This is a genomic window from Cupriavidus sp. GW822-FHT03E04 (assembly GCF_058801495.1).
In genome coordinates, this window is sequence record NZ_JBXANI010000016.1 from 1 (window position 1) to 56,781 (window position 56,781).

Annotated in this window: 48 protein-coding genes and 1 tRNA gene (1 of these 49 only partly in view); 30 read left to right on the forward strand and 19 right to left on the reverse strand. The window is 66.9% G+C overall.

Translation table 11 applies throughout. From position 1 onward, the window contains the following. Positions 1-306 precede the first annotated feature (306 nt). Positions 307-501, reverse strand: coding sequence for a DUF2905 domain-containing protein (locus AC1RQC_RS23160; protein ID WP_150992005.1), 195 nt, complete (start codon positions 499-501; stop codon positions 307-309). A gap of 36 nt (positions 502-537) precedes the next feature. Continuing rightward, a complete protein-coding gene (locus AC1RQC_RS23165; protein ID WP_492810374.1) occupies positions 538-1,746 on the reverse strand; it encodes a class I SAM-dependent methyltransferase in 1,209 nt (402 codons plus the stop codon). 15 nt (positions 1,747-1,761) lie between these two features. Here AC1RQC_RS23165 and AC1RQC_RS23170 point away from each other — a divergent pair, with 15 nt between their 5' ends. From AC1RQC_RS23170 to ttcA, 3 genes are all read left to right on the forward strand, one after another. Then, a complete protein-coding gene (locus tag AC1RQC_RS23170) occupies positions 1,762-2,592 on the forward strand; it encodes an SDR family oxidoreductase (protein ID WP_492884768.1) in 831 nt (276 codons plus the stop codon). 70 nt (positions 2,593-2,662) lie between these two features. Beyond that, entirely contained in the window at positions 2,663-3,076 is a 414-nt protein-coding gene (locus tag AC1RQC_RS23175; RefSeq protein WP_459372687.1) for a dihydroneopterin aldolase, read from the forward strand. A 163-nt stretch (positions 3,077-3,239) separates the two neighbouring features. Continuing rightward, positions 3,240-4,181 (forward strand): tRNA 2-thiocytidine(32) synthetase TtcA, encoded by a 942-nt coding sequence (ttcA, locus tag AC1RQC_RS23180; RefSeq protein WP_492884770.1) that lies wholly within the window; start codon positions 3,240-3,242, stop codon positions 4,179-4,181. A 34-nt stretch (positions 4,182-4,215) separates the two neighbouring features. On the opposite strand, the gene AC1RQC_RS23185 is transcribed toward ttcA, so the two are convergent. Next, complete coding sequence (locus AC1RQC_RS23185; protein ID WP_492374752.1) at positions 4,216-5,160, reverse strand: DUF6279 family lipoprotein; 945 nt, start codon at positions 5,158-5,160, stop codon at positions 4,216-4,218. 179 nt (positions 5,161-5,339) lie between these two features. On the opposite strand from AC1RQC_RS23185, the gene glmU reads away from it, so the two are divergent. From glmU to AC1RQC_RS23210, 5 genes are all read left to right on the forward strand, one after another. Next, on the forward strand, positions 5,340-6,701 hold the full coding sequence (gene glmU / locus AC1RQC_RS23190; protein ID WP_253932589.1) for a bifunctional UDP-N-acetylglucosamine diphosphorylase/glucosamine-1-phosphate N-acetyltransferase GlmU: 1,362 nt from the start codon (positions 5,340-5,342) through the stop codon (positions 6,699-6,701). Positions 6,702-6,821: 120 nt separating this feature from the next. Beyond that, entirely contained in the window at positions 6,822-8,660 is a 1,839-nt protein-coding gene (gene glmS, locus AC1RQC_RS23195) for a glutamine--fructose-6-phosphate transaminase (isomerizing) (RefSeq protein ID WP_492374753.1), read from the forward strand. A 646-nt stretch (positions 8,661-9,306) separates the two neighbouring features. Beyond that, complete coding sequence (locus tag AC1RQC_RS23200; protein ID WP_492884772.1) at positions 9,307-11,274, forward strand: sensor histidine kinase; 1,968 nt, start codon at positions 9,307-9,309, stop codon at positions 11,272-11,274. Next, entirely contained in the window at positions 11,271-12,041 is a 771-nt protein-coding gene (locus AC1RQC_RS23205) for a response regulator transcription factor (protein WP_492374755.1), read from the forward strand. Before AC1RQC_RS23200 ends, AC1RQC_RS23205 begins: the two co-directional genes overlap by 4 nt. 224 nt (positions 12,042-12,265) lie before the next feature. Continuing rightward, entirely contained in the window at positions 12,266-12,586 is a 321-nt protein-coding gene (locus AC1RQC_RS23210; protein ID WP_492828809.1) for a hypothetical protein, read from the forward strand. A gap of 1 nt (position 12,587) precedes the next feature. Here the strand turns inward: AC1RQC_RS23210 and AC1RQC_RS23215 are convergent, their stop codons facing one another. Genes AC1RQC_RS23215 through AC1RQC_RS23230 form a run of 4 tightly spaced genes read right to left on the reverse strand, consistent with a single transcriptional unit; the run spans position 12,588 to position 17,537 of the window. Further along, positions 12,588-13,889, reverse strand: coding sequence for a sensor domain-containing diguanylate cyclase (locus AC1RQC_RS23215; protein ID WP_492810386.1), 1,302 nt, complete (start codon positions 13,887-13,889; stop codon positions 12,588-12,590). Positions 13,890-13,896: 7 nt separating this feature from the next. Then, positions 13,897-14,256, reverse strand: a complete 360-nt coding sequence (locus AC1RQC_RS23220; protein WP_492374758.1) for a phosphonate transporter — start codon at positions 14,254-14,256, stop codon at positions 13,897-13,899. 48 nt (positions 14,257-14,304) lie between these two features. Continuing rightward, a complete protein-coding gene (locus AC1RQC_RS23225; RefSeq protein WP_492884774.1) occupies positions 14,305-15,747 on the reverse strand; it encodes an HDOD domain-containing protein in 1,443 nt (480 codons plus the stop codon). A gap of 8 nt (positions 15,748-15,755) precedes the next feature. Next, complete coding sequence (locus AC1RQC_RS23230) at positions 15,756-17,537, reverse strand: putative bifunctional diguanylate cyclase/phosphodiesterase (protein ID WP_492374760.1); 1,782 nt, start codon at positions 17,535-17,537, stop codon at positions 15,756-15,758. 321 nt (positions 17,538-17,858) lie between these two features. On the opposite strand from AC1RQC_RS23230, the gene AC1RQC_RS23235 reads away from it, so the two are divergent. The 4 genes from AC1RQC_RS23235 to AC1RQC_RS23250 all read left to right on the forward strand — a co-directional run bounded on the left by AC1RQC_RS23235 (position 17,859) and on the right by AC1RQC_RS23250 (position 20,279). Then, positions 17,859-18,278 carry a hotdog fold thioesterase gene (locus AC1RQC_RS23235; protein ID WP_492374761.1) on the forward strand — a complete coding sequence of 140 codons (420 nt, stop codon included), beginning with the start codon at positions 17,859-17,861 and terminating at the stop codon, positions 18,276-18,278. Between the two features lie 119 nt (positions 18,279-18,397). Further along, positions 18,398-18,472 (forward strand) — tRNA-Cys (locus AC1RQC_RS23240). Positions 18,473-18,729: 257 nt separating this feature from the next. After that, positions 18,730-19,173 (forward strand): GNAT family N-acetyltransferase, encoded by a 444-nt coding sequence (locus AC1RQC_RS23245; RefSeq protein WP_492374762.1) that lies wholly within the window; start codon positions 18,730-18,732, stop codon positions 19,171-19,173. Further along, the gene (locus AC1RQC_RS23250) at positions 19,170-20,279 is read left to right on the forward strand and encodes a bifunctional nicotinamide-nucleotide adenylyltransferase/Nudix hydroxylase (RefSeq protein ID WP_492374763.1); all 1,110 of its coding nucleotides are present in this window, start codon (positions 19,170-19,172) and stop codon (positions 20,277-20,279) included. The genes AC1RQC_RS23245 and AC1RQC_RS23250 overlap by 4 nt, the downstream gene beginning before the upstream one ends. Positions 20,280-20,296: 17 nt before the next feature. Here AC1RQC_RS23250 and AC1RQC_RS23255 read toward each other — a convergent pair whose 3' ends face one another. The 3 genes from AC1RQC_RS23255 to AC1RQC_RS23265 are packed head-to-tail and all read right to left on the reverse strand — an operon-like array spanning position 20,297 to position 25,025. Next, positions 20,297-22,927, reverse strand: coding sequence for a branched-chain amino acid ABC transporter ATP-binding protein/permease (locus tag AC1RQC_RS23255; protein ID WP_492810392.1), 2,631 nt, complete (start codon positions 22,925-22,927; stop codon positions 20,297-20,299). Beyond that, positions 22,924-23,802, reverse strand: coding sequence for a branched-chain amino acid ABC transporter permease (locus tag AC1RQC_RS23260; RefSeq protein WP_492374765.1), 879 nt, complete (start codon positions 23,800-23,802; stop codon positions 22,924-22,926). The genes AC1RQC_RS23255 and AC1RQC_RS23260 overlap by 4 nt, the downstream gene beginning before the upstream one ends. Positions 23,803-23,846: 44 nt before the next feature. Next, positions 23,847-25,025 (reverse strand): ABC transporter substrate-binding protein, encoded by a 1,179-nt coding sequence (locus AC1RQC_RS23265; RefSeq protein ID WP_492374766.1) that lies wholly within the window; start codon positions 25,023-25,025, stop codon positions 23,847-23,849. Positions 25,026-25,348: 323 nt separating this feature from the next. Here AC1RQC_RS23265 and AC1RQC_RS23270 point away from each other — a divergent pair, with 323 nt between their 5' ends. Genes AC1RQC_RS23270 through AC1RQC_RS23285 form a run of 4 tightly spaced genes read left to right on the forward strand, consistent with a single transcriptional unit; the run spans position 25,349 to position 28,034 of the window. Further along, positions 25,349-26,335: a polysaccharide deacetylase family protein gene (locus AC1RQC_RS23270; protein WP_492374767.1), complete on the forward strand. Its 987-nt coding sequence runs from the start codon at positions 25,349-25,351 to the stop codon at positions 26,333-26,335. 13 nt (positions 26,336-26,348) lie between these two features. Continuing rightward, positions 26,349-27,161: a GntR family transcriptional regulator gene (locus AC1RQC_RS23275; RefSeq protein ID WP_492884776.1), complete on the forward strand. Its 813-nt coding sequence runs from the start codon at positions 26,349-26,351 to the stop codon at positions 27,159-27,161. Between the two features lie 22 nt (positions 27,162-27,183). Beyond that, positions 27,184-27,819 (forward strand): flavin reductase family protein, encoded by a 636-nt coding sequence (locus AC1RQC_RS23280; protein WP_492374769.1) that lies wholly within the window; start codon positions 27,184-27,186, stop codon positions 27,817-27,819. Between the two features lie 32 nt (positions 27,820-27,851). Further along, positions 27,852-28,034 carry a hypothetical protein gene (locus AC1RQC_RS23285; RefSeq protein ID WP_492374770.1) on the forward strand — a complete coding sequence of 61 codons (183 nt, stop codon included), beginning with the start codon at positions 27,852-27,854 and terminating at the stop codon, positions 28,032-28,034. Between the two features lie 43 nt (positions 28,035-28,077). On the opposite strand, the gene AC1RQC_RS23290 is transcribed toward AC1RQC_RS23285, so the two are convergent. The 7 genes from AC1RQC_RS23290 to urtA form a co-directional block, all read right to left on the reverse strand. Continuing rightward, positions 28,078-28,491, reverse strand: a complete 414-nt coding sequence (locus AC1RQC_RS23290; RefSeq protein ID WP_492374771.1) for a zinc ribbon domain-containing protein — start codon at positions 28,489-28,491, stop codon at positions 28,078-28,080. Then, positions 28,491-29,720, reverse strand: a complete 1,230-nt coding sequence (gene fmdA, locus AC1RQC_RS23295) for a formamidase (RefSeq protein ID WP_492374772.1) — start codon at positions 29,718-29,720, stop codon at positions 28,491-28,493. The genes AC1RQC_RS23290 and fmdA overlap by 1 nt, the downstream gene beginning before the upstream one ends. Positions 29,721-29,802: 82 nt before the next feature. Continuing rightward, entirely contained in the window at positions 29,803-30,492 is a 690-nt protein-coding gene (gene urtE, locus AC1RQC_RS23300; protein ID WP_492374773.1) for an urea ABC transporter ATP-binding subunit UrtE, read from the reverse strand. Between the two features lie 27 nt (positions 30,493-30,519). Beyond that, on the reverse strand, positions 30,520-31,263 hold the full coding sequence (gene urtD / locus AC1RQC_RS23305; RefSeq protein WP_492374774.1) for an urea ABC transporter ATP-binding protein UrtD: 744 nt from the start codon (positions 31,261-31,263) through the stop codon (positions 30,520-30,522). 29 nt (positions 31,264-31,292) lie between these two features. Beyond that, positions 31,293-32,474: an urea ABC transporter permease subunit UrtC gene (gene urtC, locus AC1RQC_RS23310; protein ID WP_492374775.1), complete on the reverse strand. Its 1,182-nt coding sequence runs from the start codon at positions 32,472-32,474 to the stop codon at positions 31,293-31,295. Between the two features lie 44 nt (positions 32,475-32,518). Then, on the reverse strand, positions 32,519-33,433 hold the full coding sequence (urtB, locus tag AC1RQC_RS23315; RefSeq protein ID WP_492828801.1) for an urea ABC transporter permease subunit UrtB: 915 nt from the start codon (positions 33,431-33,433) through the stop codon (positions 32,519-32,521). A gap of 148 nt (positions 33,434-33,581) precedes the next feature. Continuing rightward, on the reverse strand, positions 33,582-34,805 hold the full coding sequence (gene urtA / locus AC1RQC_RS23320) for an urea ABC transporter substrate-binding protein (RefSeq protein ID WP_492374787.1): 1,224 nt from the start codon (positions 34,803-34,805) through the stop codon (positions 33,582-33,584). A gap of 339 nt (positions 34,806-35,144) precedes the next feature. On the opposite strand from urtA, the gene AC1RQC_RS23325 reads away from it, so the two are divergent. From AC1RQC_RS23325 to chrA, 3 genes are all read left to right on the forward strand, one after another. Then, the gene (locus AC1RQC_RS23325; protein WP_492884779.1) at positions 35,145-38,489 is read left to right on the forward strand and encodes a hybrid sensor histidine kinase/response regulator; all 3,345 of its coding nucleotides are present in this window, start codon (positions 35,145-35,147) and stop codon (positions 38,487-38,489) included. Next, positions 38,473-39,357: a response regulator gene (locus AC1RQC_RS23330; RefSeq protein WP_492374778.1), complete on the forward strand. Its 885-nt coding sequence runs from the start codon at positions 38,473-38,475 to the stop codon at positions 39,355-39,357. The genes AC1RQC_RS23325 and AC1RQC_RS23330 overlap by 17 nt, the downstream gene beginning before the upstream one ends. A gap of 183 nt (positions 39,358-39,540) precedes the next feature. Continuing rightward, positions 39,541-40,902 (forward strand): chromate efflux transporter, encoded by a 1,362-nt coding sequence (gene chrA / locus AC1RQC_RS23335; RefSeq protein ID WP_492884781.1) that lies wholly within the window; start codon positions 39,541-39,543, stop codon positions 40,900-40,902. Between the two features lie 5 nt (positions 40,903-40,907). On the opposite strand, the gene AC1RQC_RS23340 is transcribed toward chrA, so the two are convergent. Continuing rightward, positions 40,908-41,828, reverse strand: a complete 921-nt coding sequence (locus tag AC1RQC_RS23340) for a LysR family transcriptional regulator (protein ID WP_492884783.1) — start codon at positions 41,826-41,828, stop codon at positions 40,908-40,910. 164 nt (positions 41,829-41,992) lie between these two features. On the opposite strand from AC1RQC_RS23340, the gene AC1RQC_RS23345 reads away from it, so the two are divergent. The 9 genes from AC1RQC_RS23345 to AC1RQC_RS23385 all read left to right on the forward strand — a co-directional run bounded on the left by AC1RQC_RS23345 (position 41,993) and on the right by AC1RQC_RS23385 (position 52,081). Next, a complete protein-coding gene (locus tag AC1RQC_RS23345; RefSeq protein WP_492884785.1) occupies positions 41,993-43,012 on the forward strand; it encodes a tripartite tricarboxylate transporter substrate binding protein in 1,020 nt (339 codons plus the stop codon). 53 nt (positions 43,013-43,065) lie between these two features. Continuing rightward, positions 43,066-44,484: a 3-isopropylmalate dehydratase large subunit gene (gene leuC, locus AC1RQC_RS23350; RefSeq protein WP_492828797.1), complete on the forward strand. Its 1,419-nt coding sequence runs from the start codon at positions 43,066-43,068 to the stop codon at positions 44,482-44,484. Continuing rightward, positions 44,477-45,136 carry a 3-isopropylmalate dehydratase small subunit gene (gene leuD, locus AC1RQC_RS23355; RefSeq protein WP_492810408.1) on the forward strand — a complete coding sequence of 220 codons (660 nt, stop codon included), beginning with the start codon at positions 44,477-44,479 and terminating at the stop codon, positions 45,134-45,136. The genes leuC and leuD overlap by 8 nt, the downstream gene beginning before the upstream one ends. Before the next feature lie 13 nt (positions 45,137-45,149). Beyond that, entirely contained in the window at positions 45,150-46,034 is an 885-nt protein-coding gene (locus AC1RQC_RS23360) for an alpha/beta fold hydrolase (protein WP_492374784.1), read from the forward strand. Between the two features lie 88 nt (positions 46,035-46,122). Continuing rightward, entirely contained in the window at positions 46,123-46,785 is a 663-nt protein-coding gene (locus AC1RQC_RS23365) for a TetR family transcriptional regulator (RefSeq protein ID WP_492374785.1), read from the forward strand. A gap of 131 nt (positions 46,786-46,916) precedes the next feature. After that, positions 46,917-47,885: a Bug family tripartite tricarboxylate transporter substrate binding protein gene (locus tag AC1RQC_RS23370; protein ID WP_492374786.1), complete on the forward strand. Its 969-nt coding sequence runs from the start codon at positions 46,917-46,919 to the stop codon at positions 47,883-47,885. Between the two features lie 79 nt (positions 47,886-47,964). Beyond that, entirely contained in the window at positions 47,965-49,155 is a 1,191-nt protein-coding gene (locus tag AC1RQC_RS23375) for a M24 family metallopeptidase (RefSeq protein ID WP_492810411.1), read from the forward strand. 222 nt (positions 49,156-49,377) lie between these two features. Further along, entirely contained in the window at positions 49,378-51,147 is a 1,770-nt protein-coding gene (locus AC1RQC_RS23380) for a putative bifunctional diguanylate cyclase/phosphodiesterase (protein WP_492375590.1), read from the forward strand. Between the two features lie 355 nt (positions 51,148-51,502). Beyond that, positions 51,503-52,081: an acyloxyacyl hydrolase gene (locus AC1RQC_RS23385; RefSeq protein WP_492375591.1), complete on the forward strand. Its 579-nt coding sequence runs from the start codon at positions 51,503-51,505 to the stop codon at positions 52,079-52,081. Positions 52,082-52,120: 39 nt separating this feature from the next. Here AC1RQC_RS23385 and AC1RQC_RS23390 read toward each other — a convergent pair whose 3' ends face one another. Further along, positions 52,121-53,626, reverse strand: coding sequence for an aminotransferase-like domain-containing protein (locus AC1RQC_RS23390; protein ID WP_492810540.1), 1,506 nt, complete (start codon positions 53,624-53,626; stop codon positions 52,121-52,123). 355 nt (positions 53,627-53,981) lie between these two features. Between AC1RQC_RS23390 and aptA the strand changes: the two genes are divergently transcribed. Next, positions 53,982-55,313 carry an omega-aminotransferase AptA gene (aptA, locus tag AC1RQC_RS23395; RefSeq protein WP_492375592.1) on the forward strand — a complete coding sequence of 444 codons (1,332 nt, stop codon included), beginning with the start codon at positions 53,982-53,984 and terminating at the stop codon, positions 55,311-55,313. A gap of 55 nt (positions 55,314-55,368) precedes the next feature. After that, positions 55,369-56,781 carry the 5' portion of a CoA-acylating methylmalonate-semialdehyde dehydrogenase gene (locus tag AC1RQC_RS23400; protein ID WP_492375593.1) on the forward strand. The gene runs 105 nt beyond the window's last position, so 1,413 of the gene's 1,518 nt are visible here — the first part of the coding sequence; it begins with the start codon at positions 55,369-55,371; its stop codon lies beyond the right edge, outside the window.

The window sequence follows — 56,781 nt, forward strand, 5'->3', positions numbered from 1 at the left end:
GGGACCCATGTCTGAGTATCGCCTTAAGGCGATGCGAGTTTGGGTCCCGGCCGCTCTTTTCGTGAAATCCCGAGGGGGTGTCGCCCCATCCGGCGCGCCTTTTTTGCCTACTTTTTTGGCAAGACAAAAAAGTAGGTCGCCGCCCCGCAGGGGTGGTGAAACTGCAGTTGAAGTTGACGTTAAGCCGTTGCAGTTGTAGTTGCAGTTGTAGTTGCAGTTGTAGTTGCAGTTGTAGTTGTAGTTGCAGTTGTAGCTGCAGTTGCAGGCCAGCAGTGTCCGCAGTATCCGCAGTATCCGCCCCACACCCTAAAACAACTTCCCAATCACCAACGCCACCATCGACAACAAAACCGTCGAAGCAAACGGCAACACAAACTCCCGCCCAAACAACCGAAACCGCAAATCCCCCGGCAGCCGCCCCAACCCCAGCTTCTGCAGCCAGGGCAGTGCCGCGGACAGCACGATGACGGCCAGGAAGATGGTGAGGGTCCAGCGCAGCATGTGGGCGTGCCTAAAGGATGAGGTGAGATGCGCGGACTATAGCGCGTGGCTGCGATCGCCGCGTGCGAAGCCTGCCAGCGGCAGCGCCGCATCAAAGTCGCGGGTCAGCGCGATCACCTTGAACAGTTCGCCCATCTCGGCCTCGGACAGCAGCTTTTGCACCGCGTTGGCGGCGGGCAGGAAGTTGCGCGTGTCGTTGGGGTCCAGCGCCATCAGCAGCTCGGTGATGCCGGCGTTCATCAGGAAGCGCGCCTGCGAGGCGAAGCCGGCCACCGTCAGCCCGGCATCGGCCGCGGCGTGGGCGATGCCGCTGAAGTTGACGTGGGCGGTGATGTCCTGCAGGCCAGGGTAGAGGAAGGGGTCCGGGTGGGCGTGATGGCGGTAGTGGCACATCAGCGTGCCGCCGACACGCTGCGGATGGTAGTACTCGGCAGCGGGGAAACCGTAATCGATCAGGAACACCGCACCCCGCGTGAGCATCGTGCCCACTGCGCGCATGAAGCCTTCGGCCTCGGCGTGGGTTTCGGTGACGATGTCATGGTCTCCGGCCACGGCATGCAGGGATGCGGGCAGGGCGTCGGCCGCCACAGGACGGTCCGAGAAGCCGAAGGCTGCATCGGATGTGTCAGATGCGTCAGCATCGCTGTCCCGGCGGGCTACGCCGCGCTCCAGCCAGCGGCCGTGGCTGCGGGCGAACAGCCGCACTGGCATGGCGTCCAGCACTTCGTTGCCGACCACGATCCCTTCGAAATGCTCGGGCAGCGTATCCAGCCAGGCGACGCGTGGGGCCAGATGCGGCGCGCGCGTGGCCAGCGTGGCCTGCTGGCGCGCGCGCAGCTCGCCGGAGAGCTCGACGATGGCGTAGCGCTCGGGCAACTGGCCTTCCTGCTCCAGGGCCAGCAGCAGGTCGGCGGCGAGCCGACCGGTGCCGGCGCCGAATTCGAGGACCTGCGACAGGCCCTGCGCCAGCAGCGGCGCGAACTGGCGCGCGAGCGTACGGGCAAAATACGGGCTGAGTTCGGGGGCGGTGATGAAGTCGCTGCCATCGCGCGCGTCGCGGCCGAACTTGGCGGCGCCGCCGCTGTAGTAGCCCAGCCCGGGCGCATATAGCGCAAGCGCCATATAGCGGTCGAAACCGAGCCAGCCGCCCGCGTCGTCGATAGCCTGGCCGATGTGCGCGCTCAGCGCGGCGGACGCCGACAGCGCGTCGGCGGGGGGAAGGGGTAAACTAGCGCCTTTGTGCATACCGCGATTGTAGCAATGCCAGCCTCCGAATCCCCTGACTCCGCATCGCCTGCCGGCGCTACCGTTGCCGCCGCAGCCTCCGCTACCCCCGCGCGCGGTATCGCGCTCGTCACCGGCGCCGCGCGCCGGCTCGGGCGTGTGATCGCGCTGGAACTGGCCCAGCGCGGCTGGGACGTGGCGGTGCATTGCCACCGCTCCGTGGCCGAGGCCGAGGCGCTGGCCGAACAGATCCGCGCCGGTGGCCAGCGTGCCGCCGTGCTGCAGGCCGACCTGGCCGACGAGGCCTCCACCGCCGCGCTGATCAAGGCCTGCACCGATGCGCTGGGCGTGCCGACCTGCCTGGTCAACAATGCCTCGCTGTTCCAGTACGACGTGGCCACCAGCTTTTCCTATGCCTCGCTCGATACGCATATGCGCACCAATGTGGCCGCGCCGCTGCTGCTCGCGCGCGAAATGCACCGTGCCATGTCGGACACGCAGCGCGGCGTGGTCATCAACCTGCTCGACCAGAAACTGGATAACCTGAATCCGGACTTCCTGTCGTACACGCTGTCCAAGGCGGCGCTGCAGACGGCTACCGTGCAGCTGGCCCAGGCGCTGGGACCCAAGCTGCGCGTGGTGGGCGTGGCGCCCGGCATCACCATGGTCTCGGGCGACCAGTCCAGCCCGGGCTTCCGGCGCGCCCACCGCATGACGCCGCTGGGGCAGTCGTCCACGCCGGAAGACATCGCGCAGGCGGTGGCCTACCTGGCCGAAGCGCGCGCCGTGACCGGCACCACGCTTTACGTCGACGGCGGCCAGCACCTGATGCCGCTGGCGCGCGACGTGATGTTCCTGACCGAATGATCGAATAACGTACCCGGCGCGCGCGCCAAGTCCGCGCGCGCCCTCTCCCTCATTTTTTCTTCTTCCCATCATGACCATGCTCGCCGCCCTCACACATCCCAGCCTGCAAGACTGCCGCCGCATGTTCTTGCGCAACTACGAAGTGCAGATCAATATCGGCGTGCACGAATTCGAGAAAAAGGGCGAACAGCGCGTGCTGATCAATATCGACCTGTTCGTGCCGCTGGCCCAGAGCACGCCGCAGGACGACAAGCTGCAGGAAGTGGTGGACTACGACTTCATGCGCAATACGGTCGCCGAGCGCATGGCGCAGGGCCACGTCCACCTGCAGGAAACCCTGTGCGACGACGTGGCGCGCGCCATGCTCAAGCACCCCAAGGTGCGCGCCGTGCGCGTATCGACCGAAAAGCCGGACGTGTACCCGGACTGCGATTCGGTCGGCGTCGAGGTGTTCCACATCAAGAGCGAGCCGGCTGGCCAGTAAGTAAGCCGCCCTGGCGGGCTGCCGGCGCAGGGTGGCGGCTCACGGTAAAATGCCGGGTTCTCCGGCCCCCGCAGCTTGCATGTGATGCAACTGCCGCATTGCGCGCCGTTTTGCCCTTGCTTTGCCGTACCCGATCGCCCCTTCGCCCCATCACCCCATCGCCATGACCGCCACCACGCATTCCAAGAACTTCTTCCGTCTGGAGACCTATCTCCAGTCGCAGACGGGCCGCGCCATCGGCGATTTCAAGATGATCGAGGATGGCGACACGGTGCTGGTGTGCCTCTCCGGCGGCAAGGACTCGTACACCATGCTGTCGGTGCTGATGGCGCTGCAAAAGCGCGCGCCGGTCAAGTTCAAGCTGATTGCGATGAACCTGGACCAGAAGCAGCCGGGCTTTCCCGCGCACATCCTGCCGGCTTACCTGAAATCGGTGGGGGTGGAGTACGTGATCGTCGACGCGGATACCTATTCCATCGTCAAGGAGAAGGTGCCTGAGGGCAAGACCACCTGCTCGTTGTGCTCGCGCCTGCGCCGCGGCGTGATCTACCGTACCGCTAAAGAGCTCGGCGCCAACAAGATCGCGCTGGGCCACCATCGCGACGACATCATCCAGACCTTCTTCCTGAACCTGTTCTTCGGCGGCAAGATGAAGGCGATGCCGCCCAAGCTGGCCACCGACGACGGCCAGCACATCGTGATCCGCCCGCTGGCCTATTGCCCTGAAAAGGACATCGCCAGCTACGCGCGCGCGATGGAATACCCGATCATCCCGTGCAACCTGTGCGGCTCGCAGGAAAACCTGCAGCGCAAGAAGGTCAAGGAGATGGTGCTGGAGTGGGAGCGGACCAATCCGGGGCGCACCGACAATATCTTTGCCGCGCTGCGCAGCGTGGTGCCGTCCCATCTGGCCGATACCGATCTATTCGATTTCAACGGGCTGGCAACTGGACTGGCCAAGGTGGACGAGGCATCGCTGTTCGGCGAGACCACCTTCTCCCAGCAGCCGCTGGTCTTTGCGGGCGGCATGGAAGAGAACAAGCTGGAATTCGTGCGCTTCGAGAAGTCCGCGCCCGCCGGCCCGGCGCAGCCTGCCGCCGAATAGGCCACGGGCCGGCCTCCCGGCCTCCTGGCCCCTGTCAGTTCTCAGCGCGCGTTGGCCGGGGCGCCGCCGCATTGGCGGTGCCATCGCGCATCAACGCGTTCGCGTCATCGATCCATTTCTGGAAGCGATCCGCCGCGTGGGCTTTTTGCTCCGGTGTGGTCAGGTTGGCAATGGTGGCGGTCAGCGCCAGCCCGGCCTCGTTGTTGGCGTCGTAACGGGCATTGCGCTCCCGCGTGGGCGGGTTCTGCCAGTGATCGCCATAGCGCCTTAGCATCTCCACGACCTGGGCCTTGGGCGGATGCTCGGCCTGCACCTGGCGCACCAGCGCTAGCCATTCCTGCTGGCGCTTGACGCGTTCCGCATAGCGCGCCTCGGCGCCTTGTACCACGGGCGCCATGGCGCGGCGGATAGTGGCCTCCTGGTCACTCGAGAAGCGCCCATAGACCAGCCGCGCGTAGTCCATCACCTTGTCGAACCGGGCTTCCTCGCGGGCCGCCGGGTCGGGGCGCAGGTATTCCTTGCGGTATTTGGCGTTGGCATCGGCGAATTTCTTCTCCATGCGGGAGATCTGCTCAGGGGTCAGCGTCAGCAGCAGGTCGGCCACGTCGGGCGTGGAGCGATCGAAGGCAACGCGTGCCAGGCGCTGGGCGTCCTCCTGGATCTTGCCTACCGCGGCGGCGGAGACCGGCTGCTGTACCTCGCTCTTGGCCTGGCGCAGCAGGCCGGCGATCTCAGGCAACTGGTCCTTGCGATGCCAGGCAAAGAAGCGGGCGATGGCATCGCGGGTAAGGGGTTCCTGGCTGGCGGAGACGTCGACGTAATTGTCGATCCACCAGTAGGCGAGCCGGTCGCCCTGCTGGTAGCCTAGCTTCAGGGCATTGCAGGCCGTCAGGGCGACCACGGCTGTGACCAGAAGGAGACGCTGGATACGGTCCCCGCGCAGGAAGGGATAAGCGGTCAAACGGCGCAAAACGCCCATGATAGAATCCTTTTCCGCGCGTTTTGGCAGCTGATCGTGCCCGCGATTCCCAACCGTTGCTGGCTTTGCCGCCGGTTTCGGGGTTCGGGCCAGGACCCTGGCCAACGCTGCTGGCCCCCGGGCTCGCCGAGGGGGTGAATCATACTGTTTGCTGGACACACTCACTTAGGACCCTCCTTGTGAATATCGTCATTCTCGCTGCAGGAATGGGCAAGCGGATGAACTCCGCGTTGCCCAAGGTCCTGCATCCTCTCGCTGGCCGGCCGCTGCTTGCTCATGTGATTGAAACGGCACGAAAATTGTTGCCGACCCGGCTCGTGGTGGTGGTTGGGCATGGCGCCGACCGCGTGCGCGAGGCGGTTGGCGCGCCAGACGTTGCCTTCGCCCTGCAGGCAGAGCAGCTTGGCACCGGCCATGCCGTGGCGCAGGCGCTCCCGCTGCTCGACGACAGCCAGCCTACGCTGGTGCTGTACGGCGATGTGCCGCTGACCGAAGCCGCCACGCTGCAGCGCCTGGTGGCCGCGGCCGGCAGCGAGCGCTTCGGCATCCTGACGGTCGAGATGGATGACCCCACCGGCTATGGCCGCATCGTGCGCGAGGCGGGCAAGATCGTGCGCATCGTCGAGCAAAAGGATGCCAGCGAGCCGCAGCGCGCTATCCGTGAGATCAACACCGGCATCATCCTTGCACCCACCGGCCCCCTGCGTCGCTGGCTGTCCACGCTGCGCAATGACAACGCCCAGGGTGAGTATTACCTGACCGACGCCGTTGAGCGCGCGGTGGCGGACGGCATGGAAGTGGTTTCCGCGCAGCCCGATGCGCTGTGGGAAACGCTGGGCGTGAACAGCAAGGTGCAGCTCGCCGAGCTCGAGCGCATCCATCAGCGCAACCTGGCGCAGCGCCTGCTTGAAGCCGGCGTGACGCTGCTGGATCCGGCGCGCATCGATATCCGCGGCGAGCTTACCTGCGGGCGTGACGTCACCATCGACGTGAACTGCGTTTTCGAAGGCCGCGTGCACCTGGAAGACGGTGCCCATATCGGCGCCAACTGCGTGCTGCGCAACAGCACCGTGGGCGCTGGCGCGCGGGTGCAGCCGTTCTGCCATTTCGAGGATGCCAGCGTTGGCGCGGCCGGCCGCATCGGCCCGTACGCGCGCCTGCGTCCCGGCACGGTGCTGGGCGAGGATGTGCACATCGGCAACTTCGTCGAGGTCAAGAACAGCCAGATCGCCGCGCACAGCAAGGCTAACCACCTTGCCTACGTAGGCGACGCCACGGTTGGCTCGCGCGTCAACATCGGCGCGGGCACCATCACCTGCAACTACGATGGCGCGAACAAATACCGCACCGTCATCGAGGACGATGTCTTTATCGGTTCCGATACGCAGCTGGTCGCGCCGGTGACCGTGCGCCGCGGCGCCACCATTGGCGCCGGCACCACGCTGACCAAGGAGGCGGCGGCCGACAAGCTGACGCTGTCGCGCTCCAAGCAGATGACGCTCGACGCGTGGCAGCGCCCGGTCAAGCAAGCCAAGAAATAAGCCCCGCCGCCGCCTGGCCGGGATACGGCCGGGCGGCAATGGCAACTCGCGGGAGACGGCAGCGCCGTCCTCGCGCCAATCATCCGGTGCGGCCGTGTCCGCGCCCTGTGGGAGAAGAATATGTGCGGCATCGTCGGCGGGGTTTCCTCGCGCAATATTGTTCCGGTCCTGATCGAAGGACTGCGTCGCCTCGAGTACCGTGGCTATGATTCCTGCGGCGTAGCGGTAGTGCGCGACAACGCGCTCGAGCGCGCCCGCACGGTCTCGCGCGTGGCCGACCTGGACGAGCAGACCCGCGCGTCCGGCCTGACCGGCATGACCGGCGTGGCGCATACGCGCTGGGCCACGCATGGCAAGCCCGACACCACTAACGCCCACCCGCATTTCTCGGGCGAGTCCATCGCGCTGGTGCACAACGGCATCATCGAGAACTACGAGCCGCTGCGCGAAGAGCTGCGCGCCGCCGGCTATGGCTTCGAGTCGCAGACCGACACCGAAGTGGTGGCCCACCTGATCCACCAGGTCTACACCTACCCGAGCAGCGCCACGCGCGGCGACCTGTTCGCCTCGGTGCGTGCCGTGACCAAGCGCCTGCACGGCGCCTACGCCATTGCCGTGTTCTCCAAGGACCATCCGGAACGCGTGGTCGGCGCCCGCGCCGGCTCGCCGCTGGTGGTGGCGCTGGGCGACAACGAATCCTTCCTGGCTTCCGACGCGCTGGCCGTGGCGGGTACCGCCAACCGCATCATCTACCTGGAAGAAGGCGACGTGGTGGAACTCACCCGCGAAGGCGCTACCATCCGCGACGTGCACGACCACCTGGTCGAGCGCGAAGTGCGCGTGGTCGAGACGCACGCCGCGGCGGTAGAGCTGGGCCCGTACCGCCACTTCATGCAGAAGGAAATCTTCGAGCAGCCGCGCGCGCTCGGCGATACGCTGGAAGGCATCGACGCCATTACTCCGGAACTGTTCGGCGAGACCGCCCAGAGCGTGTTCAGCGAGATCGACAGCGTGCTGATCCTGGCTTGCGGCACCAGCTATTACTCGGGCTGCACCGCCAAGTACTGGCTCGAATCCGTGGCCAAGATCCCGACCCAGGTCGAGGTGGCAAGCGAGTACCGCTACCGCGAAACCGTGCCCAACCCGCGCGCGCTGGTGGTGGTGATCTCGCAGTCTGGCGAGACCGCCGATACCATGGCTGCCCTGCGCCACGCCAAGTCGCTGGGCCACACGCATACCCTGGCTGTGTGCAATGTGTCCACCAGCGCCATGGTGCGCGAGACCGTGCTGCGCTTCCTGACGCGTGCCGGCACCGAGATCGGCGTCGCGTCGACCAAGGCCTTCACCACCCAGCTCGCCGCGCTGTACATGCTGACCCTGGCGCTGGCCAAGGTACGCGGCAGGCTCACGGCCGAGGCGGAAGCCGCGGCGCTGACCAACCTGCGCCACCTGCCCGTGGCCCTGCACGGCGTGCTGGCGCTGGAGCCGCAGATCATCTCCTGGTCCGAGGACTTCGCCCGCCGCGAGAACGCGCTGTTCCTGGGCCGTGGCCTGCATTACCCGATCGCCCTGGAAGGCGCGCTCAAGCTCAAGGAAATCTCGTACATCCACGCCGAAGCCTATCCGGCCGGCGAGCTCAAGCACGGCCCGCTGGCGCTGGTGACCGAGGCCATGCCCGTGGTCACGGTGGCGCCCAACGACGCGCTGCTGGAAAAGCTGAAGTCCAACATCCAGGAAGTGCGCGCCCGCGGCGGCCGGCTGTATGTGTTCGCCGACAGCGACACCCACATCCATTCCACCGAAGGCATCCAGGTGATCCGCCTGCCCGAGCACTACGGCGACCTGTCGCCGATCCTGCACGTGGTGCCGCTGCAATTGCTGGCTTACCATACCGCCTGCGCGCGCGGCACCGACGTGGACAAGCCGCGTAACCTGGCCAAGTCGGTCACGGTGGAGTAACGCAAGGGATAGCTGCGAGCCGCGCCGCACGGCATGGCCAGGAACGCCTGGCCGGCCGTGCGGCATGGCCGGCATGGGTAAGCACGTATTCATGCCAGTTGCCGGTGGAGGGCGCGCGGCCAGGTGGCCGGTTCCGCGCCGATGCTGGTTTCAGCATGGCCTTTTGGCTCGCCGCCCGCTATCGGTGAGTTGCCTACTTCGCTATCGGCTAACGCCGCGGGTTCGCCTCGTCCGTTTGGCTGACTTGAATAATCCCGGCCAATAGCCAAAAATCTCGCTCGGCTGCGTTCTCGCCGAAGACGTGCCCGGCACCGGGCCTCCTGCAGATCCAGATCAGCAGATCAGCAGATCAGCGGGTAGAAGACAAAAAGATAAAAAGATAAAACACCAAATACGATAATGCGGACCAGGTGCTCTAGGAGTCCCGCCGCACACCTTGCCTCGGGAATGACTGAAGATTGGCTTGCTGGGCGGCTCCTCAGCCACCCAGAATTGCTGGCGCGCCCAGTCGGCGGCGTCACGCGCCTGCGGCCTCGCAATTCTCGTAATTCTTGCTGTTCCAGCATCCCGGCAGCGGACGGTCACGGCCATGCGCCACGCAGTGCCGCAGGATCGGTCCTGTGATCCGGCTGCCTGGTTTCGCCGCATGAGCGCAGCCAACCCGCCCTGGCACCACGGCGCTGGCGTCATGCTGACCCGCCGCCTCCATGCGGCCGGTCTCATCGGCATGCTGGCCTGGCTGCTGGTGGCGCGGGCCTGGGCCTCCGATGCCGGCCCGCTGCCCCTGCAAAACCCCGACGTGTCCTGGTTGCGCGATCCGGGCGGGCGACTCACGATCGCGCAGGTTGCCGCGCATGCCGATGGATTCCAGCCATTGCGCGGTGGCCTGAACGAGGGTTTTACCCATGACGTGGTCTGGCTCAAGGTGGTGCTGTCCGCGGCGGCCCAGGGTGGCGAGCGCTGGCTGGAGATCTGGCCGGGGGCGCTTGACGATGTGCGCCTGTACCAGGCAACAGCGAACGGCGCCTGGGCGGAGCGCCGCAGCGGCAACGCGCTGCCCTTCGATGCCCGCGACGGACCCGATGGGCGTAGCCGCAACCTGGCCTTCCGGCTTGTGCAGCCGCAGCCGGGGGATGTGCTCTACCTGCGCATCCGGACCACCGGCACGATGGCGGTGGCGTTGCGGCTGTGGCATGGGTCCGAGCTGCGCGCGGCAAGCGCGGCCGCCAACATCGGCTATGGCATGCACCTGGGTTTCATGGCCACGGCGGTGCTCTTCTACCTGGCAGGCTGGCTGCTGACCCGCCGCGCGCTCTACGGGGCTTTTTCCTTGCTCGTGGCCGTGGCTACCCTGCGCTGGTTTGCCGCTGACGGCCTGGCCAGCCAGTTTCTCTTTCCGCACGATGCCACCGTGCCGCTATTGGCCGCCAAGGCCCTGGTGGGGCTTCAATGGGCATGCGCCAGCTTGTTCGTGATCTGCTTGCTGCAGTTGCGCGAGCGCGCGCCGCGCCTGCTGCGCTATCACCGGGGGCTCATGCTGACGGGTCTGGTGGTCGCCTTGTCGTCATCGAGCGATCACTACGGTACCGCGGTTTCCGTGCTCTATACCGGGGTGTTGCTGGGGCAATTGTTCTCGATTCCCGTCTATCTTCACCTGTGGCGCACCGGAGGGGCTTCCGGACGGCTGGTCGTGGCTTCGCTTTTGCTGTATTGCCTCATCATCCTGCCTGGCTGCCTTGGCGCGTTCGGCCTGTTGCCGCTGTGCGCCATCACCACGCAAAGCGTACACCTGCTCGACCTGCCGCTGATGCTGGCGCTGCACCTGACCATTGTGCTGCGCGTGCGCGAAGCGGAAAGCGAGCGCAAGAGCGAGCGGCAGCAGGCCCGCGAGGCCATGGCGTCTTCCCTGCGCGAGCGGCGTGCGTTCGAGGAGCAAAGCCGTTTGCTCGCGATGATGACGCATGAGGTCCGCACGCCGGTGGCGGTGATCGATGCCGCGGCCTATAGCCTGCGCCTGCTCGATGACATCGGCGGCGACCGCGTGCAGCGCGAGAGCCGCTACCAAAGCATCCAGCTGGCCGTGCGGCGGCTGAAGCTCCTGATGGAGCTGGCCGAGGCGCGCGAGCGGCTGGTGCCCGGCGAACAGCACCTCGACACTGCGCCGTTCGGCTTCGCCGAACTCAGCCGGGACGTGCTCGCGTCGATCGAGCCGCAAGCGGCGGCCCGGGTATCCCTGGAGGCCGGCGCCGGGTTGCCCCAGCTCGATGGGGATGTCCGCCTGCTGCACTTCGCCTTGCTCAACCTGCTCGACAACGCGCTCAAGTACGCTTACCCGGCCAGCCGCATCCTGATCGACATCGCCGCTGGCATGCGCGAAGGCGTGCGCGGCGTGGCCTGGCGCATTCGCGACCAGGGGCCCGGTGTGCCCTTGGGCAAGGAAGACGTGATCTTCGAGAAATTCCGCCGGCTCGGTGAGATTGCCGACCAGCCCGGCCTCGGGTTGGGCCTGCCGCTGGCGCGCAAGATCATGGAGCTGCATGGCGGGACCCTGTGCTGCGATCAGGGCTGGCGCGAGGGGGCCTGCTTCGTGGCGTGGCTGCCGGAGGCCGCATGACTGTCGCCGCCGCTTCCGATGCCGCCGCAAGCAGGATGTCCGAACGGGTTTCCATTGCGCTGGTCGAGGACAACGAGCGCCTGCGCACGGAGCTGGCCTTTCACTTGACCCACGCCGGCTATGCCGTCGCGAGCCTGGCCGATGCAGCCGCGCTGGACGCGCACCTGGCCAGCCAGCCGTGCCGGCTGCTGATACTGGACCTGGGTCTTCCGGATGAGGACGGGTTGTCGATCTGCGAGCGCCTGCGCCGGACCCGGCCCGACTTGGGCATCGTCATGCTGACCGCGCGCGGCATGGCCCACGACCGGCTCGCCGGGCTGCGCGGCGGCGCCGATGGCTATCTCGTCAAGCCGGCGCGCACGGAAGAGCTGCTGCTGGTGATCGCCAACCTGCTGCGCCGCCTCGGTCCCGTGACGCCTGATCTGCCTCCGCCGCCGCTGGCCGGTGCGCCCGCGCCGGCCTGGTGCCTCGATGCGCGCCGTCTCATGGCCATCACGCCGGATGGCAACCCGCTCCTGCTCACGCGCATGGAAGGCCAGCTGCTGCAGGCCTTGCGGCGCAGCGCGCCGGATCCCGCCGGCCGCCGCCAATTGGTGGAAGCGCTGGGTGGCAACTACCTTGACTTCGACGAGCACCGGCTTGAGGTCGCCATCAGCCGGCTGCGCGGAAAGCTCTCGCAGGCTTGGCCGCATGGCCCGGCGATCCGCACGGTGCGTGGCGTCGGCTACTTGCTGGCGCAGCGCTGGCTGGGCCAGGCTGAGGGATAGCGCTGGGAGGCCGGCGGCGAGCGGTTTTGGGCTTGTCGCGTGCTTGCGAGTATTTGTGCGTATTTGTGAGTATTTGTGAGCTTTGCCGGCGTGGATTTTTGTATGCTCACCCCCCGTCACGGGGCTGGCCGGTTGGCTTAAAGGTGTCGTCGGCCGCGCGGGAAACCTCGATGCCCGCCACACCCGGGAAGAAGCATCAGAAGCATAAGTAGCGTGGAGCAAGAATGAGGCAGAGCGAGCTATTGGGAAGAGTGGCCAACGGGGCGATCCTGCGCATCGCTCGCGATCCCTGGGGCAGGCTCTTGCCAAGCGTCGTGCTGATGGAACCTGGCGCGCAAGGCAATGACGAGGTCGTTCACCGCTGGCAGATCCGCAAGATGATGGATTCAGGCTTGCTGCAGCACGACGGCAGCACGGCCGAGGACTCCAGCATGTATGTCCCGACTTCCGCCGGGCTTGCGATTGGCAATGCGTGGAACCGCGCGAAGGCGAGAGCCGCGGCGGCCGGGGCACCTGCCGCCGGCCCGGCGCAGGGTTCGGGCTAGATCAGTCCTGGCTCGCCACGCAGTTCCTGCCCGCGGCCTTGGCCTGGTAAAGGGCCTTGTCGGCCGCTGCCAGCACATCGTCCAGCGTGCCCCCGGCGCCAGGCATCGTGGCGCAACCCAGACTTACCGTGCAGCGGATGTCCACGCCATTGAAGTGGAACGCGTGCTGCTCCACCGCTTGCCGGATGCGCTGTGCCGTCGCCCTGGCGCCATCCGCATCGGTCGACGGCAGCAGCAGGGCAAACTCCTCCCCGCCCAGCCGGGCAATGATATCGATGGCGCGCAGCACGCCCTGGCAGCAGGCGACCAGTTCCTTGAGGACATGGTCGCCCGCCGCGTGGCCGAGGTTGTCGTTGATGGCCTTGAAATGGTCGGCGTCCAGCATGACGACCGACAAGGGTTGCCGCAGGCGCCGGGCACGCACCACTTCCGCCTCGCCGACGTCGAAGAAATGCCCGCGGTTGGCGGCCCCCGTCAGATGGTCCCTGGTGAGCAGCTCCTTGACCTTGTCGATGCTGAGCTTGCGTTCCGTGACATCGCGCAGCACGACCGAGTAGCCGGAAACCTTGCCGTCGATCTCCTCCAGTGCCGCCACCAGCAACTGGCCCCAGTAACGCCGGCCGTCACGGGTGACGCACCATAGCTCTTCAACATGCCAGCCGCTTTCGCGCGTGAGCCGGAGCTGCTCGTCGAGCCGCGCGGGGAAGTCGCTGTCCGGATGGCAGAACAGGCGCAGCGTGGCGCCTTCCACGTCCTGCGTTTCGAAGCCGGTCTGGCGCTGGCCGGACTGGTTCCAGCTGTCGATCCGGCCGGTGGCGTCCAGGGAGAAGTACGCGAAATCATTCACCGCCGAATAGACCGCGGCGAGCCAGGATTCGGTCTGCTTGAGGTTGCGCTCCTGCGCGACCACCTTCGAGATGTCCGTGAGCACCACCATCGTGCAGTCCTGGGCGACGCGCAGCATGGAGCAGGACAGGACATTGGGCTCCTGCTGTTTGCGCGTGGGCAGGAAGATGCGATGGTTCTCGCAGATATAGCCGCGCTCATGCGCGAACGTGGCCGCCATGCTCCTTAGCTCAGGAGCCAGGTCCTCGAATACGGCAAAGAGATTGTCCAGGCTGCCCGTGCGCGAGATGGGCATCAACACCTGGGCTGCCTTGGGGTTTGCCATCGCCACGTTGCCGGCTGCGTCGATGCGCAGGATGCCTGCCGGAGACATATAGAGGAAGGTCAGCAATTCCTCGTTCTCGGCCGCGAGAGCGGCCAGGTCGCCCTGGCTCTCCCCGGGATGTGCCATTGCCATGGCGCGCCTATCGCTGGATCAGCACATAGAGCCGGTCGCGGCCGGGACTCTTGAGCAAGCGGAGCTTGACCGGCGTGGGGCGCATGCGCAGGGTGAGGACATAGTCGATGGTTTCGTCCAGCGAATCGGCATCCTCGAAGCGCTGGGCCACCATGAAATTGTTCATGCAGATGGCCACCTCGGCAAAGAAATGCCGGCCGAGCACCCGTTCCGGGGACAATCCCGCGAGCCGCGATTCGGTGGCGTTGTAACGCTCGACGATGCCCGTCGACGCAAAGCCGATGGTGCCGAAGGGCAGTGCGTCGGCATCCTGTGCCGAGAGGCTATCCAGCTGCTCCAGCGAAATCTCCGAAAAAATCATCCTCATCCTAATTTTTCAATCCGGGGGTAACAATGCCTGCGGCCAGCACCGCGCCTACCTGTGCTCGGCAGACCTGAGGAAGCTCGCCGAGATCTCCCGCGTCAGCAGGCTGATGGCTTCCATCTCTCCATCGGACAGCCCGCCCGTGCAGGCCGTCGGGCCCCAGTCTCCGCAGATCATGGCGACGCAGCGATTCTTGATCATCACGGGCGCCAGCAGGATGGAGCGGGCATCGGGCATCTGTTCCCGATACCAGCGGGGCACGCGGTGCGCCACCTCTTTGTCAAAGGAGTCTTCGAACAGCAGCGGCTTGTTGCCGATGGCGGCGAAGTGAAAGATATCGGGGACGAAGCCCTCTTCGAAGGATAGCGCTTCCATCTTCTCGCGCATGCCCTCGCCAAATCCAACCCGTGCGCCAAAACGCTTCGCCATGGGGTTGAGCAGCATGAGGAAGCAATGCGAGAAGTTCAGCGCCCGCATGGCCGATTCGAGCACCAGCGGCGCCAGCTCGGAGACCGGCAGCTCGCCGCCCTCGCGCTGTACTTCCTGCAGGCTTTGCTGAAGGCGCTTGAGGGCATCCTTCGGCTTACCGGCATTCAGGGCGGGGGTGGCCTTGGCCGCTTCGGGTGACTCCGCATTGGTCATGGAGACGTTCAGTGCCAGGGCCTGCAGGACTGCGCCTTCCACCGCACCTGCTTGCAGGCCCAGTGCCTCGGCGTGATCCAGCAGCAAGGCCTGGACCTCTTCCTGCGGCGCGTCCCTTGCCACCAGCGTGGCGGCCCGGGAGGAGATGTTGGCAATCGCGCCCAGCCAGTCGGCGTGGGATTCCAGCACCGAATCCGAGTCGAAGCGCTGGCAGCGCATCGACGTCGCGATCAGGCTGGGCAACCTCCATTTGATCGCCGCCGCTGCCGCGATGTCTTCGAGGGTGACGCCCAGCACTTGCTGGCACGCTTCGCTTTCCTTCTCGGAATCGCCCTTGCACAGGGCCTGGATCTGTTCCCACTCCTCGGCAAAGTAGAAGACCAGAAGCAGGCGGCTCATGTGGTGCATCAACGTGCAGACCACGGCTTCTTCCGCCTGCCTGATGCCTTGGGCGTTGCTGAGCGCGCGCGTGAACTCGCCGGCGATCAGGGCCTGCTTCAGTTCAGTGGTGGCCTGCGGCCGGTTGATGGCTACCCCGGAGAAATAGTCCAGCAACTGGACCCCGAGCGTGAGGTGGCTGATCGCTTCAACCCCCAGGACCAGGATGGCGCGCGACACCGTCGTGACTTCGCCCCCGAACGAGCGATACATGGCGGAGTTGGCCAGGCGTATGACCTTTTGCGACAAGCTGAAATCGCAGAGCACGCCCGCAGCCATCTCGCCGACGCTGGTGTCGCTGTTGAGCGTCTTGAAAACGTTGTCGATGCAGAACTGCAGCGTGGGGAAATCCCCTTGCTGCGCCATGCGGCTCCATAGTGTCTCGAAGAGCGTATTGCTTTCATTGTTTGACATGGCGGCGCCTACTTCGAGAACACTTGGGCATTGCCAAGCTGCAGCGTGCCGGCTTGCGCCAGGTCCACGAACTGGGCCGGGCTCATTGCCTTTGCATAGCGCCAGCCCTGCACCAGCTCACAGCCTTGCTCGGCCAGCAACTGGCTTTGCTCGTCCGACTCCACGCCTTCGGCGATGGCCACCAGCCCGAGTTCCCGCGCGAGCGACAACACGGCAAACACGATGGTCCGCGCATGCGGGGAGTCCATCATGTCGGCCACAAAGCTCTGGTCGATCTTCAGTGCCGAGAGCGGGAAGCGGCGCAGGTACGACAAGCTGGAATACCCCGTGCCGAAGTCGTCGACCGCGAACCGCACGCCCAATGCGCGCAACTCCGTCAACAAGTCTTGCGCTGCCTCGGGGTCGGTCATCAACGCGCCTTCCGTGATTTCCAGGACCAGCCGGTGCGAGCTGACGCCGGCATCTTTGATGGCCCGCCTGACGCTGTCCGCGAAGCCGGGGTGCCTGAACTGGACCGGAGAGACATTGACCGATATGTATCCCACGTCCAGCCCGAGCGCGTCCCAGCTGGCCAGCTGCGCACAGGCGCAGCGCAGCGCCCACGCCCCGAGATGGTTGATGAGGCCGTTATGCTCCGCAACCGGGATAAACACGCCCGGCGGGATGGACCCCGTCGGGTGTTGCCACCGCATCAGCGCCTCGACCGCGCAGACCTTGCCGGAGCCGGGCCACACGATCGGCTGGTAGTGAAGCAGGAACTCGCCGTTCTGGACGGCCTCGAACATGTTCTGTTCGATCCGGAACTGCTCATCCAGCCGATGCTCCAGCTCCGGCGTGTAGACGCAGTATCGATTCTTGCCCTGCGCCTTGGCGTCATACATGGCCAGGTCCGCACGCTTTAGCAATTGCGACTCGGACTGATGGGCCAGCGTGCCGAAGGTGAGCCCCAGGCTGGTGGTGACGCGGATCTGGCAACCGGCCAGGTGAAAAGGCTGCCTGCAGACATGGATCACCTTCTCCACGATGCCGATGGCGGCCGCTTCCGAGGCGATCCCGTCGAGCAGCAGCACGAACTCATCGCCGCCCAGCCGCGCGACCATGTCCGTCGGGCGAACCGCCCCGAGCAGCCGCACGCTGACTTGCTTGAGCAAGGCGTCGCCAAATTCATGGCCGAGCGAGTCGTTGACCTTCTTGAACCCGTCGAGGTCCATCAGGGCAAGCGCAAATGGCGCCTTTGCCGTGCCATCTTCGGCAAAGTACCCGGCAATGCGTTCGCGCACCATGGCGCGGTTGCCTACGCCGGTGAGCGGGTCGCGAAAGGACGCCTCGATGAGCCGTTCTTCGTTGTCGACCCAGTCGGTCACGTCGTAGCCAAACAGCAGCAAGCTCGGGTTGCCGTCCTCGTCGGCATGGCGGCACACGCGCAGGTCCAGCCAGCGGCTTTCGCCGACGCCGCCGGAGAAGCGGATGCGGCCGGTCTTGCACGGCGCTTCCTGCTCGCAGGCACGCAGCAGCCCGGCGAGCTGCTCGCGCTGCTCGAACGAGACGACATCCAGGATCGAGGATTTAAGAAGGTATTCCCGGGGATAGGCAAGCAACTGCGCCGAGGCTTCGGTTGCCAGGATGATGTTGCCCGCGACATCGATCTGCAGGGCGAGCGCGCCCGAAGCCTCGAGCAATGCCCAGGCATCCCGCGCCGATCCCCCGGCGGATAACAGTGGGTTCCGGTCGGAGGATGGCCATTCAGGGGGCTCGTCCGCTAGAACTGCGTCATACGTAAACGACGTCATGGAACTCTGGTTGAAGCTCGGGCCGAATTGAGCGTCTGGTAATCGAGTGCCGCCAGCGCAACCGTGCCAGGCTGGCTCGCGCATTAATGTGATTTTAGGTGCATGTTAACCATGCTGCGCATGCCAGTTTAACGCTTAACCGCAACATCCGATCACCCGAATGCGTTGCCTGGCAAGAGTTTGTGGCGCCGTTGCACAGTGGGATCCGATACATCGATGGCCCAAGCGTGGCCGCCCCGAATCGGCCGGGCACGCGCCGCCCCGCGAACGTCCGCGGACTACTGCCTTTAGAATGCAGCACAAACCAATCGGAGACCGTGCATGCTGTGGAAATCACCCCCCTCCCTGAAAGACCTCCAGGCTCGCCACAAGGACACCGCTGTCGAGCAACTGGGCATCGAGTTCACCGAGATCAGCGAGACTTCGCTCAGTGCACGCATGCCGGTGGACCGCCGCACCGTGCAGCCGCATGGCATCCTGCACGGCGGCGCTTCGGTACTGCTGGCGGAGACGCTGGGCAGTTGCGCCGCCAGCCTGTGCCTGGATAGCGAGACCCAATATTGTGTCGGGCTCGACATCAATGCGAACCATGTGCGCGCGGCGCGCACGGGCTATGTCACCGGCACCGCCACGCCGGTGCATATCGGCCGCACCACCCATGTATGGGCCATCGAGATCCGCAACGAAGAAGGCAAGATGGTGTGCGTCTCCCGGATCACCATGTCCATTCTTTCGCGCTGATCGCCCCGGCCTTCGGCAAGCGTGCGGGCGCCGTTGTGCGCCCCGTGCAGAGTTTCTCATTTCCGGCTAAACTGCGCCCCGCACTGTAAGCGGGCGCCAAAGCGCGGCGTCCCGGCAGCGGCGGGGTGGCAGAGTGGTTATGCGACGGTCTGCAAAGCCGTACACGGCGGTTCAATTCCGTTCCCCCGCCTCCAGTATTGCGGTCATGGCCAGGGCGATCGCGCCATGTAGCCGGGCGCCGCGATGCTTCGCGCTCCTTTCCATTTCCCTTTGTTCTTTCCCTTTCCCGTCAAGCTATTTTGCCTTGGCCCCGCCTCATTCATTCGGTGGATAAGGCGCTGCTTATGCCGTTTTCCCCGCTGGAACAAGTCGCTCGAATCATGTAGTGTGAAGTCAGCGCAGTCCATCCATGACAACCTCCGCCATCGTGCGTGGCGGGGAGATAATTGCAATGACAAGAGATCTGCGTATCCGCGCCGCACAACCGGCCGATTGGCCGGCAATCGCGGAAGTCCTTGAAGCATGTGGCCTCGCCAGCGCCGATCTCGATCCCTCGCTGGCGTTGTTCCATATTGCGGTGCTCGACGGCGGCATTGTCGGTTGCGCTGGCGCCGAAGGCTATGGCGACACCGTGGTCGTGCGCTCGGTCGCTGTGTTGCCGCCTTATCGCGATCGCGGCATCGCCTCCCATATGGTTTCCGCCGTGCTCATGCGCGCCCGCGCCAACGGCTGCACGCGCGCCGTGTTGCTGAGCGCCAGTTGCCCCAGCTACTTTGCCCGCTACGGCTTCTCGCTGATCTCGGCGGATCGCCTGCCGCCGGAAGTACGCGCGTCGCGCGAGTTCCGGCAGCAAGAAGGCGCGCTGCCGCTATGCATGTGTTGCGAGCTGAAATGATCTACCCGACGAACCAGACCGAACCGACCCAGCCGCCGAGCACTGTCCCCTTCGATTGCCTGGTCTATATCGGCCGTTTCGAACCCTTCCACAATGGTCACTTCGCCATGTTGCGCCAGGCGCTGGCGCAGGCCAGCACGGTGATCGTGGTGCTGGGTTCCGCCGGCGGCGCCCGCACCGTCAAGAATCCGTTTTCCGCGGATGAGCGTCGCCAGATGATCGAGGGCGCCGTCGCGGCATGGGACGCCGCGCGCGTTGCCGACCTGCGCTTTGTGGTGGTGCGCGACTACTACGAAAGCGCGCGCTGGACAGCGGCGGTGCGCGCCGTGGCGGGCGCGGCGATCGAGGCTTGCGCGCAAGGCACGCCGCGCGTTGGCCTGTTCGGGCATTTCAAGGATGCCTCGTCGGGCTACCTGAATGACTTTCCCGGGTGGGAACTGGTGCCGCAGCCCAGCTTCGGGCAGCTCAACGCCGCCGACGTGCGCCGGCAATGGTTCGAGCAGCAGGGCGGGCTGGAGGGGTTGCAGAGCGTGCTGCCGCAGCCGGTGGCCGCCTTCCTGCGTGAGTTCGCCGGGCGCGAAGCATTTGCGGCCTTGCTGGCCGAGTACCGCTTCCTGCAGGACCACAGCCGCCGCTGGGCCGCCGCGCCGTATCCGCCGGTCTTCGTGACCGTGGATGCGGTGGTGCGCTGCTGCGGCCAGGTGCTGCTGATCCGCCGCGGCGGACAGCCCGGCCGCGGCGCCTGGGCGCTGCCCGGGGGTTTCCTCGACCAGCATGAGCGCGTGGCCGACGCGGTGCTGCGCGAGCTCGACGAGGAGACGCGCTTCGGGCTGCCCAAGTCGGCGTTGCAGCAATCCTTGCGCGACCAGGCGTTGTTCGATCATCCCGAGCGCAGCCAGCGCGGGCGCACGCTGACCCACGCTTTCTTCTTCGACCTGCCGCTCGATGCGCTGCCTGCCGTGGCCGCCGCAGACGACGCCGCCGCGGTGCGCTGGGTGCCGCAACAGGAGCTGCTGGCGCTGGAAGGGCAGATGTTCGAGGATCACCTGCTGATCCTCGATCGCTTCCTGCACCTGTTCGACGGCGAGGCGCAGCCGGCGGGCTGAGCGGTTCGCCGCCGGGTTCAGTGCCCGCCCAGGTACGCCTGCGCCAGCGCGGGATCCCGCGCCAGTTCGTCCGCCGGCCCGCTGGCCACTACGCGGCCTTCCTCCATCACATAGCCGCGATCGGCCAGCGCCAGTGCCAGCGCGGCCATCTGGTCCACCAGCAAGATGCTGATCGAGGCCTCGCGCAGCTGGTCCAGCGAGGCGAACAGCTCCGCGATCACCTTGGGCGCCAGGCCCAGCGATGGCTCGTCGAGCAGCAACACGCGCGGGTTCGACATCAGCGCGCGCCCGATCGCCAGCATCTGCTGCTCACCGCCGGAGAGCAGGCCGGCACGCTGATGCTGGCGCTCGCGCAGCCGCGGGAAGCGGGTCAGCATGGCTTCGACCCGCTTGACCATTTCCATATGGGACAGCGGACCGGACGGAAACGCGCCCAGCCGCAGGTTGTCGAGCACGGATAGCTCGGGGAACACCTGCCGGCCTTCCGGCACCAGCACCACGCCCATGGCCGCGATGCGCTCGGCGTCCAGCCGCGCCAGGTCCACGCCGTCGAAGGTGATGCCGCCCTGCACCGGGCGGTGCAGGCCAGACAGCGCACGCATCAAGGTGGATTTGCCCGCGCCGTTGGCGCCCAGCAGCGCCACCAATTCGCCTTCGCGGACCTGCAGCGCCACGTCGTGCAGCACCGGCGCTGCGCCGTAGCCCGCGCTGAGTGCATTTACACCCAGCACTTCGCGCAGCGCGTCGGACGGCACCTTGCGCGGGCGGGCTGCCTGGGCGCTGTCTTGCCCGGGCAACACCGTGGCCTCGCCCAGGTAGGCGCGGCGCACGTGCGGATCGCTGCGGATGGCCGCCGGCGTGCCCGCCGCCAGATGCTGGCCGGCATCGATGACGACAATGCCGTCCGACACGTCCATCACCAGCGACATATCGTGCTCGACCAGCCCCACCGCAATGCCGCTGTCGGCAATCCTGCGCAGCAACGCACCCAGCCGCGCCTTGTCCTCGCGCGACAGCCCGGCGGCGGGCTCATCGAGCAGCAGCACCGCGGGGCGGGTGGCCAGCGCGCGCGCAATTTCCACCAGGCGCTGGTCCACGTGCGCCAGGCCTGCCGCACAGGCGTCCGGGTCGCCGGCATAGCCGCACGCGGCAAGCAGGTCCAGCGCTTGCTGGCGCACCGCCGGCGCGGTGAAGCCCGCGATACCCAGCAGCGCGCCAAGCCGCCCGCGCCGCAAGGCGATGGCCACGTTGTCGGCCGCGCTCATGCCGGCGAACAGCTGCGAGGTCTGGTAGGTGCGGGCGATGCCGTTGCGCGCGCTATGGCAGGCGCCGCGCGCGGGCAGCGCGGCCTGGCCCAGGCTGCGGCCGCCGGCGCGCGGGCGGTAGTAGCCGGACAACAGATTGAGCACCGTGGATTTGCCCGCGCCGTTGGGGCCGATCAGGCTGGTCACCGCGCCGGCGGGCATGACGAAGGAGAGATCGTCGACCGCGCGCACGCCGCCGAACACCATGGACAAGCCCTGCGCGGAAAGCCCGCGCTGCCTGGCGGCGGGCAGGGCGGCCAGGGAGGGGAAGGCGGGCAAGCTGGCATCGGCACCTTCACCCGAGGCACGATGCCGCGCACGGGCGCGTTGCCATAGCTGGCCGATCACACCGGCGATGCCGCCCGGCGCAACCCACAGGACCAGCAATAGCAGGCCGCCGAAAAACAGCAGGCGCAGGTTCTCCAGGCTCGACAGCAGCTCCGGCAAGACGCCCACCACCACCGCGCCCAGTACCGGCCCGGCCACCGTGCCCGCGCCGCCGATCATGACCACCAGCACGAACAGGATCGATTGCAGGAAGGAGAACATGCCCGGCGTGACCATGCCCTGCAGCGGCGCGAACAGGCCGCCGGCCAGCCCGGCGAGCGCGGCCGAGAAGGCAAAGCCCACGGTCTTGACCACGAGAGGATCGATGCCGATGGACGCCGCCGCCGTCTCGCTGTCGCGCACCGCGCGCATGGCCGCGCCCCAGGCGCCGCGCGAAATCCGCGCATAGGCCGCGAGGGCAATCGCCAGCACCGCCAGCGCAATCAGCGCGAGCGCGCGCTCGCCGCCATCCACGCCCGGCAGCGAAGGCTGGGCGATACCCATCAGGCCGTTCTGCCCGCCGGTGAGCGCGCGCCACTCGACCGCGCCGTGCTCCACGATAAAGCCGAAGGCGATGGTCACCATCGCCAGGCCGGGCCCTTTCACGCGCAACGCCGGCAGCGCCAGCAGGGCGCCAGTGACCGCGGCGATCAATGCGCCCACCGGCCACGCCGCCCAGAAGCTCCAGCCGGCCGGGCCGGTGAGGATGGCCACGGTGTACGCGCCAATGGCATAGAAGGCCACGTGGCCGAACGAGATCTGCCCCGTCAGCCCTAGCAGCAGGTTCAGGCCCACGCCGCAGATCGCCAGCATGGCCACCCCGGCGATGACGAAGACGAAGTAACCGTTGACCAGCAGCGCGGCGGCACCGGCCACGATGAGGGCCAGCGCCATCGCGCTTACCTGCAGCGGCGTGCCCAGGCCCAGCAGCGGCGAGCGCGCGCTCGCAGGCGCGGCGTGCGGTGAGGCGGTGCGCGGCGCGCCACCGCGCGTGGATGTCAGCGTGGAATCGTTCATACCTTGCGCACCTCCGCGCGTCCGAACAAGCCGTCCGGCCGCATGGCCAGCAGCAGGATCACCAGGGAGAAGGTGATGATCTGGGTGTAGCCGGAGCCGAGCGAGGCCGTCACCAGCGCCTCCGCCACGCCGAAGATCAGGCCCGCCACCATCACGCCCCAGGCGCTGCCGAGCCCGCCCAGGATGGCAACGGCGAAGGCCTTGAGGCCAAACACCGTGCCCATGTCGGACTGCACGTTGAACAGCGGCGCGATCAGCACGCCGGCGATGCCGGCCAGCAGCGTGGACAGCGCGAACGCCGCCGCTACCAGGCGCCGGATCGGAATGCCCATCAGCCGCGCGGCGTCGCGGTTCTGCACCACCGCCAGCATCGCCACGCCCCAGCGCGAGCGGCGCAGCACCAGGTGCAGCACGCCGGCCAGCGCAAGCCCGATCACCGGGATCAGCAACTGCAGCGGATACACCCCGAGGCCCGTGTCGCCGAGCCGCATCGCGGAGGTGGCAAGCGGCGAGGGCAGGCTGCGCGGCTCGGTGCCGAAGGTCAGCATCACCACGTTATCGAGCACGATGCCCAGCGCCACCGTGGCCATCAGCCAAGCGTTGGAGCCGCGGCTGGCAAACGGGCGCACCGCCAGGAACTCCACCGCCAGCCCGTACAGCGCGCACAGCGCCAGTGCCAGCACCACCGCCAGCGGCATCGGCCAGCCCAGCGTCTGGGCGAAGGTGTAGGTCAGCACCGCGCCCAGCATCATCGAGCTGCCCTGCGCGAAGTTGACTGTGGCCGAGACCGCGTAGGTAATGTGAAAGCCGAGCGCCATCAGGCCGTACATGCTGCCCAGGCCGAGGCCGCTGATCAGGGCGGAGATCCATAACATGGTGAGTCCTTGTTGTGACGCCAGCATCTTGTTGAAATGGCCGCTTACTTCGCCACCGGCACGATCCGGTTGTCGATGAACTGCGCCCACACATAGTCGTTCTCGCTGAGCGCGTCGTGCGACTCGAGCGAAAACGGCTTCACATACGTCTTGATCAGGCCTTCATAGCGGTCGATCTTGTAGAAGCCCTCGCGTACCGCGTCGCCCTTGGTCGAGCCGGCGCGCGCAATGGCCAGCGCGGCAAGCTGCGTGGCATCGTAGGCATTGGCCACGCCCACGGCCGGCGTGATGTCGTCCGGCCCCTTGATGTCGCTGTACTTCGCCTTGAGTTCCGCCACCACGCGCGTGCTGACCGGCGAGGGCGAGCCGAAGAAGCTATACGTCTGCACGAAGTGCACGTTCCTGGCATTAGGTCCGGCCAGCTCGGTGAAGCGTCCGCCGGCGGGGCCCCAGTGCGATACCACCGGCACCTTCCAGCCCATGCGGTCCAGCGACTTGACCACCTGCGCCGACGGCCCCACGTTGCCGACCATGAACAGCACGTCGGCGCCGGCCGCTTTCAGGCGTCCGAGCTGCGGCACCACGTCCACGTCATTGGCCTCGAACTTCTCGATGCCCGCGGGCTTCATGCCCTTGGCGGACAGCGCCGCCACGATGCCCTTCTCGTTCGATTCGCCCCAGGGGTTGTTGACGAGGATCAGGCCGGGCTTGCTGGCATTGAAGCGCTTCTGCGCGTATTGCAGCATGGCCTTGTCCACGACCTCATCGACCGCCGAGACGCGGAAGGCGTAGTTGGGGTTGGCGCCATTGCGCGTGATCGGCGTGCCCGCTGCCCACGGGCCCATGAACGGCACCTTCTCCTGGTTGGCGACCGGCACGATGGCCATCGACACCGGCGTGTCCAGCCCGCCGAACAGCACCGCCACCTTCTCCTTGTAGATCAGCTCGCGCGCGGCCAGCACGCCCTTGGCGGGATTGCCTTCATCGTCGCGCCGCACCAGCTCCAGCTTGCGCCCGCCCAGCAGGCCACCCTTGGCGTTGATCTCGTCGATGGCGATGGTCATGCCGCGCGTGAGCGACTCCCCAGCGCGGGCGGACTGGCCGGACAACGCGGTGACCAAGCCGATCTTGATGGTGTCGGCGGCCAGCGCGGGCAGGGCCGGCATGGCGCAGGCGGCAATGGCGGTGGCGGCGAGCAGGGCGCGGCGTGAGACGGTGGACATGGCGGTTCTCCGGAAAGGAATGCGGCAAGAGGGAAGGGTCGGCGACGCGTGGTGTCCCGCTCGCAAGAGCCATGCCATACGTCGACAAACCACTCGAATATCGTTCAGCGATAGTGAAATCAATGTGTCTACGATATGGCCTAATTTTTGCGAACGATATGCATGACAACTTGCATACGATCAACCCGGTGCCATGCCTGCACGATGTCGGTGCCGGATGCCCCCGGATGTCCCCCCGATGCCCCGGATGGCGCCAAAGCGGGGCATGGCCGGCGCTGGCGGTTCCCCTGCATTGGCAAAGACGCATTGAGGCGATCCAGAAGATGACGCATAACCCGACTCCTTCCGCCGCCCAGGCACCCGGCGGCCCCCACGGTGCGGCGCCCGGCCCCGAGTACGGGCCGCTGCGCACGCACGGGCGCTTTGGCTACCGGCCCATCACCGATGTGGACGCCTACCGCTGGCCCGGCGGCGCCAACCTCGCGGTCTACCTGGGCTTCAATATCGAGCACTTCGCTTTTGGCGAGGGGCTGGGTGCCAACCTGGGACCGGTCGCGCCGCAGCCCGACGTGCTCAACTACAGCTGGCGCGAGTACGGCAACCGCGTGGGCGTGTGGCGCTGCCTGGAGTTGTTCGACCAGCTGGCGCTGCCGGCCGGCGTGCTGATCAACACCGCGCTCTACGATCATTGCCCTGAGGTGGTCAGCGCTTGCCTGGCACGCGGGGACGAACTGATCGGGCACGGCCACACCAACGCACGCCGGCAAAGCGACCTGGACGAAGCCGGCGAGCGCGCGTTGCTGCTGCATTGCCGCGAGCGCATCGCCGCGCACGCAGGCGCCGCGCCATCGGGCTGGCTGTCGCCCTGGATCGCCGAGACCGCACTCACGCCCGACCTGCTGGCCGAGACCGGCTACCGCTACACGCTCAACTGGTGCCACGACGACCGCCCGGTGCGCATGGAAACGCGCGGCGGCCCGCTATGGTCGATTCCCTATCCGCAGGAGCTCAACGACATCCCGATGATCGTGGGCCGCCATCTGGACGGCAGCGCTTTCGCCGACATGATCATCGACCAATTCGACGAGATGCTGGCGCAGGCCTGCCACGCGCGGCATCCGCAACCGCTGGTGATGGGCATTGCCTTGCATCCCTACCTGGTGGGCCAGCCGTATCGCCTGCGCCACCTGCGCCGCGCGCTGGCGCATATCGCCTGCAGCCGCCGGCAGGGCAAGGTGTGGTTCACCACGCCCGGCGCAATTTGCGACCACCTCGACCAAGTGGCGCCGCTGGCCGCCGCTTCGCGCTAACATCATGCGCTCCATGTCCCCGACCAACGTCATGCCTCGCATCGCCTCGCCCCGCACCGCCCAGCCGAAGGCGGTAAAGCCAAAAGCCGTCAGGCAGAAGCCCGACGCAGCGCCCGTTGCGGCAACCTCGAAGGACGCCGGCGCGGAGCTCGGCGGCGACGCTGACGCGCGCATCTACCAGTCCATCTTCGATGGCGTGCTCAACCACCGGCTCACGCCCGGCACCAAGCTGCCAGAGCCGGAGCTGTGCCAGTTGTTTGGCGTAGGCCGCGCGGTAGTGCGGCGCGTGCTGGAAAAACTGGCGCACGATGGCATTGTCGACCTGCGCCCCAACAAGGGCGCGGTCATCGCCGAGCCCACGCCGGCCGAGACCAGCCAGATCTTCGAAGCGCGCCGCGCCATGGAGCGCGTGCTGGTGGAGCTCGCCGTGGCTCGCGTCACGCCCGCCGACCTGCGCGAGCTACGCCAGCAACTGGCCGCCGAGCACGAGGCCATGCACCGCTTCGACCAGCCCTCATGGGCGCGGCTGGCAAGCGGCTTTCACCTGCGCATCGCCGCGCTCGCGCGCAACCCCGTGCTGCAGCGCTACCTCACTGAACTGGTCTCGCGTTGCTCGCTGATCGTCGGCCTGTACGAGCCGCCGGGCCATGCGCCCTGCGAGCACGACGAGCACGCCGCCATCGTGGACTGCATCGAGCGGCGCGACGCCACCGGCGCCGTCGAACGGATGGAGTCGCACCTGCGCGAGCTGGAGCAACGCATCGAAACGTCCCGCATGCAGGGCGAGAAGAGCCTTGCGCAGATGCTGGGCCTGGCCGGGGAGTAAGGCCGAATCACAGGAAACAAGCATGGAAATCGATTTCGAGGCCATCACCGAATACCAGCGCTACAAGCTGATGGCCAGCCTGATCGTGCCGCGCCCGATCGCACTGGTCACCACGCTGTCGGAAGACGGCACCGTCAATGCCGCGCCGTTCTCGATGTTCAACATGCTGGGCGAGGAGCCGCCCATCGTGATGATCAGCATCAACCGCCTGCACGACGGCGCGCTCAAGGACACCGCGGCCAATATCGTGCGCACCGGGGAGTTTGTCGTGCACCTGAGCGATGAAGCGATGGCGGAGAAGATGCATGGCTGCGGCGAGCGCTTGCCGCCGGAGCAGAGCGAGCTCGCACGCGTGGGGTTGACGTCGCTGCCATCGAGCGCGGTGGCGCCGCCGCGAATTGCCCAGGCGCCGGTGGCGTTCGAGTGCACCCTGTGGGAAACGCTGGAGACGACCAGCCGGCAGATTTTCATAGGCCGCGTGCTGCGGCTGCATGCGCGCGACGATCTGATCGATACGCAGGCCTGGCGCGTGCGGCTGCAGAACTACTTTCCGGTGGGACGATTCGGGGCCAGCTTCTACGTCACCACGCGGGATCGGTTCTCGATGGAGAAGGAAGCGGGCGTGGTGACGGCGACCACGGCGGTGGACGAGATGTGAGCTGGCTGCTCTTGCAACAAGGATCAATGGCTATGCATAAGATGTCAGATGAAGACTACTTCGAATCGAGCGATGGTTCGATAAGGATCTGGATCGAGCAAGATTCGTCCATCCAGATCAAGGTGGTTGCTAAACATGATGACCCCGTGGAGCTTTCGGCGCAGGAGGCTATTGCGTTGGCAACCGTGCTTCAAGCGTTTGCGGGGCGGATCTAGCCCAAGCGCAGGCCAATCACATCCGCCCGACCGGCACTGGCAGCTAGTGGCTGATCATCCAAGGACGCCCGGCAGGATTCCCCTTCGGCGCATTTGCCGCCGCCGCCGGCGCCCCGGCCAGGTTCACCTTTTTCCCACAACAGCCACACCCCGCCCCATGCCCACCGCGCGCCGACTCCCTCGGCGCAGCGGCACTGCGTTCATTAATCGCATGCGCTCGCCGCGATGCGGCCGGCATGCTGGCCAGCGATGGCGCCGCAACCAGCGCCCGTTCAGAGAAGCTGCCGCATGACGGGCAAGCGCAAGGCTCATCGCGCCGAGCGATGGGCCGCATCACGGCAAATACGCCGCAATCCTGGCAGCGGTAATCGTAGGTCGGCATCCGGCACTCTCCGCTAGTTGTTTCATGACAGGCAGCCGGGCACGCCATCGCGCGATGGCGCGTCCGGCAGGGCATCACACGTCCTGCGAGATCGGCAGATCCACATCGCCCCCGATGTGTTTGACGGGCCCTTGCGCGCTAGGTCGGATATCGAAGTCGAAGATCTGCGTCGGCAGCCACAGCGTGGCGCAGGCGTTGGGGATGTCGACCACGCCGCTGATGTGCCCTTGCACCGGCGCCGTCCCGAGGATCGAATAGGCCTGCGCCCGCGAGTAGCCGAACTTGGTCATGTACTCGATGGCATTCAAACAGGCTTGGCGATAGGCCACATGCACGTCCAGGTAATGCTGCTGGCCGGCTTCGTCCACCGAGATGCCTTCGAAGATCAGGTAGTCGTTGTAATTGGGCGTGATGGGGCTGGGCTTGAAGATCGGGTTCTTGATGCCGTACTTGGCCATGCCGCCCTTGATCAGCGACACGCGCATATGCACCCAGCCGGCCATCTCGATGGCGCCGCAGAAGGTGATTTCGCCATCGCCTTGCGAGAAGTGCAGGTCGCCTACCGACAGGCCGGCGCCATCGACATAGACCGGGAAATACACTTTGGCGCCGCGCGAGAGGTCCTTGATGTCGCAGTTGCCGCCATGTTCGCGGGGGGGCACGGTGCGGGCGCCGTGGGCAGCTGCCTGGTCGCGTGCGTCGCCTTGCAGGCGGCCCATGTGGGCGGTGGCGGCGAAGGGCGGGTTGGCCAGCGGCGGCACGCGGTCGGGTTCGGTGGCGATGAAGTCGATCTCGCGCTTGTTCCACGTCTCCAGCAGCGCCTTGTCCGGCATGCAGCCGATCAGGCCAGGGTGGATCAGGCCGGCGAAGTTGACGCCGGGGATGTGGCGCGAGGACGTGTAGAGGCCGTGGAAGTCCCAGATGGATTTTTGCGCGAGCGGGAAATGGTCGGTGAGGAAGCCGCCGCCGTTCTGCTTGGAGAAGAAACCGTTGAAACCCCACTGGCTCTCCGCCTTGGCGCCGATATCTAGCAGGTCCACCACCAGCAGGTCGCCGGGCTCGGCGCCTTCCACGCCGACGGGGCCGGTCAGGAAGTGGACGATGGACAGATCGATATCGCGGACGTCGTCGGCGGAGTCGTTGTTCTTGATGAAGCCACCGGTCCAGTCGTAGGTTTCCAGGATGAAGTCCTCGCCAGGCTTGACCCAGCAGGCCATCGGGATGTCCGGGTGCCAGCGATTGTGGACGTTGGGATTCTCGTACGGGGATTCGGCCAGATCGACCTTGATCAGTGTGTCCGTCATGACATGCCTCCTGATGGGTGTTGGGTGTGAAGAAGGTGAAGAAGGTGAGGAAGGTGAAGCAATCGCAGAAAAACGCCGCTGCCTAGACCGACAGCAGTTGCCGGATGCGCTCGACATCGGTGCCGTCGCGGTGCGTCTCGTGCACGAAGCGGCCCCCTTCGATCACCAGCAAGCGGTCCGCCACGTCGAGCGCAAAGCTGAGCACCTGCTCGGAGAAGACGATGGTGATGTCGCGCGTGCGGCGGATCTCGTTGAGCGCACGCGCGATGTCCTTGATGATCGATGGCTGGATGCCTTCGGTAGGCTCGTCCAGCAGCAGCACCTTGGGGTTGGCCACCAGCGCGCGCGCAATCGCCAGTTGCTGCTGTTGCCCGCCGGAGAGGTTGCCGCCCTTGCGCCGGCGCATGTCGAACAGCACCGGGAACATGGCGAAGATATCCTCGGGGATACGGCGGCTCCTGCCTTGCTCCATGCCGGTGAGGATGTTCTCTTCCACCGTGAGGTGCGAGAAGATCATGCGGCCTTGCGGCACGTAGGCCAGGCCCGCGCGCACGCGACGGTAGCTTTCGTCCTGCGCCACGTCGCGGCCATCCACGCAGACTTGGCCGGAGCGCACGGGCAGCATGCCGATCATGGCCTTGAAGAGCGTGGTCTTGCCCATGCCGTTGCGACCCACGATGGCGATCGTCTCGCCCTGCGCGGCGGCGAAAGACACCCCGTGCAGCGCTTCGCTTTGGCCGTAGTTCACGACCACGTTGTCGACTGTGAGCATGCTGCTCTCCTAGGGTTTGGTGTCAGATCAGTGGCCAAGATAAACGTCGATCACGCGCGGATCGTTCTGCACCTGCTCCATCGAGCCTTCGGCGAGGATCTTGCCCTGGTGCATTACGGTGACCTTGTCGGCAATGCGCTTGACGAAGTCCATGTCGTGCTCGATCACGATCACCGCGCGGCCTCGGCTGATGCGCTTGAGCAACTCGGCGGTCTGCTCGCGCTCGCGCACGCTCATGCCGGCAATGGGCTCGTCCAGCATCAGCAGTTGCGGCTCCTGCATCAACAGCATGCCGATCTCCAGCCACTGCTTCTGTCCGTGCGAGAGTTGCGCGGCTTCGCGCTCCAGCGCATCGGCCAGGCCGATCTCGGCGGCTACGTCGGCCACGCGCTGGCGCACCTCGGGCGTGGTGCGGAAGCTCAGCGCGCCGAACACACCACGGCTGCGGGGGAACGACACGGCCAGGTTCTGGAACACGCTCAAGTTCTCGTAGATGGAGGGTGTCTGGAACTTGCGGCCCACTCCGGCGCGCACGATCTGGTATTCGGGCAGGCCGGTCATCTCGCGGTTGCGGAATTTGATGCTGCCGCCGGTGGCGCGGGTCTTGCCGCAGACCAGGTCGAGCAGCGTGGTCTTGCCGGCGCCGTTGGGGCCGATGATCACGCGCAGTTCGTCTCGATCCACATAGAGCGTTAGCTTGTCGATGGCGCGAAAGCCATCGAAGGACACGGTCAGGTCCTCCACCGCCAGCATGAAATCGGTATTGCTCATGGTGTCTTCCTCGCTTCGGACGGATGGCTTCAAGCGGTACGGCCGGGGATGTCTTCGGCGGGCGGCGTCGCCGTGGCCGGCTCGGCCGAATTGGCAGAATTGGCCGGCTGCGACGGGCTTGCGACGGCTTTGCGCCGCGACATGTATTTGCTATAGAGCCCGGCCAGCCCGTCGGGGAAGGCCACCACCACGCCAATAAACAGCGCCGCCATCAGGAACAGCCACAGGTCGGGGAAGCTCTCGGAAAAATACGTCTTGCCAAAGTTGACCAGCAGCGTGCCCCACACCGCGCCCACCAGGCTCATGCGCCCGCCCACCGCCGCGTAGATCACCATCTCGATGGAGGGCACGATGCCGACGAACGACGGCGACATGAAGCCCACCTGCAGCGTGAACAGCGCGCCGCCCACCGCGGACAGCGCCGCCGCCAGGCAGAACACGAAGACCTTGAACATCGCCACGTCATAGCCGGAGAAGCGCACGCGGTCTTCCTTGTCGCGCATCGCCAGCAGCAGCACGCCGAGCTTGCTGCGCTGGATCCAGCGGCACAGGGCGATGGCGCCGAACAGCAGCACCACGTTGGCGAAGTACAGGATCACCTTGGCGCTGTCGCTGCGGATGTCCCAGCCCAGCATGGTCTTGAGATCGGTGATGCCGTTCACGCCGCCGGTAAAGCCTTGCTGGCCGATGATCAGCACCGAGAGGATCAGCGCCACCGCCTGCGTGATGATGGCGAAATACACCCCGCCCACGCGCCGCCGGAACATGGCAAAGCTGACGATGAAGGCGAGCGCCACCGGCACCGCGATCACGCCGGCCAGCGCGAGGGGCAGGTGGCGGAACGGCTCCCACCACCAAGGCAGCGCGGTGATCTGGTTCCAGTCCATGAAGTCAGGAATGCCGGGCGTGGACTGGATCGCGGTGCTCTTCACGTCGGACGCTTCGAGCTTAAGGAACATCGCCATGGCGTAGCCGCCCAGGCCGAAGAACACGCCCTGGCCAAGGCTCAGCACGCCGCCGTAGCCCCACAGCATGACCAGGCCTATGGCGACGAAGGCGTAGCTCAGGTACTTGCCGACGAGGTTGAGGCGGAACACGTCGAGCGCCAGCGGCATGATCACCAGCAGCACTACGGCCAGCACCAGGTGGCCGGCGAGTTCGCCGCGCAGAAATCGGCGTGCCGCAGGCGCGGCGGAAGAGGAGGGTGACATCACAAGCTCCTGTGCAGTGCTTAACGTCTTGTTGAGGGGTGTTGTCAACGCCGCACCGCCGGCGCAAACAGGCCTTGCGGGCGGATCATCAGGATCGTCACGATCAGCAGCAGCGTCAGCACGCGCGCCATCGAGCCGGTGAGGAAGAACTCGCTGATCGATTGCGCCTGGGCAATGCCGAAGGCCGACGCCACCGTGCCGAGCAGGCTCGCCGCGCCGCCGAATGTGACCACCAGGAAGGAGTCGACGATGTAGAGCGAGCCGCTGGTGGGCCCGGTGGAGCCGATGGTGGTAAATGCCGCGCCCGCCACGCCGGCGATGCCGCAGCCGATGGCAAAGGTGAGGCGGTCGGTGCGCCGCGTGTTGATGCCGGCCGCGTTGGCCATGGCGCGGTTGAGCGTGGTGGCGCGCACCCGCAGGCCCCAGCGCGAGCGGTACAGCGCCAGCCACACCATGCCGGTGACGAACAGCGTCAGCGCCATCACGAACATGCCGTTGATGGGAATATCCAGCCCCTGCGCCGGCGCCCACGAACCCATCAGCCATTCGGGCAGGGTGGGGCTGACCTCCTTGGGGCCGAAGGTGGAGCGGAAGATCTGCTGCATGCCGAGTGACAGGCCCCAGGTTGCGAGAAGGGTATCGAGCGGGCGGCGATAGAGGTGACGGATCAGCGCCCATTCGGCCAGCCAGCCCGCGCAGAACGCAAGGGCGAACGCCGCGCCGATCGCCAGCGGAAAGTAGTAAGGCATCCACGACGGCGCAAGGCGCTCGGTCAGCGTGGAAGCCAGGAAGATGGTGTAGGCGCCGATCGTCATGAACTCGCCGTGGGCCATGTTGATTACGCCCATCTGGCCGAAGATGATGGCCAGGCCCAGCGCCATCAGCAGCAGCACCGAGAACAGGCTCAGGCCGGCAAAGCCCTGCATGAGGCCGATATTCAGCATGTCGGATAGGTTCATCGTGCGCTCCGCCATCGGTAGAAGATAAGTTCGCCAGCTGTGCAAAACGAAGCCGGCAAGATGCGCCAAAGCCGTCTGCCATGACGACGGCTTTTACTCCTTCTCCCCTCAAGGGGGAGAGGGAGTAAATCAACGTGGACCAATCCGCTTACTGGTAGCCCTTCGGGAACGGATTGGGCGGGATCAGCGAAGGCGATTCCGCCACCACCTTGAACTGCCCGTCCAGCTGCGCCAGGCCCACGCGCGTCTTGCTCCACAGGTGGTGGTTGGGGTCGACCTTCACATAGCCTTCCGGCGCGGTCTTCAGCTCGATGCCGGGGGAAGCGGCAACCACCTTGTCGATGTCGAAGGAGCCGGCCTTCTCCACCGCGGCCTTCCACAACCAGGGGCCGAGGTAAGCGGCCTGCGTCACGTCGCCGATCACGGACTTGGCGCCGTACCTGGTCTTGAACGCATCGACGAAGGACTTGTTGTTGGCGTTGTCGAGCGACTGGAAGTACTTCATGGCCGCATAGAAGCCGGCGATGTTCTCGCCGCCGATGCCCAGCACTTCATCCTCGGTCACAGAGATGGTCAGCAGGAACTGCTTGTCGGCGGTGATGCCCGCGGCCTTGAGCTGTTTGTAGAAGGCCACGTTGGAGCCCCCCACCACGATGGCGTAGATGCAGTCCGGCTTGGCGATCTTGATCTTGTTGATCAGCGAGTTGAAGTTGGTGTGGCCGAGTGGGTAGTACTCCTCGCCCACCACCTTGAGCTTCTGGAAGTTCTCGATGTGCTTGCGCGCGATCTTGTTGGAGGTGCGAGGCCAGATGTAGTCGGAGCCGATCAGGAAGAAGCTCTTGGCGTTCTTCTGCTTTGCCGCCCAGTCCAGGCCCCAGATGATCTGCTGCGTGGCTTCCTGGCCGGTGTAGATGACGTTTTTCGATTGCTCCAGCCCTTCGTAGAACGTCGGGTAGTAGAGCAGGCCGTTCTCCTTTTCGAAGATCGGCAGCACGGCTTTGCGCGAGGCGGAGGTCCAGCAGCCGAACACGGCCGCCACGCGGTCGTTGACCAGCAGCTTCTTGGATTTCTCGGCGAAGGTGGGCCAGTCGGAGGCGCCGTCTTCCTTGATGACCTTGATCTTGCGGCCGAGGATGCCACCCGCCGCGTTGATCTGGTCGATGGCCAGTTGCTCGGCCTGGATCGAGCCGGTCTCGGAAATCGCCATGGTGCCGGTGGCCGAGTGCAGCTGGCCCACGGTGACCTCGGTGTCGGTGACGGCCAGCCTGGTGGTGTTGGCAACGGCGGTCGGCACCGCCGCGCGTGCCGAGCCGCTGAGGCCGGCCACGCCGGCGAGCGACAGGGCCGGCAGCGCGGCCAGGCCCTGCATCATGCGCCGGCGCTGCCGCGAGACCGCGCCGGCGGCATCGGTACGGGTATCGGCATCTTGGGAAGAAAGGGACCCGTTCGTTTCTTTGTCACGCATGATCGACGCTCCTTGGAGGCGTGGTGAGGTAAGACGGCGTTGGCCGGTTAGCGGTGGCTGTGAATGACCCTGCGGCTGGATCATGGTGCAGCGCAGCGCTAGCTTCCATACGTCATTCAACGTACGTGCATGCGCCCCCCGGGCGAGTGACGGGCGTTACGATTGGTGCCCTTCACCACGGTGCTCGGCACAGCTCTTGCATCTGCCGACACGCCCACGCGCGCACCCTCCGGAGTCACCGCCCCCATGCCAGCCGCCAGCCAGCCCGTACAGCGCATCAGCAAGATCCGGCGCGACTACAACCGCTGGGTCGCCGACGAGACGCTGGAGGACTACGCGCTGCGTTTTGCACCAAGGACGTTCCGCAAGTGGAGCGCATTTCGCGTGGCCAATACCGCTTTTGGTGCAGTGGCCTTCCTGGCGCTGGAGGCGATCGGTGCGGCCATCACGCTGAGCTACGGCTTTACCAATGCGATGTGGGCCATCGGCGTGGTGAGCCTGGTGATCTTCCTGACCGGGCTGCCGATCTCTTATTACGCGGCCCGCAACGGCGTTGACATGGACCTGCTGGCGCGCGGCGCGGGTTTTGGCTATCTCGGCTCCACCATCACGTCGCTGATCTACGCCAGCTTCACCTTTATCTTCTTTGCGCTGGAGGCGGCCATCATGGCGCAGGCCTTCGAGCTGCTGTTCGGGCTGCCGCGCGCGCTGGGCTACCTGCTGTCGGCGATGGTGGTGATCCCGCTGGTCACGCACGGCGTCACGCTGATCTCGCGCATCCAGTTGTGGACCCAGCCGGCATGGCTGTTGCTGCTGGCGCTGCCCTACGCGGTGATCTGGTGGCGCGAGCCGGGGCTCTACACGGATTTCCTTTCCTTCAACGGACGCCTGGCCGAAGGCGATGGCTTCTCGTGGCATGCCTTCGGCGCCGCCGCCACGGTCACCGCCGCGCTGATCGCGCAGATTGGCGAGCAGGTGGATTTCCTGCGCTTCATGCCGGAACTCACGCCGAGCAACCGCTGGCGCTGGTGGAGCGCGTTGATTGCCGCCGGCCCGGGCTGGATCGTGCTGGGCGCGGCCAAGATGGCGGGCGGGGCATTTCTCGCCTTTGTGGCGTTGCAGGCCGAGGTGCCGATCTCGCACGCGCTGGAGCCCACGCAGATGTACCTGGCCGGTTTCTCGCGCGCGCTTGGGCGAGCGTGGCCGGGCTGGGTGGCGGTGGTGCTGACCGGGCTGTTCGTGCTGCTGTCGCAGACCAAGATCAACATCACCAATGCGTATGCCGGATCGCTGGCGTGGTCGAACGTGTTCGCGCGGCTCACGCACAGCCATCCCGGCCGCGTGGTGTGGCTGGCGTTCAATGTACTGATTGCCGTGATGCTGATGGCCATGGGCGTGTTTGAGGCGCTGGAGCAGGTGCTGGCGCTCTACGCGCACCTGGCGGTGGCGTGGGTCGGCGCCATCGTCGGGGATCTCCTCATCAGCAAGCCGCTCGGGCTGTCGCCGCGCACCATTGAGTTTCGCCGCGCCTACCTGTTCGATATCAACCCGGCTGGCTTCGGCGCCATGATGATGGCCTCGGCAGGATCGATGCTGGTCCACCTGGGTGCGTTCGGCGAGACGTTGCGCCCGGCGTCGATCGGGGTGGCGCTGGTGCTGGCCATCGTCATCCCGCCGCTGATCGCGTTCGCCACGCAAAGCCGCTATTTCATCGCGCGCACACCAGTGGATTTTGGCCCGCGCCACAAGGTGGTCCGCTGCACCATCTGCCGCAATCCGTTCGAGGTGGAAGACGTGGCTGCCTGCCCGGCGTATCGCGGGCCGATCTGCTCGCTGTGCTGCACGCTGGACGCGCGGTGCGGGGACCGCTGCAAGCCCGGCGCCAGCGCGCAGGAGCAGATCGTCACCGCGCTCACGCGGGTGCTGCCGGTCGGCACGCCGCCGGTGATGGCGCGCCGCATCGGCCAGTTCTGCCTGGTGCTGGCCGGCATGGTGTTTGTGTTCGGCACCTTCCTGTGGCTGCTGTACACGCAGGAGCAGTTGTCGGGCGCGCTGGCGGCGTTGCCACGCACGGGGCTGTTCATCAAGATCTTCGCCGGGCTGCTGCTGTTCGCGGCGGTGGCCGCGTGGTGGCTGGTGCTGGCCAACGAGAGCCGGGGCGTGGCGCAGGAGGAGTCGGAGCGGCAGAACATGCTGCTGCAAAAGGAAATCGATGCGCACCGCCACACCGACGCGCTGCTGCAAGGTGCCAAGGAGGTCGCGGAGAAAGCCAACCTGGCCAAGAGCCGCTTTATCACCGGCATGAGCCACGAGATGCGCGCCGGGCTGAACTCCATCCTCGGCTACTCGCAACTGCTGTTGCGCGCGGGGCCGCTGCCGCCCGCGTTGCGCGAGGACGTGCGCACCATCGGGCGTGCGGGAGAGCATCTTTCCAGCTTGGTCGATGGCTTGCTGGAGCTGTCTCGCATCGAGGCTGGCAAGCTGCGCCTGGCGCAGGAGGCGGTGGCGCTGGAGGACTTGTTCGGCGAACTGGTGCGGATGTTCCGGCCGCTCGCTGCGGCGCGCGGGCTGGCTTTTCACTACCGCGTTGAAGGCGTGCTGCCCACGCACGTGCACGGGGATCCGAAGCGGCTGCGCCAGATCGTCATCAACCTGGTCAGCAACGCCATCAAGTTCACCGAGCAGGGTGCCGTCACGCTGGCCGTGCGGCACCAGCGCGAGATGGCCACCATCGTGGTAAGCGACACCGGCCCCGGCATCGACGCCGCGGACCAGGAGCGCATCTTCGATCCCTTCGAGCGCGCCGGCGGCCACGACGACCGCGATGGCATCGGGCTGGGCCTGGCCATCGTGCGGCTGCTGGCCGACCTGATGGGCGGCGAGATCCGCGTGCGCAGCGCGCCCGGCGCCGGCAGCGAGTTCACGGCGCGGCTCTACCTGCCGACGGTGACGGCGCCGGTGGCGCGCAGGCCCGCGGCGGTGGGCACGCGGTTGCCGGCCGATGCGCGCGTGCTGGTGGTGGACGATCGCGCGGCGCATCGCGCGGTGCTGCTCGGTTTCCTGGCGCCGCTGGGGCTCGTGGTCGATGCGGTGGGCGAGGGCGCGGCGGTGCTGCCCGCGGTGCAGCGCCTGGACCCGCAACTGGTGCTGCTGGACCTGAACCTGCCCGATGCATCCGGCTGGGACCTGTGCCGCCTGCTGCGCGCGCTGCCGCGTGCCCCGCTGGTGGTGATCGTCTCGGCCAACGCGCACGAGAACACCGAGGAGGCGCGCGCCACGCACGGCTATTTTGCCTTTGTCAGCAAACCGGTGCGCGAGCCCGAACTGATCGAGGTGGTGCGGCGCGCGCTGGCCAGCGTGGCGCTGCGCGAGAGCGCGGCGGCTGCATTGCCATCCTCGGAGCTCCTGCGCGAGTTGCTGCTGCTCGGGGCCACCGGCCGCCAGCGCGCGCTGGAGGCGCAGCTGTCCGAGCTGGCCGAAGGCACGGACGCAGCCGCCGCATGGGCGGCGCGCATGCTCGCGCTGGCACGCATCGACGGCGCTGCACTGACACATTCACTTGGCGAGGCGCTCCATGATTCCCGTTCCTGAGCTGCAGACCCGCGTGCTGGTGGTGGACGACAACGCCGACGCGCGCGGCTTGCTCACCCGCGCCCTCGGCGGCGAAGCCATGGCGGTGCACGCCGCCCACAGCGGCAACGCCGCGCTCGACGCGCTGGCGTTCTTCGAGCCGGACGCGGTGCTGCTCGACGTGGACATGCCGGGCATGGATGGCTTTGCCACCTGCGCGGCGCTGATGGACCGTCACGCCGATCTGCCGGTGATCTTCATGACGGGGCTGGGCGAGACCGGTCACATCGTGCGCGGTTTCGAGGTGGGCGCGTGCGACTACGTGACCAAGCCGGTGGCGATTGCCGAAGTGGTGGCGCGGGTGCGCTCGCACGCGGCCAAGGCGCGGCTGGCGCGCAGTGCGCGCGCGGCGGTGCTGAGCAGCACGGTCGCGATGCTGGCGGCGGATGCGGGCGGGCAGCTGATGTGGATGAACGCTAGCGCGGCAGCCCTGCTGCAGACACAGGGCTGGGCGCAGGGGCTGCCGGGCGAGATGTTGCCAGCGCAGCTGGTGGCTACGCTGTGGGCATTGCAGGAAAACGCAAGCATGCAGGGCCTGCCGCTGGGCGGACTGCGCCTGCGCAGGCTGACCGCCGTGACGGCAGGCGTGATGGTGGTGGAACTGGCCGCGCAGGCGGCAACGAGCGAATCGGCGGCGCCAAGCGAGTTGACTCCACGCGAGGCGGAGGTGATGGTGTGGGTGGCGCGCGGCAAGACCAACCGCGACGTGGCCGAGATCCTGGGCATGAGTCCGCGCACGGTCAACAAGCATCTCGAGCACATCTACGAGAAGCTCGGCGTGGAAACCCGCACAGCTGCCGTTGCGGCCGCGCAGCGCGCTCTGGGCTAGGTCAGAGCTTCCGGTGTGAGCAGGTGTGATCAGGCGTGGCGGTGGTGCGCCCTGGCCGCGCCGTCATGATCGCGGGCCGTATCCTCCATGCGGCCGCGTGGGTGATTGGCAGCATGCTGACACAAGTCTCTGCTATCTTAGGCGCCCAGCCCGTCGCTGGACACCATTCCCACATCGGCTCCCATGCAAGCTACGACCACCACGCCAGACACCGCCGCCCCGGCCGCCATCACCTTGCGCCAGGCATTCTGGTACTGGCTCAAGCTGGGCTTCATCAGCTTTGGCGGCCCGGCCGGGCAGATCGCCATCATGCACGAGGACCTGGTCGAACGGCGACGATGGATCTCCGAGAGCCGTTTCCTGCACGCGCTTAATTACTGCATGGTGCTGCCCGGGCCAGAGGCGCAGCAGCTGGCAACGTATATCGGCTGGCTGATGCACCGGACCTGGGGCGGGGTGATCGCGGGCGGGCTGTTCGTGCTGCCCTCGTTGCTGATCCTGATGCTGCTGTCGTGGATCTACATGCGCTTTGGCGAGGTGCCGGCGGTGGCGGGGGTGCTGTATGGCATCAAGCCGGCGGTAACGGCCATCGTGATGTCGGCGGCGTGGCGCATCGGCTCGCGGGCGCTGAAGAACAGCTGGCTGTGGGCGATCGCGGCGGCTTCGTTCGTCGCCATCTTCGCGCTGGAATTGCCGTTCCCGGTCATCGTGCTGGTCGCGGCCTTGATCGGCTACGCGGGCGGCCGGTTCGCGCCGGCGCGCTTTGCCAGCGGGGGCGGCCATGGCGCGGGCAAGACCGGTCTTGGTCCCGCGCTGCTGGACGACCACACGCCCACGCCGCTGCATGCGATGTTTACCTGGAAGCGCTTCGGGCTGGTGCTGGCGGTGTTCCTCGCGATCTGGGGGCTGGCGCTGGGCGCGCTGGCCTGGCGCTACGGCTGGCAGGGCACGCTCACGCAAATGGGCTGGTTCTTCACCAAGGCCGCGCTGATGACCTTTGGCGGTGCCTATGCGGTGCTGCCCTACGTCAACCAGGGCGCGGTGGCGCACTACCACTGGCTTAGCGCGCCGCAGATGATCGACGGCCTGGCGCTGGGCGAAACCACGCCTGGCCCGCTCATCATGGTGGTGGCCTTCGTTGGCTTCGTCGGCGGCTGGACGCAGGCGGTGTTCGGTGCCGATGCGGTGGTGGCGTCGGCCGTGGCGGCGGCGACGGTGGTGACGTTCTTCACCTTCCTGCCGTCGTTCCTGTTCATCCTGCTGGGCGGGCCGTTCGTGGAGAGCACGCACGGCAACCTGAAGTTCACCGCGCCGCTGACTGCCATCACGGCGGCGGTGGTTGGCGTGATCGTCAACCTGGCGGTGTTCTTTGCCTATCACGTGCTGTGGCCCGCCGGGCTGCAAGGGCGCTTCGAGTGGCCGTGCGCGCTGATCGGACTGGCCGCGGCGGTGGCGTTGTTCCGCTTCAAGGCCGGCGTGATCCCGGTCATCCTCGCTTGCGGAGGCGCCGGGCTGGCGCTGGTGTTCGCGCGCGGCATGGCCTGAGCGGGCTACCAGCCACTATAGGGCGCGCCCGCCATCCGGTGGGCCGCGAAGTGCTCCGCCAAAAAGTCCACGAACGCGCGCACCTTGGCCGTGAGGTGGTCGCGCGTGAGGAAGACGGCGAACACATCGGCTGGCGGCGTTTCCCAGTCGGTCAGCACCTGGCGCAGCCGCCCCGAGCGGAGCATCGGCGCCACCTCCCATTCCGAGCGCATCAATATGCCGTGGCCCTGCAAGGCCCAGCCGAGGGCCACTTCGCCATCGTTGGTGCTGGCCGGCCCGCGCACCTTTACGGCTTCGTGGCGGCTGGCCGAGCGCAGGTGCCAGGTGCCGTAGGTGGCGTCGCTCTCCCGGATCACGATGCAGCGGTGCTGCTGCAGCTCGCGCGGCGACGCCGGTTCGCCGTGGCTGGCCAGGTAGCGCGGCGCGGCGCATAGCAGGCGGCGGTTGTGCGCGATGGGCCGGGCGGTGAGGCGCGCATCGGGTAAATCGCCCACGCGAATGCCGACATCGAAGCCCGCCTCGGCCAGGTTCAGCGGCCGGTCCGTGAGTTCCAGCTGCACCTCCACCTCCGGGCAGGCCAGCAGGAAGGCGCCCACCGCCGGCGCCACGTGGCGCCGGCCGAAGCCCAGCGTGGCGTTGACCCGCAGCAGCCCGCGCGGCGCCACCCGGCTGCCGCCAAGCCCTTGCTCCAGTTCCTCCAGCTCGGCCAGGATGCGCGCGCCCTGCGCCAGGTAGGCCTCGCCCTCCTGCGTGACGCTCAGCCGGCGCGTGGTGCGGTTGAGCAGGCGCACGCCGAGCCGCGCCTCAAGCGCCGTCAGCCGCTTGCTGGCGGCCGACGGTGTGATGCCGAACTGCTGGGCCGCGCCGGCCAGGCTGCCGCGCTTGACCAGGGTGACGAAGAAGGCGAGGTCGGAGAAGTTATCCACGATGCGGTCCGAGGCCTGATTGGTGAATTGGAAGACTGAATGAAAGTCTTTGGATGAAATTATAGCGGTGGGTTCAATGGTTAAACTGGCATCTCCAATCTCAATAAGCGCGGCGGCGTCGGGGGCGTTCCCTGGCAGCCAGCCTGCCACCCAGGAGACCCCACATGAACCGCTTTATCGCCATCGCCCGCCGGATCTGCCGGATCGGCCGGATCGGCCGGATGCCGCTCGCCATGAGTGCTGTCGCCTTGTCAGTTGCGCTCGCGCCGGCGGTGGCCTCGGCCGAGACGTTTCCCGCGCGCCCGATTCGCCTGATCGTGCCGTTCGCTCCGGGCGGCAGCGTCGACATCGCCGCGCGGCTTGTCACCGAAGCGTGGGGCCGGCAACTCGGCCAGACCGTGGTGGCGGACAACCGTGCCGGCGCCTCGGGCAATATCGGCATGGACCAGACCGCCAAGGCCAGGCCCGATGGCTATACGCTGGCCATCAACAACGTGGCGCTGGCGGTGAATCCTTCGCTCTTCGCCAGGCTGCCGTTCGACACCGAGCGCGACCTGACGTCGGTTGGCACCATGGGCACCTCGCAGCATGTGCTGGTGGTGACCAACGGCCTGCCGGCCAAGAATGTGAAGGAACTGATTGCGCTGGCCAAGAGCCGCCCCGGGCAGCTGAGTTTTGGCTCGGCGGGCACCGGCAGTACCTTCCACATGGCGGCGGAGCTGTTCAAGTCCGAGTCCGGCACGGCCATCCTGCACGTGCCGTACAAGGGCGGCGGCCCGGCCATGGTCGATACCATCGCCGGCCAGGTGCAGCTCAGCTTCCCGGTGCTCTCCGCCGCGCTGCCGCAGGTGCAGGCGGGCAAGCTGCGCGCACTGGCGGTGACCGGGCCCAAGCGCTCTGCGCTGCTGCCCGATGTGCCCACCATTGCCGAGGCGGGCCTGCCCAACTACACCTTCGAGACCTGGTTCATCGTCAGCGCGCCGGCCGGCACGCCCAAGGAGGTGATCGCCAAGCTCAACCAGACGCTGAACCAGGCACTGGCCGCGCCGGAGATCAAAGCGCGCCTGCTCAAGGAAGGCTTCGAGCCGCTGACCATGAGCCCGTCCCAGGCCGACACCATGCTGCACAAGGAAATCAAGCGCTGGGCCGCGCAGATCAAGCAGGCCGGCATCACGCCGGAGTAGGCGCGGTGCTTTCTGCCGCGCATTTTTTCAACGCATATCAAGCAGGCTGTCCCATGTCAGGCCTTACCTACTATCGCAAGCTGGTGGATTCGCACACCGTGGCCGCGCTCGATGCCGACCACGTGCTGCTCTACGCGGATCTGCACCTGATGAACGAATACACCAGTCCGCAGGCTTTTGCCGGGCTGGCCGCGCAGGGCCGGGGCGTGCCGTCGCCGGGCCAGCAGGTGGCGGTGGTGGACCACATCATCCCCACCCACGCCGAAAGCCCGCGCCGCATCCAGGATCCCGCCTCGGCGCTGCAGGCGCGCAACCTCAAGCGCAACTGCGACCAGCACGGCATCGCGCTGTTCGATACCGATGACGCGCTGCAGGGCATCGAGCACGTGATCGCGCCCGAGCACGGCATGATCCGGCCGGGCATGGTGGTGCTGTGCGGCGACAGCCACACCACCACCTACGGCGCGCTGGGCGCGCTTGGCTTTGGCATCGGCACATCCGAGGTGGAGCACGTGCTGGCCACGCAGACGCTGGTGTACCGCGTGGCGAAGGACATGCGCATCCGCGTGGACGGTGTGCTGCCGCGTGGCGCCACCGCAAAGGACCTGATCCTGCATATCATCAGCCGCATCAGCGCGCAGGGCGCGCGCGGCTATGTGGTGGAGTTCGCCGGCAGCGCCATTGCCGCGCTGTCGATCGAGGCGCGCATGACCTTGTGCAACATGACGGTGGAAGCCGGCGCGCGTGGCGCGCTGATCGCGCCGGATGCGGCGGCCATCGAATACGTGCTGGCCCGCGCCGCCGATATCGATGCCACGCTGCGCGAGCGCGCGCTGGCCTGCTGGCGGGCGCTGCATTCCGATGCGGATGCCAGGTTCGACAGCGAACTGGTGTTCGACGCCAGCAGCGTGGCGCCGTATGTGAGCTGGGGCACCAGCCCCGACCAGGCGATCCCCATCGACGCGTGCGTGCCGCCGGTGGAGGATGCCATCGACGACACGGCGCGCAGCGCTGCCGCCAAGGCGCTGGACTATATCGGCCTGCAGGCGGGGGCCACGCTCGAAGGCCTGCCGGTGCAGCGCGTGTTCATCGGTTCCTGCACCAATGGGCGCATCGAAGACCTGCGCGCTGTGGCCGCCATCGTGCGCGGGCGCAAGGTGGCCGAAGGCGTGCGCGCGATGGTGGTGCCGGGCTCCGGCGCGGTGCGCCAGCAGGCCGAGGACGAAGGCATTGCGCAGGTGCTGCTGGACGCCGGCTTCGAATGGCGCAAGCCGGGCTGCTCGATGTGCCTGGCAATGAACGACGACGTACTCGCGCCCGGCGAGCGCTGCGCCTCCACCACCAATCGCAATTTCGAGGGACGCCAGGGGCGCGCCGGGCGCACCCACCTGATGAGTCCCGCCATGGCCGCCGCGGCGGCGCTGACCGGCTGCATCACCGATGTGCGCCGCCTGGAGCAAACCAATGCCTGATGCCATGCCTGACTACGATTCCGACCTGATCGCCGCGCTTGGCGCGCCGCTGCCCATCGGGAACCTCGACACCGACCAGATCATGCCCAAGCAGTTCCTGCGCATCATCGACAAGGCCGGGCTGGACCGTGGCCTGTTCTACGATATGCGCTTCGACGCGCAAGGCGTGCCGCGCCCGGAGTTCGCGCTCAACCAGGCGCGGTACCTGGGCGCGGGCGTGCTGGTGGCCGGCCCGAACTTTGGCTGCGGATCGAGCCGCGAGCACGCCGTCTGGGGGCTGCAGCAATACGGCATTCGCGCGGTGATCGCGCCCAGCTTTGGCGAGATCTTCTACTCGAACGCGATCAACAACCGGCTGCTGCTGGTGATGTTGCCGCAGGCAGAAGTGGATGCGCTGATGGCCGCGGTGTCGGGCGGCGCGCCTGCGCGGATCGAGATCGACCTCGCGGCGATGTCGGTGAGCGCCGGCGCGCTGCGCTTTGCCTTCACGCTGGCCGAGCGCCACCGCACCATGTTTCGCCAGGGACTGGACATGATCGGCGCAACGCTGGCACAGTCGTCGCAAATCGCCGCGTTCGCGCGGCGCCATCACCAGTCGCAGCCCTGGCTGCAGGACGTCGCCGCCAAGACCATGGCGCGGCTGTCCGCCTGAAGGAGGACGGAACGTGTTCGAAGGATTCACGCAGCATCGCATTCCATGTGGCGACGTCGAGATCCACGCTGTCGTCGGTGGCCGGGGCCCGGCCTTGCTGCTCCTGCATGGCCATCCGCAAACGCATGTGATCTGGCATAAGGTGGCCGCCACGCTGGCAAGGCATTTCACGGTGGTCGCCACCGACCTGCGCGGCTACGGCGATAGCGGCAAGCCGGCCGGGCTGCCGGACCACGCCAACTACAGCAAGCGCAGCATGGCGCAGGACCAGGTCACGGCGATGCGCGCGCTGGGCTTCGAGCGCTTCCTGGTGATGGCGCATGACCGCGGCGGGCGCGTGGCGCACCGCATGGCGGTGGATCATCCGGATGCCGTGCAGCGGCTGGTCACGCTGGATATTGCGCCCACGCTGGCGATGTACGAGCAGACCAGCCTGCAGTTCGCGCTGGCCTACTACCACTGGTTCTTCCTGATCCGGCCCGCGCCGTTTCCCGAGACGCTGATCGAGGCCGATCCGGCGCTCTACCTGCGCAGCACCATGGGCAGCCGCAGCGCCGGCCTGGCGCCGTTTACCGAGGCGGCCATGGCGGAGTACCTGCGTTGCCTTAGCCTGCCGGGCGCGGCGCACGGGCTGTGCGAGGACTATCGAGCCAGCGCGTCGATCGATCTCGAACACGATCGTGCCGACCTCGCCGCCGGGCGCAAGGTCGAGTGCGAGATGCTGGCGCTGTGGGGCGAGCAGGGCGCGGTAGGCCGCTGCTTCGCGCCGCTGGAAGAGTGGCGCAAGGTGGCGCGCAACGTGAGCGGCAAGAGCCTGCCGTGCGGGCACTACATGGCCGAGGAAGTGCCGGCGCTGCTGCTGGACGAGACGCTGCCCTTCCTGCTGGGCGCAGGTTAGGGATGCAACGGGCGAATGCGCTGCGAGCCGGGCTGGCTTACACTCGCTGTCTTCGCCCCTGTGCCCAACCGAACGCTTTCCCCAGTCCATGCCGCCCCGCAAGAATCCCGCCGCTGCCACCGAGACGCTCGATAGGCTCGAAACACTCGCGCAAGGCCGCGCTGCCAGCGACCAGGCCATCCAGCTGCTCGACGGCGCCGTCAACCACGTGCTGGAGCACGGCATCGGCGACTTGTCGCTGCGCCATATCGCCGAGGCGCTCGGCACCAGCCACCGCATGCTGATCTATTACTTCGGCTCGGCGGACCAGTTCTGGGAGGCGGTGCTGCGCCGCATCCGCCATGCCGAGCTGGATGCGCGCGCCAGCCTGGCCGCCAGCGAGTCCGATCCCGCACGGGCGCTGGAGGTAGCCTGGGCGCGCTACTCGGCGGACAACTACCTGCCCATCATCCAGTTGCTGTTCGAGATTTACGGCCGCGCCATTCGCGATCGCGAACGCTTCCAGGTGTTCCTCGACGATGTGATCGGCAGCTGGACCGGCGCGCTGACCGAGCGCTTTCACAAGCAGCTTGGATTGAGCACGAGCGAGGCGAAGCTGCGGGCTCGCATCGAGGTCGCCACCGTGCGCGGCCTGTTGCTGGATCTCGTCACCACGGGCGATCGCAAGGGCACCACTGCCGCGCTGAAGTACTTCGCGCGCATGCTGAATGCGCCTGGGGCCCCGGGCGCGAAATCCGCACCCGAAGCCTGATCCGTATGCGGCGCCGGCGTCGGCGCCGCAGTCCCGAAAATTTTTTTCCCTCCTCATGTACCACATGGTACAGTAAACCGCATGCACCTCGATGCGAGGGTGCCGCTCAAGGGATGCGAGAGGAGATCGAAGTGAACAGACGCACACTGATACTAAGCGCCGCGCTCGCCGTGGCGGGCATGGCATGTGGCGCGGCCGGCTGGGCGCAGGACTGGCCGCAGCGCCCGGTCAGGCTGGTCGTGCCGCAGGCCGGCGGTACGGGCAACGACGTGCTCGCGCGCGCGCTGGCCGAAACGCTGGGCAAGCGCTGGGGACGCAGCGTTGTTGTGGAAAACAAGCCCGGCGCCAACGGCGTGCTGGCCATCAACTATGTGCTGCAGCAGCCGGCCGATGGCTACACCCTGTTCTTCGCGGGCGTGTCCAACCTGGCCTTCAATCCCTTCCTGTATCCCACGTTGCCCTATGTGCCGCAACGCGACCTGACCGGCGTGGCGATGCTGGCCAACTCGCCGTTCGTGCTAGTGGTCGCGCCGGCGATGCACGCCACCAGCTTTGCCGAATTCGTGCGGCTCGCCAAGGCGCGGCCGGGCGGCATCAGCTACGCCTCCGGCGGCATCGGCAACTCCACGCACCTGGCCATGGAGCTGGTGGCCGAGCGCGCCGGCATCAAGCTGCAGCATGTGCCGTTCAACGGCGCCGGCGGCTCAACCAGCCTGATGTCGGGCGAGACGCCGGCCATGATGAATGTGGTGGCGGGCGTGCAGCCCTATATCGCCGGCAAGAAGCTGGTGGCGCTGGCCGTGACCGGCGAGCGGCGCCTGGCCGCGCTGCCCGATGTGCCGACTTTCAAGGAGCTTGGCTACGACGTGGCGGTGCCGGGCTGGTACGCCATCGTCGCAAAGACCGGCACGCCGGCGGCGCTGGTGCAGAAGATCAACGCCGACATCAACGCGGCCATGGACGAGCCGGCATTCAAGGACAAGCTGGCCAACCAGTTCCTCGACCCGATCAAGGGGCCACCGGCCGAAGTGGAGCGCCATATGCAGCGCGACGCGCAGGCCTGGGGCCCCATGATCCGCAAGCTCGGCATCGCCCTCTGATCCCGGGCGGATGTGTCCGCACCCGCCCGCACCCGCCCGCACCCATTACCAAGGAAGCAAGGAACCAAGGAGACTAGACATGCCCCAGATCACGACCGCCGTGCGCGACTATCGCCTGGCAATGATGCACGCGCTGATGGACCGCATCCGCGTCGACGCGCTGGTGTTCAGCACGCCGGACTTCTTCCAGTTCGCCACCAATTTCCAGCTGGATGTCTGGCCGTGGGAGCGCCCCGTTTTCGTGTTCGTGCCGCGCAACGGCGAGCCCTTCGCCGTGATGAACGAGCTGTCCACCAACCACATGCGCCTGTGCACGGAAAAGGACAAGGTCTGGCTGCGCGACGTGACCTACTACGCCGAGCATCCGCGCGTGTCGCAGCGGCTGGCGCTAGCGCCGCAGTTGCCCGAGGTGGTGGCGTCGCTGCTGGCGTCGCACGGGCTGGGCGGCTCGCGCATTGCCGTGGACGTGGCCCACCCGATTCTCGCGGCGGCGCAGCGCTACCTGCCGGAGCTCGCGCTGCGCCCGGCCATGGCGGAGATGCGCGCCATGCGCTGGGTCAAGCATGCGGAAGAACTGCAGGTGATGCGCGAGCTTGGGAGCCTGACCGACTGGGTACAGGACCGCTACCGCGAGAACATTCGGCCGGGGCGGCTGGTGCAGGAGCTGGACCATGCCATGTCGGCGCTGATGGTGGAGGAGGCCGCACGCCGCTTTCCCGGCGAGGATTTCGATATCCTCAAATGCTGGACGCTGACGGGGCCGGCCTCGGCCTCGCCGCACGGCGACGGCGCCGCGTGCGGCGCGCGCATCGCGGCTGGCGATACCATCGTCAACCTGATCCTGCCGCGCCTGAATGGCTACTACGTGGAGAACGAGCGCACGTGGTTCTGCGGCAAACCGGACGAGCGCCAGGCACGCTGCTACCAGGTTGCCGCCGAGGCCACCGACGCGGCGGTGGCGGCCGCGGTGACCGGCCGGCGCGTCTGCGACATGGACGCCGCCGCGCAGGCCGTGATCGAGCGCGCGGGGCTGGGCGAGTACATCTTCCACCGCACCGGCCACGCGGTCGGGCTGATGCTGCACGAGTATCCGGAGGACATGGCCTTCAACACGCGCGCACTGCTGGACGGCGAGGTCTACTCGGCCGAGCCGGGCATCTATGTCTATGGGCTGGGTGGCTTCCGGCTCGACGATACGGTCGTGGTGGGCGAGCGCCCGGAGGTCATCGTGAAGACGCCAAAGACACTGGAGTACGCAACCGTGGCGTGACGCCAGCGACAAGCGGGGATAGCGGGGGATAGTGGGGGGATAGTGGGGGGAAACCGTATGTGACCGGGGGGCATCGTGGCGGGCACTGGTGCGCAATCCTTGGGCCAAAGGCCCGCGCCGGCATACCGGTGTGGGGTGTTCGAGGATAAAATGCGGCCGACGCCTGCCACCTGCCGCCTTGTCAACCGTGATTCATACGGTGCTCGGACGACCCCCCTCGACATGGACGACTCTCCCCAGCGCGCGCCACTTTTGCCCTGTCATGCCAATCCCACGAGCACGCCGCCCGCCGGGGCGTTGCCCACGCATCTTGCCGCGATGCTCGATAGCGTCGCGGATGGCGTCATGTCGCTCGACCGCGAGTGGCGATTCGCCTACGCCAACCAGACCATGGAGCGCTGGCTCAAGCGCACCCGTAAGGATCTCGACGGGCGCGGCATCTGGGAGTGCTATCCAGACCTGATTGGCTCGGCGTATTACCGGACGTTTCATGAGGCTGCTGCCAGCGGCGCATCACGCACCTGTACCGCCTACTATGCCCCGCTGGCATGCTGGTTTGAAGCGCGCGCCTTTCCCGATGCCAACGGCCTTACCGTGCTCTTTCGCGACGTCAGCCGCGAACGGCAGCAGTCGGCCCAGCTGGAATACCATGCCGACCACGACTACCTGACCGGCCTGCCGAACCGCCGGCGCTGCACGCAGGTGCTGGCGCGCGCGGTGGCGCAGGCTGCAGAAGCCCAGGTAGCCGTGCTGCCGGCCGGCATGCAGGCGCAAGCGCCGCAAGCGGCCGGGGTGGTGGTGCTGTTCGTCGATCTCGACCGCTTCAAGGAAGTCAACGACGCCTTTGGCCATGCCGTGGGCGACACGTTGCTATGCAAGGTCGCCGAGCGCTTTCGCGCGCTGCTGGCGCCTTCGGCTTTTGTCGCGCGCGTCGGCGGCGATGAGTTCGTGTTCATCTTGCGCGACGCGCGGCCGGGACAGGCCGAGCGCTTTGCCGGCACCATCCTGGCCGGCGTGTCGCAGCCATTCCAGGTGGACGGCCACACGCTGCTGCTGGGTGCCAGCGTAGGGATCGCGCAATGGCCCGAGGCTGGCGACACCGCTGACACCCTGTTGAACCACGCCGATGCCGCCATGTATGCGGCCAAGGCTGCGGGGCGTTTCCAGTTCCGCGTCTTCCACCTGGACCTTGCCCAAGGCTTGCGGCAGCGCCTGCAGCTGCGCGCCGACCTGCATGCCGCGATGGCCGACGACCAGCTGGTGCTTCACTTCCAGCCGCAGTGGTCGCTGCCGGATGGCAGGCTGGCGGGCGCGGAGGCGTTGTTGCGCTGGCAGCACCCAACGCGCGGCCTGCTGCCTCCCGCCGCCTTTCTCGATGTGCTGCTGGAGTCCCCGCTGGAGCCGGCGGTGGGGCTGTGGGTCATGCGCGCCGTGTGCCGCCAGATAGCGGCCTGGCGGCGTGCCGGCCTGACGGTGCCCAGGATCTCTCTCAACCTGTCAGCGCGGCAGCTGGTCATGCCGGGGCTCGCTGGCTTGCTGGCGGACCTCGCGCGCGAGCACGAGGTGCCATGCGGGCTGCTGGACGTGGAAGTCACCGAGGACACCCTGATGACCGACCTCGACAGTGCCGCGGCGGCGCTCGACGAGCTCAGGCACTGCGGCATCAGCGCCTCGCTGGACGATTTCGGCTCCGGTTACTCGAGCCTGGCCTACCTGACGCGCCTGCCGGTTGCGACGCTCAAGATCGACAAATCGTTCGTTGCAGTCCTCGGCAGCGCACCCGAGGCCCTGGCGGTCATTCGCGGGGTCATCGCGCTGGCGCGCTCGCTGGGCATGAGAACCCTGGCGGAAGGTGTGGAGACCCAAGCCCAGCAGCGCTTGCTGGCCGAGGAGGGCTGCGACGCGGCGCAAGGCTACCTGCTCGGCCGGCCGATGCCGGCAACGGATTTCGCCGCGGTCATGGGCCAAAGCGCCGTGGCGCGGGGGGATTGACGCGGCGTGGCAACAGCCCCGCGGTGCCGCAAGCATGTGCCGTCCCGGAGGTGCATAATCGCTCACCGATACGTTGAGCCCTAGCCCGATTTCTCCTGCCTCAACATACATTCATGAACGGATGTATAATTCCGTAATGATTCGCTTGTCCCTAAGCGATTGTTGCGGAAATTGACCATGACTTACCGATTTATTGCCGGGTGCCTAAGCGCCTGGCTCGCGATCTGCGTGACCGCGGGCTGGGTGGTGGAACGCCTCTGGTCCTGAGTACGGGTGGTCGGCTTTGCCGCTGGGAGGTGGCAAGGTTTTCGCTAGGACTTGCCATTCTTCGCGGTAATTACCACCCACCATGCACATGACCATCGATAAGAAGAACGCCGGCCTTGCCCGTCGGCTTGCAACACGTATCAAGGCGCTTGGCGCCATGGCTGCCCTCGGCGCATGCGCTGCCGCGCACGCCGATCCAGGGGTGCACGTGGCCTTTGGCCGCGATCCCGGCCACAACATCGACAAGTACGAAGTTGGCGTGAACTGGGACTCCGGCTTTGCCTGGGGCAACCCGCAGGGCTGGCTGGCCAAGCTGCAGTGGGAGGCCGAACTGGCCGAATGGAACGCCCGCAGCGGTACCAATCACCAGAATGTGACCGAATTCGGCTTCTCGCCGATCCTGCGCGTGGAAAAGCGCGGCGGCTCGCTGGTGCCGTTCCTGGAAGCCTCCGTCGGCGTGCGCATGATGAGCCATAAGGCCACCTCCGACGAGCACCGCTCCGGCAGCCTGTTCCAGTTCTCCGACATGATCGGCGTGGGCATGGCCTTTGGCCCCAAGACCGCGTACGAAGCCGGTTTCCGCTACCAGCACGTCTCCAACGCCGGTATCAAGCAGCCCAATCCGGGCAGCGGTTTTTACACGGGTTACGTGCGTTATCGCTTCTGATCCTGCAAACGTGGCTGGCTTGGCCTGAAGCCATGACGCTCAGGCCAGCCTGACCATGCCTGCGCGCGGGGCGCGCAGGCCGCGGGAGATGGATTCCGTTTCCGCGCCTTGCGCCTGCCTGCTGCGCAGCGCGTCAAAAAATCGCCACAGCGCGGGTTCATCGCTGGTTGCCACGTTGAACCGTATCCACGGCGAGTCGCCTTCTTCCGGTTCAAAGTAAGACCCTGGCGCCAGCCAGATGCCATGCTCCAGCGCCAGCGTCGCCAGGCGGTTGCCCGACAGCGCGGCCTGGTCGCCGCCGTCTTCCGGCCGCATCCTTGCCCAGGCGAACATCCCGCCTTCCGGGCGCAGCATCACCTCCAGCCCGTGGGCTTCCATTTTCTCCGTGATCCGGTCCTGCTGGGCGCGCAGCCGTTCGGCCAGCGCCGCCACATGTCGGCCATAGTGGCCGCTGGTCAGCACCGAGTACACCAGCCGCTCGGTCACTTCCGATGACGTCAGCCCCACGGCCATCTTGGTGCGTGCGAGTGCCTTGGCCAGCTCCGGGCTGGCCGCGAGGTAGCCAACCCGCAGCGATGGCGTGATGGTCTTGGAGAACCCGTTGACGTAGATCACGTGCGAGAGCCCGTCCATGGCCGCCAGCATGGGTGAGCCAGGCGGCGCCAGCTCGCGGTAGATATCGTCCTCCACCACCAGCAGCCGGTACTGCTCGGCCAGTTGCAGCACGCGGTGCGCGTTCATGCTGGTGAGCGTGCCGCCGGTGGGGTTCTGCAGCACCGTGTTGACGAACAGCGCGCGTGGCGCGCGGGTGCGGATGGCATGGTCGAGCGCGTCGGTGTCGAGCCCGCTGGCGGTGCGGCGCACGCCAACCACCTGCAAGCCGGCAAGGCGCAGGATCTGCAGCAGATTGCAGTAGCAGGGGTCTTCCACCAGCACGGTGTCGCCCGGGCGCAACAGCGTGCGGACCACCAGGTCCAGCGCTTGCGTGGCGCCCTGGGTCAGCACCACTTGCTGGGCCTGCACCGGCATGCCGTACTGGCTGAGCCCGGCGGCGATATGCTCGCGCAGCGCGGCGAAGCCGTATGGGTGGCCGTAGCCCGAGACCTGCGCCGCGGGCACCCGCGCCGCGGCGCGCATGGCCTGGTGCAGCCCTTCCTCGTTGAGCCAGTCGCCGGGCAACCAGCCCGCACCCGCCTTGATCGGCACGGAATGATCGGCGAACACATCCGACAGCAGCCACGCGGCGTTGAGCCCCGGTGCCTCCCAGCGTGCCGCCGGCGCCTGGCCGGCGGGGGCATGGCGGTGTGCCACCGTGTAGCCCGAGCCCACCCGCGCGCTCAGGTACCCCAGCGCGGTCAGGCGGCCGTAGGCCTCGGCCACGGTGAAGGTGCTGACCCCATGCTGCTGGGCAAAGCGCCGCACCGACGGCAGCGCCGCGCCGGCGCGCAGCACGCGCCGGTCCACCAGGCTGGCGATGCCCGCCACGATCTGCTCGGTGAGGGTGTCGCCGCTGCGCCGGCTGCGGACAAGATCGAGGTTAAGCATGCGTGACATGTAAGGATGGACCTGTACAGTTTAATGGCCGTACCGGTTCGGTGGGAAGCCTCACGGCGGCGCGAGGCTTTGCAGCGCTGCAACGTGAATCCGGCAGCTGGCGGGACTTTGGCCGCTGTGGCGAGCGGGGTGGCTGGATCCGCGGCTGCGGTCGCCCGGTTCGAGCAATTCTTGATCTGTACAGTTGTCTCACTCTTAACTGTACGGTAAGGCGATGTTCTGTCGACCGTATATTCTTTAAGCCGGGCCGGGCCGCTACAGTGGCCGCATTCACCAGAATCACCTGACAACCCGGGCGGCGCCAGCCGCCGCCCAAGCCAATGCCAATTGCTCCTGAGGAGGATGTATGGATGCCGCCAAGACTGTTATCCCTGATCTCGATGCCCTGTGGATGCCGTTTACCGCCAACCGCCAGTACAAGGCGGCCCCGCGCCTGCTCGACTCCGCCAGCGGCATGTACTACACCTCGCATGACGGCCGCCAGATCCTCGACGGTTGCGCCGGCCTGTGGTGCGTCGCTGCCGGCCATTGCCGCCAGGAGATCGCGGACGCGGTCGCCCGCCAGGTGCAGACCCTGGACTACGCGCCGCCGTTCCAGATGAGCCACCCGCTCACCTTCGAGGCCGCCACCAAGGTGGCAGCCATCATGCCGGCCGGGCTGGACCGCATCTTCTTCACCAACTCGGGCTCGGAATCGGTCGACACCGCGCTGAAGATCGCGCTGGCGTATCACCGCGCCCGTGGCGAAGGCCAGCGCACCCGCGTGATCGGGCGTGAGCGCGGCTACCACGGCGTTGGCTTCGGCGGCATGGCGGTGGGCGGCATCGGCCCCAACCGCAAGGCCTTCTCGGCCAACCTGATGCCCGGCACGGACCACCTGCCGGCCACGCTGAATATTGCCGAAGCAGCTTACTCCAAAGGCCAGCCGACCTGGGGCGCGCACCTGGCCGACGACCTGGAACGCATCCTGGCGCTGCACGATCCGTCCAACGTCGCCGCCGTCATCGTCGAGCCGCTGGCCGGCTCGGCCGGCGTGCTGGTGCCGCCCGTGGGCTACCTGGAAAAGCTGCGCGAGATCACCAGCAAGCACGGCATCCTGCTGATCTTCGATGAGGTCATCACCGCCTTCGGCCGCCTGGGCGCGGCCACCGCCGCCGAGCGCTTCAAGGTCACGCCGGACCTGATCACCATGGCCAAGGCCATCAACAACGCAGCCGTGCCGATGGGCGCGGTGGCGGTGCGGCGCGAAGTGCACGACACCGTGGTCAACGCCGCGGCGCCGGGTGCCATCGAGTTCCTGCACGGCTATACCTATTCCGGCCACCCGCTGGCGATGGCCGCGGCCATCGCCACGCTGGATATCTACAAGAACGAGAACCTGTTCGGCCGTGCCGCCGAGCTGGCGCCGAAGTTCGAAGCCGCGGTGCATGCCGTGCGCGGCGCGCCCCACGTGAAGGACATCCGCAACCTCGGCATGGTCGCCGGCATCGAGCTGGAGCCGCGTCCCGGCCAGCCCGGCGCGCGTGGCTATGAGGCCTTCCTGAAATGCCTGGAGCGCGGCGTGCTGGTGCGCTTCACCGGCGACATCCTCGCTTTCTCGCCGCCGCTGATCATCACCGAGGCGCAGATCGAAGAGATGTTCGACACCGTGAAGAAGGTGCTGCAAGAACTGAAGTGATTGCAGTGATTGCAGCGAATGCCGTGGCCGCAGAGACAAGACAAGGAACACTGACGTGAACATCGCAGAGAACCGGCAGATCGCCGACATTGCGCACTACATTGGCGGGACTGTGCGCGCCGCCTCGTCGGAGCGGTTTGCCGACGTCTTCAACCCGGCCACGGGCGCCGTGGCCGGGCGCGTGGCGCTCGGCTCGGCGCAGGACGTGGACGCCGCTGTGGCTGCGGCCCACGCCGCGTTCCCGGCCTGGTCCGAGACCGCGCCGCTCAAGCGCGCGCGCATCCTGTTCAAGTTCAAGGAGCTGCTCGACCGCCACCATGACGACCTCGCCGCGCTGATCACGCGCGAGCACGGCAAGGTGTTCTCCGATGCCAAGGGCGAAGTCACCCGCGGTGTGGAGATCGTTGAGTTTGCCTGCGGCATTCCCAACCTGCTCAAGACCGACTTCACCGACAACATCGGCGGCGGCATCGACAACTGGAACCTGCGCCAGCCGCTGGGCGTGGTGGCCGGCATCACGCCGTTCAACTTCCCGGTGATGGTGCCGATGTGGATGTTCCCGGTGGCGCTGGCCTGCGGCAACACCTTCGTGCTCAAGCCGTCCGAGCGCGATCCCTCGCCCTCGCTGCTGATTGCCGACCTGCTCAAGCAGGCCGGCCTGCCGGATGGCGTGTTCAATGTGGTGCAAGGCGGCAAGGAAGCCGTCGATGCGCTGCTGGCGCACAAGGACGTGCAGGCCCTGTCCTTCGTCGGCTCCACGCCGATCGCCGAGTACATCTACACCGAAGGCACCAAGCGCGGCAAGCGCGTGCAGGCCCTGGGCGGCGCCAAGAACCACCTGGTGGTGATGCCCGACGCCGACCTCGACCAGGCCGTGGACGCGCTGATCGGCGCTGCCTATGGCTCGGCCGGCGAGCGCTGCATGGCCATCTCGGTGGCTGTGGCGGTGGGCGATGTCGCCGACAAGCTGGTACCGCGCCTGGCCGAACGCGCGCGGTCGCTGAAGATCCGCAACGGCATGGAAGATGATGCCGAGATGGGCCCGCTGGTGACCGCCGCGCACAAGGCCAAGGTAGAAGGCTATATCGCCAAGGGTGTGGAAGAGGGCGCCAAGCTGGTGACCGACGGCCGCGGCCACAAGGTCGACGGGCACGAGAACGGCTTCTACGTGGGCGGCACGCTGTTTGACAACGTCACGCCGGACATGACCATCTACAAGGAAGAGATCTTCGGCCCGGTGCTGTCGGTGGTGCGCGTGCATGACCTGGCCGAAGCGGTGGACCTGATCAACGGCCACGAGTACGGCAACGGCGTGTCCTGCTACACCAGCGACGGCGGCGTGGCACGCGCGTTCTCGCGCCAGATCCAGGTGGGCATGGTGGGCATCAACGTGCCGATCCCGGTGCCGATGGCGTGGCATTCCTTTGGGGGGTGGAAGCGCTCGCTGTTCGGTGATCATCATGCCTAC

Excerpts from the sequence above, each read along its gene's own strand:
- AC1RQC_RS23160 (WP_150992005.1), bottom strand. The coding sequence starts at position 501 with ATGCTGCGCTGGACCCTCACCATCTTCCTGGCCGTCATCGTGCTGTCC.
- AC1RQC_RS23165 (WP_492810374.1), bottom strand. The coding sequence starts at position 1,746 with ATGCACAAAGGCGCTAGTTTACCCCTTCCCCCCGCCGACGCGCTGTCG.
- AC1RQC_RS23170 (WP_492884768.1), top strand. The coding sequence starts at position 1,762 with ATGCCAGCCTCCGAATCCCCTGACTCCGCATCGCCTGCCGGCGCTACC.
- AC1RQC_RS23175 (WP_459372687.1), top strand. The coding sequence starts at position 2,663 with ATGACCATGCTCGCCGCCCTCACACATCCCAGCCTGCAAGACTGCCGC.
- ttcA (WP_492884770.1), top strand. The coding sequence starts at position 3,240 with ATGACCGCCACCACGCATTCCAAGAACTTCTTCCGTCTGGAGACCTAT.
- AC1RQC_RS23185 (WP_492374752.1), bottom strand. The coding sequence starts at position 5,160 with ATGGGCGTTTTGCGCCGTTTGACCGCTTATCCCTTCCTGCGCGGGGAC.
- glmS (WP_492374753.1), top strand. The coding sequence starts at position 6,822 with ATGTGCGGCATCGTCGGCGGGGTTTCCTCGCGCAATATTGTTCCGGTC.
- AC1RQC_RS23200 (WP_492884772.1), top strand. The coding sequence starts at position 9,307 with ATGAGCGCAGCCAACCCGCCCTGGCACCACGGCGCTGGCGTCATGCTG.
- AC1RQC_RS23205 (WP_492374755.1), top strand. The coding sequence starts at position 11,271 with ATGACTGTCGCCGCCGCTTCCGATGCCGCCGCAAGCAGGATGTCCGAA.
- AC1RQC_RS23210 (WP_492828809.1), top strand. The coding sequence starts at position 12,266 with ATGAGGCAGAGCGAGCTATTGGGAAGAGTGGCCAACGGGGCGATCCTG.
- AC1RQC_RS23215 (WP_492810386.1), bottom strand. The coding sequence starts at position 13,889 with ATGGCAATGGCACATCCCGGGGAGAGCCAGGGCGACCTGGCCGCTCTC.
- AC1RQC_RS23220 (WP_492374758.1), bottom strand. The coding sequence starts at position 14,256 with ATGAGGATGATTTTTTCGGAGATTTCGCTGGAGCAGCTGGATAGCCTC.
- AC1RQC_RS23225 (WP_492884774.1), bottom strand. The coding sequence starts at position 15,747 with ATGTCAAACAATGAAAGCAATACGCTCTTCGAGACACTATGGAGCCGC.
- AC1RQC_RS23230 (WP_492374760.1), bottom strand. The coding sequence starts at position 17,537 with ATGACGTCGTTTACGTATGACGCAGTTCTAGCGGACGAGCCCCCTGAA.
- AC1RQC_RS23235 (WP_492374761.1), top strand. The coding sequence starts at position 17,859 with ATGCTGTGGAAATCACCCCCCTCCCTGAAAGACCTCCAGGCTCGCCAC.
- AC1RQC_RS23245 (WP_492374762.1), top strand. The coding sequence starts at position 18,730 with ATGACAAGAGATCTGCGTATCCGCGCCGCACAACCGGCCGATTGGCCG.
- AC1RQC_RS23250 (WP_492374763.1), top strand. The coding sequence starts at position 19,170 with ATGATCTACCCGACGAACCAGACCGAACCGACCCAGCCGCCGAGCACT.
- AC1RQC_RS23255 (WP_492810392.1), bottom strand. The coding sequence starts at position 22,927 with ATGAACGATTCCACGCTGACATCCACGCGCGGTGGCGCGCCGCGCACC.
- AC1RQC_RS23260 (WP_492374765.1), bottom strand. The coding sequence starts at position 23,802 with ATGTTATGGATCTCCGCCCTGATCAGCGGCCTCGGCCTGGGCAGCATG.
- AC1RQC_RS23265 (WP_492374766.1), bottom strand. The coding sequence starts at position 25,025 with ATGTCCACCGTCTCACGCCGCGCCCTGCTCGCCGCCACCGCCATTGCC.
- AC1RQC_RS23270 (WP_492374767.1), top strand. The coding sequence starts at position 25,349 with ATGACGCATAACCCGACTCCTTCCGCCGCCCAGGCACCCGGCGGCCCC.
- AC1RQC_RS23275 (WP_492884776.1), top strand. The coding sequence starts at position 26,349 with ATGTCCCCGACCAACGTCATGCCTCGCATCGCCTCGCCCCGCACCGCC.
- AC1RQC_RS23280 (WP_492374769.1), top strand. The coding sequence starts at position 27,184 with ATGGAAATCGATTTCGAGGCCATCACCGAATACCAGCGCTACAAGCTG.
- AC1RQC_RS23285 (WP_492374770.1), top strand. The coding sequence starts at position 27,852 with ATGCATAAGATGTCAGATGAAGACTACTTCGAATCGAGCGATGGTTCG.
- AC1RQC_RS23290 (WP_492374771.1), bottom strand. The coding sequence starts at position 28,491 with ATGCCCTGCCGGACGCGCCATCGCGCGATGGCGTGCCCGGCTGCCTGT.
- fmdA (WP_492374772.1), bottom strand. The coding sequence starts at position 29,720 with ATGACGGACACACTGATCAAGGTCGATCTGGCCGAATCCCCGTACGAG.
- urtE (WP_492374773.1), bottom strand. The coding sequence starts at position 30,492 with ATGCTCACAGTCGACAACGTGGTCGTGAACTACGGCCAAAGCGAAGCG.
- urtD (WP_492374774.1), bottom strand. The coding sequence starts at position 31,263 with ATGAGCAATACCGATTTCATGCTGGCGGTGGAGGACCTGACCGTGTCC.
- urtC (WP_492374775.1), bottom strand. The coding sequence starts at position 32,474 with ATGTCACCCTCCTCTTCCGCCGCGCCTGCGGCACGCCGATTTCTGCGC.
- urtB (WP_492828801.1), bottom strand. The coding sequence starts at position 33,433 with ATGAACCTATCCGACATGCTGAATATCGGCCTCATGCAGGGCTTTGCC.
- urtA (WP_492374787.1), bottom strand. The coding sequence starts at position 34,805 with ATGATGCAGGGCCTGGCCGCGCTGCCGGCCCTGTCGCTCGCCGGCGTG.
- AC1RQC_RS23325 (WP_492884779.1), top strand. The coding sequence starts at position 35,145 with ATGCCAGCCGCCAGCCAGCCCGTACAGCGCATCAGCAAGATCCGGCGC.
- AC1RQC_RS23330 (WP_492374778.1), top strand. The coding sequence starts at position 38,473 with ATGATTCCCGTTCCTGAGCTGCAGACCCGCGTGCTGGTGGTGGACGAC.
- chrA (WP_492884781.1), top strand. The coding sequence starts at position 39,541 with ATGCAAGCTACGACCACCACGCCAGACACCGCCGCCCCGGCCGCCATC.
- AC1RQC_RS23345 (WP_492884785.1), top strand. The coding sequence starts at position 41,993 with ATGAACCGCTTTATCGCCATCGCCCGCCGGATCTGCCGGATCGGCCGG.
- leuC (WP_492828797.1), top strand. The coding sequence starts at position 43,066 with ATGTCAGGCCTTACCTACTATCGCAAGCTGGTGGATTCGCACACCGTG.
- leuD (WP_492810408.1), top strand. The coding sequence starts at position 44,477 with ATGCCTGATGCCATGCCTGACTACGATTCCGACCTGATCGCCGCGCTT.
- AC1RQC_RS23365 (WP_492374785.1), top strand. The coding sequence starts at position 46,123 with ATGCCGCCCCGCAAGAATCCCGCCGCTGCCACCGAGACGCTCGATAGG.
- AC1RQC_RS23375 (WP_492810411.1), top strand. The coding sequence starts at position 47,965 with ATGCCCCAGATCACGACCGCCGTGCGCGACTATCGCCTGGCAATGATG.
- AC1RQC_RS23380 (WP_492375590.1), top strand. The coding sequence starts at position 49,378 with ATGGACGACTCTCCCCAGCGCGCGCCACTTTTGCCCTGTCATGCCAAT.
- AC1RQC_RS23385 (WP_492375591.1), top strand. The coding sequence starts at position 51,503 with ATGACCATCGATAAGAAGAACGCCGGCCTTGCCCGTCGGCTTGCAACA.
- AC1RQC_RS23390 (WP_492810540.1), bottom strand. The coding sequence starts at position 53,626 with ATGCTTAACCTCGATCTTGTCCGCAGCCGGCGCAGCGGCGACACCCTC.
- aptA (WP_492375592.1), top strand. The coding sequence starts at position 53,982 with ATGGATGCCGCCAAGACTGTTATCCCTGATCTCGATGCCCTGTGGATG.